This window comes from Flavobacterium sp. LC2016-23 (assembly GCF_009674775.1).
In the GTDB taxonomy this organism is placed as follows: domain Bacteria; phylum Bacteroidota; class Bacteroidia; order Flavobacteriales; family Flavobacteriaceae; genus Flavobacterium.
This window is the reverse complement of the sequence record NZ_WKKE01000014.1, coordinates 57,672-115,342: the sequence shown is the minus strand read 5'-3', so window position 1 is coordinate 115,342 and position 57,671 is coordinate 57,672. Positions and strand designations below refer to the sequence as shown.

The following is a 57,671-nucleotide window of genomic DNA, read 5'->3' as shown; positions in this document are numbered from 1 at the left end:
CCGTAATATAACTGCCGGCAGCCGAAACTTAATTTCTGATGAAATTGATCAGTTGAGTCTTCAGAACGCTAATTTAAGTTCTAATAATTTTGAAACAAACAATTTAGGTTATGTAGCCCGTATCAATTATGATTACGATGATAAATACCTTTTTGCTGTTTCAGGACGTAGAGACGGTTCTTCGAGATTTGGAGCTAATAAACGTTTTGGTAATTTCTACTCTCTTGCTTTAGGATGGAATATTGCAAAAGAAAAATTCATGGAAAAATCTATTTTCAGCACATTGAAAATTAGAGGTACGATAGGAACAACAGGTAATGATAAAATAGACGATTACAGATACAGTTCTAGTTTAGCAACAAATTATACCTACCCGTTTAACGGAGAAGCAGGAATAGGTACTACTTCAGGAAGTGCCCCAAATCCGGACTTGCAGTGGGAGTCTAAAAAAGATAGAAACATAGGTTTGGATTTTGGTTTGTTTGACGAAAAATTTACCGGATCTATCGAGTATTTTAATAATAAAAGTAGTGATATTCTTTTCGCGGTACCACTTCCTGCTTCTACTGGTTCTCCGGGAGGAACTCAAATACAAAATGTTGCTGATGTAAAAGTAAGCGGATATGAAATAACATTAGGTTACAATGACAGAAAAGGTGATTTTACCTGGTCTGCGACAGCCAATTTAGGGACCAGCAAAAACGAAGTAACGGCTTTGGCACCGGGTGTAACCAGCGTATTAGGCGGTCCGTCAGGAAGAGCTGGTTTAGAGAGTTTCTCCAGACTCGAAGTAGGGCAGCCATTATTCTATTTCTGGGGGTATGAAACCAACGGAATCTACCAAAACCAGGCAGAAGTAGATGCTGTTTTAGGAGCAGGTCAGACTGTAGTTCAGCCAGGTGATATCAGATTTGTTGACCATGATGGCAATAAAATAATCAACTCCAATGATAAAAGAAATATTGGAAATCCATATCCGGATTTTACATATGGTTTAAACCTTACGGCTGCCTATAAAAATTTCGATTTTAACTGTTTTATATCAGGCGTTCAGGGAAATGATATTTTTAATGCGAATAAGTTTGATCTCGAGGCAATGCAGCGTTTGTTTAACTCCGGTACAGATGTTTTAGACAGATCCATTGTTGTAAATGGTCAGGTTACCAATCCATCAGCAACGTTACCAAGAGCACGTGGTGCAGAGCAAAACTGGTCTTTAGCTAGTCAGCGATATGTTGAAGACGGTTCTTTCACAAGATTAAAAAATGTTACTTTAGGATATACACTATCAGGAGAAACATTCAACAGCCATTTTTCAAGTATAAGATTCTATGTAAGTGGGCAAAATCTTGTTACCGTTACAAAATATTCTGGTCTCGATCCTGAAATTGCACGTGTAGATACTAATGCAAATTCTGCCGGAATTGATATAGGAAGGTATCCACAACCAAAATCAGTAATTTTTGGTCTTGAAGTTACATTTTAATATATAAAAGATGATGAAAAAAATAAAATATATAGTAGTAGTATTGTCCGCGATTTTTGCAATAAATTCATGTGACACTAAGGATTTAGAATTAACCAATCCAAATGCGTTATCACCGGAAACTTTCTTTAAAACGAAAAATCAGGTAGAGTCTGCGGTAAATGCAGCTTATGCAAACCTGCAAACAAGAGGACTATACGCGAGACATCTTTTCTTTGCATTAGACAATATGTCTCAGGAAAATAAGGGAAATCCACAATTAGAAGGGAACAAAACACCCTTCCTGAATTTTTCCTTTGATGCAAGTAGTGATATCATTCAATACTATTGGGAAACCTGTTTCTTAGGAATATCCAAAGCCAATTTTGTATTGGATAATGAAGCAAAGATTCAGGCCTTACCAAGTTCAGTTTTGACACAAGCCGAAAAAAATAAATATTTGGGAGAAGCCCACTTTTTAAGAGCCTATTATTATTTTCTGTTACTGCCTCGTTTTGGTGATCTGCCAATTTACACCAGCCAGACTATAACCGGTGCTGCAAGAAGTCCTAAAGAAGAAGTCTATAAATTGATTACAGATGATTTTGATTTTGCTTCAAAAAATCTGTTTAGTAAAACTACAAACGCAACGCTGCAACAGAATATTGGAAGAGCAACCAAAGAAGCAGCATTTGCTTATTTAGGGAAAGTATTGTTATATCAAAAAAAATACGATGAAGCTCTGGCTGCTTTTAATAACGTTACGGGATTTACTTTAGAATCTAATTTTTACAACAACTTTATGGATGAAACGGAGCATGGTCCCGAATCAATTTTTGAGATTGAATACGATGAAAATTTAGGAGTGGGTGATAAATGGGGTAGTGATACGGCCGGAGATGGTGTTGCTGAATCAACTCTTAGAGGTCAGGAATATGGAAACTTAGGGTGGTACAATGTGTATCCCTCAGATGATTTGCTGGATGAGTATGAGCCGGGTGACAAACGTTTTGCAGATACTTTTTACGTGCCGGGATCAAAATACAATAACGGAGCCAATACAATGACAGCCGCTAATTTTTCATCATCTGAAGGTCTTAGAAGAGCAGGATGGAAAAAATATCAAAATTACTATAAACGTACTGATGAAAATCTGGATTCAAGTATCAACTTCAAAGTAATGCGTTATTCAGATGTATTGCTAATGAAAGCAGAATGTGAAAACCAAAGAGCCGGAGGTTCACAAACAGCTGCTATTGCCTATATCAAAGAAGTTAGAGACCGTGCAGGTTTAGTAACGGCAATTGCTCCGACAAAAGAAGCTGTATTTACAGCAATTGTTCATGAGCGTAAAGTGGAATTAGCCGGCGAACAAGTTCGTTTTGATGATATTATAAGATGGGGTATCGCTGCTACTGAACTGCAGGGGACTGGTTTTAAAGTTGGTAAAAGTGAATTATGGCCAATACCAAACAGAGAAACATCTTCTAATCCTAATATAAAACCAAGTAACAATAATCCTGGTTATTAAATAATAATTAAGTTTAGTCTAAGTTTGAGTTAGTTAAGTTAGTAATTTGGAAAACAGCGCATTAACCTGCGCTGTTTATCCTTATCGTATATTTTCTAAAGTGTTTAGTCTGTATAACAATTACCAGCCGGAATATATTTTAAATAATAAGCCCTGCTTATCTCCGATTTTTGTTTCCGTTTTGTATTGATTTTTGTTTATCGTAATACTAAATTCAGGAACAAAACTTCAAATGATGAGACCTTTTATTTTAATTCCAGGTGACATATACAATAATCTTTGCAAATCCTGTAAAACAGGATACCATTTGATATAATACGTATGCTTTAAACAGCTGAGGTTTTACCACTGGTTAGTCAACGGTACCATCGATGCTCAATTTCAACTGTGTTTTCAATATGAAAAGAATTGCATCACTTTTTTTAATCATAACATTGTTTCTCAATGTTTTAGGTTTTTATATGATGTTTGCTGAACAACAAGAGCAAGTATGGGTAAATGCTATGGAGAAAACTGATAATTCAAATTTTGAAATAATTGAAGTTAAAATTACCCCTTATGCTTATGTGGTAGATTCTGGTATTGAAGATGTTAATGAAAATTTCGTTATCAAAAACAAAACCTATCATGTTTTTAAGAAAAGAATTGTAAACAATGTTTTGAAATTATATTGCCTTAAAAATTCTCATAAAGAGGTTTTGAGTAAAGACTTAATAAAAATTGTCGAAAATCAATTATTTGATACAAATTCGGATAAAGAAAATCCAAATAAAAAATTAGTAAAATCCTTTCTTCCGGATTATATTATTAGTGATGTAATTAATTTAGGAACAACTTCCGGATTAGTTTTTCATCACACCCTATCTTCATACGATCCAAAAAGAGACCTTCTTTCCGGATATTTTACAACCAATTATCCTCCTCCTGATTGCGTATAGTATTTCCTTTAATGTTACATATAAACAGACTTGATTACTAAATCATGCCCTGGCTCTAAATCTTACTTTTTAAATTAAGATGAAGCTGCCTGTTTAGAATGTAACACCAAAGATTCAATTACTGCTAATTGAAAAGAAAGCTATTAAAAACCATATAAAATTATCAGGATGAAAATGTATAAACTTTTGTTTAAAGTGCTTTTTTTTAGTGCTTTAAATATAAATATGCTGGCGCAGGTTAAAGAGACCAAAAATCAAATTAAGGAACCCACAGGAAAAAATAACATTGCTTATAAGTGGGGAGAAATGGCAGTTCTTGCCACTGCAAATAATACAGATAAATTTCGGCCAAGGCCCACTATAACTTCCCGCTTTCTGGGGTTGACTTTTATAGCGGTTTTTGATGCATGGAGTCGTTATGACGCAAAAGCAATTCCGGTATATCTAAAGGATGTGAAAAGACAGCCAAAGAAAGACCAAAATGTAAAAAACAAAGAAATCGCCATAAGTTATGCCGCTTACGGAGCACTTTGTGAATATTATTACACTGATAAAGAATTATTTGATTCATTCATGAAGGAACTAGGTTACGATCCCGCAAACAAATCCGTAGATCCCAATACTCCTGAAGGGATAGGCAATTTAGCCGCCAAAGCAGTGATTGCGGCACGAAAAGGAGACGGTTCCAATCAGTATGCGGAAGAAGAGGGTTCAAATGGAGTCGCATTTTTTGATTACAGCAAATATGTACCGGTAAACCCTGTGGATAAAATGAACGATATTAATCACTGGCAGCCGAAATATTTTTCTGATGGGAAAGGCGGAAAATTTGCCCCCGCTTGCTTAACTCCTTTTTGGAATAAAGTAAAACCTGTCGGATTGAAGTCAGCAGATCAATTCCGTTCTGCGCCTCCACCCTTATTTGGTTCAGACCAACTCAAAAAAGAAGTTGATGAAGTAATCGCGTTACAAGCCGGGCTGACAGATGAAGATAAAGCACTTGTTGAATTTATGAGGGACGGACCAAAATCGGTCCAGCAGGCCGGTCACTGGCTAAAATTTGCCCAGGACGTCTCCAGAAGAGATAATCATACGTTAGATCAGGATGTAAAAATGTACTTTTTAAATCAGCTCACAGCGATGGATTGTTTTATTGCGTGCTGGGATACCAAAATGTTTTATGATTCAGCAAGACCCAATGCTTTAGTGCATTACTATTATGGTGATAAACCCATCAACGGTTGGGGAGGTCCCGGAAAAGGAATCATTGCCATGCAGGGGCAGGAATGGAGACCTTTTTCTCCGGACACCTTTTTATGTCCGCCTTTTCCGAGTTATGTTTCCGGTCACAGTACCATAAGCGCAGGCTGTGCGGAAGCTTTAAAACTTTGGACAGGCAGCGATAAGTTTGGTCAGTCTGTAGAACTGGTAGCAGGAGCATTGACAGAACCGGATCATTTAGGAAAAAAAGTAGTCCTGAAATTTCCAACTTTTACCGAAACAGCAAATATGGCAGGAATTTCCAGAGTGATGGGAGGGTATCACATTCAATCAGATAATATTGAAGGTTTGAAACTGGGCAGAGCTGTAGCACATGAAGAATGGAAGTTTTACAATATTCATATAGGGAATAAAGCTATAAAATAATGATGATTTTTTGGAATTTGTTTGTAGAGCATTGGTCTGATCTAAAAAGAATACGTCACTTATGAAAATTAAAAACTTAATAGTACTGCTTTCAGTATTTATGCTGACACAATCTTGTGATTATTTTTCTAATCCCAATGACAAGATGGTTAAAATTCTGGAGGCCAGGAAGAAAATGTATAATCTGAAAGACAATCCCTTTGCGACAAAGGCAGAAGTTGCCTATTACGATTCCATAATTAAAAGCTCTGATGAAGGTTTTTTCAAACTAACCAATGAATTAAATAAAGGAAACGCATTACTGAAACTTGGAAAAGAAGCTGAGGCTGTCGAAATTCTGGAAAGTGCCATCAGCAGAATGAGGAAGATAGATGGAAGAGAGAATCCTCAATCCCTGAAATTTCTGGCAATTGCTTATATGAGACTGGGAGAAAAGCAAAATTGTGTTAATTATCACAATCCCGAATCGTGTATCATGCCCATACAAAAAAATGGAATTCATACGATACGACAAGGTTCTCAAAAAGCAATTGAAATTTATAGCAGATTATTAGAAATGAATCCTGATGATTATGAATCGCGATGGCTGCTTAATATAGCTTACATGACTATAGGTGCTTACCCTTCAGAGATTCCCCGTCAATGGCTGATACCCAACCTGAATAAAGATAATTCGGAATACACTATAAAACCTTTTGTGGATGTTGCTTCAAACGCAGGCATAAAAAGCAGGAATATGTCGGGAGGAGTTATTGTTGATGATTTTAATAATGATAATTATTTAGATATTATAACATCCGACTGGAGTCTGGACGGCGCTATGCACTATTATCAAAATGATAAAAAAGGGAAGTACGCAGATTATTCCAAAATATCGGAAATCGGTCGTTTCAAAGGAGGACTCAATATGATACAGGCAGACTATGACAACGATGGTGATACTGATATTTTTGTTCTGAGAGGAGCGTGGATGCGTAAATATGGCAGACAACCCAACTCGCTCCTGCGTAACAATGGTGATGGCACTTTTACAGATGTAACCATCAAAAGTGGTTTGTATTCTGAATTTCCGACACAAGCAGGTACCTGGAATGATTTTAATAATGACGGTTATTTAGATTTATTTATAGGTAATGAGTCGTCAGAAAACGAATCGTATCCGTGTGAATTGTATATGAATAATCAGGACGGAACATTTACAAATGTTGCCAAAGCCGCAAAATGTGATGTGATTAGTTATATAAAAGGGGTAACATCAGGTGATTATGATAACGATGGCGATATTGATTTGTTTCTTTCGGGAATGAATAAAAGGAAAATATTACTGAAAAATACAGGAATCAAAAAAGGTATTCCGCAATTTGCAGATGCTACAGATCAGGCAGGTCTGGCAGGAATCAATGTGATGACATTTCCAACATGGTTTTGGGATTATGATAATGATGGCTGGCAGGATATTTTTGTCTGCGGTTATCAGTTTAATGGTTCTATAGCGGGAGAAATAGCAATGGAAGTATTGAAGATACCCAATGAGAGCAGTAAAATGTATTTGTACCATAACAACCACGACGGTACTTTCTCAGATGTCTCTAAAGAATCCGGGCTAAATAAGACCGTATTTGCGATGGGTTCTAATTTTGGGGATATTGATAATGACGGGTTTCTGGATATGTACCTCGGAACAGGAAATCCGGATTATAAATCACTAACGCCAAATAAGTTGTTCAGAAATATGGGCAATGGAAAGTTTGCTGATGTTACGGTTTCCGGTCGTGTAGGAAATTTGCAAAAAGGCCATGGCGTGGCTTTTAATGATTTGGATAATGATGGCGACAGCGATATTTTTATAGAAGTTGGAGGCGCTTATTTAGGTGATTCTTTCAATAATTCTTTATACCTGAACCCGGGTCAGAACAACAATCGTTGGATAAAACTGCAATTAGAAGGTACAAACAGCAATCGTTCTGCAATTGGAACCAGGGTAAAAGTCAGCTTCAGAGAAAAGGGTGTTTCCAGATCTGTATACAGAATAGTAAATTCAGGAGGTAGTTTCGGGGCGTCGGCTTTACGAATGGAAATTGGAGTCGGACAAGCTGCAATCATTGATCAAATCGAAATTACCTGGCCCAAAAACCAGCAAAGGAAAGTGTTTAAAAACGTACAGCCCAATCAATATCTCAAAATTACAGAGGGCCAAAATAACTTTTCAAAAGTAAATATCAAAAGAACAGTTTTTTCGACCGCCGGGGTGACAGCGCCCGTGTGTATGTAAAAAGACAGCGTTAAATCTTAGACAGTAAGAAAAATTAATAAGAGACAAAATGATAAATTTTAGTAGAAATATAAAAATGAAAAACAGAAAAACGAAAGCAGTTTTTTTTAGCCTTACAGGTTTATTATTGCTTGTTAATTGTTCTAAAGAATCAGATGAGAAGATATTTACCACTTTGGACCGTTCTGATACAGGGATTAATTTTAGCAATAATCTGAAAGAAAATGATTCCCTGAATTACTTTACGTACAATTATATTTATCTGGGAGGAGGAGTGGCCACCGGTGATATTAATAACGATGGCCTGGAAGATATCTTTTTTACAGGAAATCAGGTATCGAATAAATTGTATTTGAATAAAGGAAATTTAAAATTCGAGGATATCACTCAAAAAGCAGGTGTCGGAGGTGATCGTCGCTGGTATAGCGGTGTTACAATGGCAGATGTAAACGGTGATGGTTTTTTAGATATTTATTGTTGTGTGGGAGGAAAATTTGGACCCAAAAACAATCAATTGTATATCAATAATCGTAATGGAACATTTACGGAGAGAGCCAAAGAATACGGGATCGATGATATTGGAAACAGTATTCAGGGAACCTTTTTTGACTATGATAAAGATGGTGATTTAGATTTATTTGTCGCCAATTATCCGCCTACCAGATTCAATTCGGCAACGGGCGACTACGTACAAATGATGCTTCACGTCAAAGATAACGAATCAGGGCATTTGTATCGAAATGACGGCGGTCATTTTGCCAATGTCTCTAAAGAAGCCGGTGTCATGAACTATGGCTTATCATTAAGTGCAACAATTGGAGATTTAAACAATGACAGCTGGCCTGATATCTACGTTTCAAATGATTTTAATTCCCCGGACTTCATGTACATCAACAATCAGGATGGTACTTTCAGGGAAGTGGTAAAAGAAGCCACGGCCCACAATTCTTTTTACGGAATGGGGGTAGATATTTCCGATTTTAACAACGATGGAAATTTAGATATTTTTCAGGTAGATATGGATGCCAAGGACAATCGCCGTAAAAAAGCAAACATGTCCAGTATGAATCCGAAACTGTTCTGGGATGTAGTGGGTGCCGGTTTTAATTACCAGTACATGCACAATTGTATGCAGCTGAGTACTGGAATTAATGAAAATGGGATTCCACATTTTGGTAATGTATCCCGTATTACAGGAACCTCATCTACAGATTGGAGCTGGGGACCTTTATTTGCAGATTTTGACAATGATGGAAATAAAGACTTGTTTGTGACGAATGGAACCCGCAGAGAAATTAATAACAATGATTTCTTTCATAGTTTAGAAGCTCTAAATCTGCAGCCGAAAGATTTGCTTAAGAAATCTCAGGAAATGCCTTCAGAAAAAATTGACAATTTTATGTTTCAGAATAAAGGAAATTTAAATTTTGAGCAGGCAAATAAAAAATGGGGAATAGAATATAAAGGTTTTTCAAATGGGGTAGCTTATACCGATCTGGATAACGATGGCGACTTAGATTTGGTAATTAATAATATCGACGATTACGCCTCTGTTTTTGAAAATTCAAGTTCGAAAATTAATAATTACATCAACATAAAATTCAAAGGAAATACAAAAAATACTTTTGGTTTAGGAAATCGTGTGTACATCAAAACCAAAAAAGGAACCCAAATGCAGGAGCTTACGATGACAAGAGGATTTCAGTCCTCAGTGGCTCCGGAATTGCATTTTGGTGTGGGTAAGGAAAATACAATCGATGAGGTAAAAGTAGTCTGGACGAATGGTAAGGTGCAAAAGTTATACCATGTTAAAGCCAACCAAAAGCTCACTTTTAAGGAGCAGGATGCCAAAGAAGAAGTACTGCCGAAAACCACTCCCAAAAACCTTTTGTTCGCAACGGTAAACGGAGTATTTCCTGCTTTTAAACACGAAGAAAATCAATACGATGATTTTAAAGATCAGGTTTTGCTGCCTCACAAGATGTCTACGTTTGGCCCTCCCATTGCTGTAGGTGACCTCAATAACGACGGTCTTGATGATTATTTTATTGGAGGTGCAGCTACTTTTTCCGGAAAAATGTTTTTACAGACTAAAACTGGTTTTGTAGAAAAGAATGTTTCCGTACTGGAGGAAGATAAAGCCAGCGAAGATACAGGAGCATTAATTTTTGATGCCGACAATGACGGCGATAATGATTTGTACGTAGTGAGCGGCGGTTACGAATTTTTGGTTAACGACCCCAAATTACAAGACAGATTATACCTCAATAACGGAAAAGGCGATTTTAGCAAAGCGTCTAAAGGAGTACTGCCAGCAATGCTGACAAGCGGCTCAAAAGTGTATGCGATTGACTACGATAAAGATGGAAAACAAGATCTTTTGGTACTGGGAAGACAAGTTCCCGGACAATATCCGTCACCTGCAACCACCTACTTATTACATAATAGTAGTACAGCGGCACAGCCTAAATTTGAAGTTTCTAAAAAAGCACCTAAAGAATTTGTCAATTTAGGAATGGCAACAAGTGCTGTAATTACCGATTTTAATAATGATAAATTACAGGATATTATTGTCGTGGGCGAATGGATGCCTATCCGCATATTTCAAAACACAAAATCGGGTTTTAAAGAAGTGACAAAAAACACGGGACTTACGGACGATACGACAGGCTGGTGGTGGAGCATTCAGCAAGGCGATTTTGATAAGGATGGCGATATGGATTATATTGTAGGGAATAACGGACTGAATTACAAATACAAAGCCACTCCCGATGAAACCTTTGATATTTTTGTAAAAGATTTTGACAACGATAAACATAAAGATATTGTACTGAGCTACTACAACGACGGCAAGCAGTATCCGGTGCGTGGTCGCGGCTGTTCGTCTCAGCAGATTCCAAATATCAAGAAGAAATTCAAAGATTACGAAAGTTTTTCAGAAGCTACTCTGGTCGATGTTTATACCGAGAAATCACTTAAAGAAGCCTTACATTACAAAGTAAAATCGTTTGCCAGTATTTATTTGGAAAACAGAAAGGGCAAATTTGTAATTCACGAACTGCCAGTCGAAGCACAGCTTAGCTGCATCAATCAAATCCTGGCCGATGACTATGATCATGATGGTAAACTGGATGTTTTAATAACAGGTAACATGTACAATTCTGAAGTAGAAACCCCTCGAAACGATGCAGGTCACGGATTGCTGCTGAAGGGAAATGGCAAAGGAAAATTCAGATCGGTTTCCGCAATTGACAGCGGATTTTTTACTCCGGGTGATGTTAAGAACATGGAGAAAATTAAGGTAAACGGGAAGACCTATCTTCTCGTGACTAAAAACAATTCGTTTTTACAAAGCGTCAAAATCAATTAAAATCTTTTCTTTTTGAATTTGTCATAATCCATCTTTAAAAAGTAAAACCAATTAAATCCAGCCGCTTAAACCAGAACAGACTGATGTTCTGGTTTAGGCTATGCTTTAAAATCCTGTAAATGAAACAAAACTATATATTCCGTTTTTTGGCATTGCTGACAAATGGTAACCGGCATACAATATTATTTTGTCTTTTGATTTCACTGTCTGCTTTTGGACAAAAGAATACGATAGAAGGACAAATTATTGATAATAGTAGTACGGCAGTAGCAGCTTCAACTGTTGAGATTACAGAAACCAATGAAGCTGCAATTACAGATGAAAACGGATATTTTTCTATAATTACAACCGCCAAATTTCCTCTTACCCTAAAGATTTCAATGCTGGGATATGTGACTCAGAATTTCGTGGTAAAATCAGATAAAAGTATCAAAGTGGTATTGCAGGACAGTTCGAATCAACTAGATGAAATCCTAATTTCGAGCGGCTATTTGTCTCAAAAAAAATCCGAGTTTTCGGGTGCTGTTTCCACGATTTCAGCCAGGCAGCTGCAGAACCGTCCTTCCACCAGTTTTGATCAGTTATTGGGCGGTCAGGGAACCGGAATTGATGTGATTCAATCTACAAGTGTATTAAATAATACGCCCGTGGTTCGGGTTCGGGGATTGAATACGATTACATCCGGGCTTTTTCCCTTAATTGTGGTTGATGGCGTAGCTGTATTTACAGGTTCATTGGGCGGCTTTGTGGGCAACAATCCGCTTTCGGGAATTAACCCCAACGATATTGAGTCTGTAGATGTACTAAAGGATGCTTCGGCTGCCGCCATATACGGCTCCAGAGCAGCTAATGGCGTTATGGTAATTACCACCAAAAAAGGGAAAAAAGGAAAAACCAGATTCAATTACAATAGTTGGTTCAGCCGCAGCACACCCTATAACCTGCCTAAATTATTAAATGCGGAAGATTATACAATGATCAAAAATGAAGCCCTGGTCAATGCGGGCAAAGCACCTGGTTTTTTTCTCTCTAAAAACCCCGATGGAAGTATAGTAGATACAAATTGGTATGATGTGGCTTACGAACCGGGTTATTCGAGCAATCACAGTCTTAACATTTCAGGAGCCAATGAAACAACGCAGTATTATTTTTCCGTAGACTATACCAATCAAAACAGTTTTATAAAAAACAACACGCTTCAAAATTACATCACCCGCTTAAACCTCAGTCATCAGGTAAACAATTTTATCAGGGTTGGGGCCAATTTTTCTTACAGCAGAGCGAAAAACGTAGGCCCAAATACCGGTGCTGTAGCAGGAAATACGCTGTCTTCTTCAACCTATAATACGGAGTATATTACTAATGAACCCCTGGGAAGAATGACTTATGTGCTGCCCCCAAATGTACCTGTTTACAATCCGGATGGATCCTACAGCATTCAAAACGGAATAAGTGTAGGTTATGGAGCCAATATTCCGGCGATCATAGGTACTATTAATGCCTACAATTTAGCGATGGTTCAGGAACTGGATTTGACTACTTCAATTAGCAAATCATTTTTAGGGAATCTTTATGCAGAATTTGATATCACCAAAAAAATAATTTTCAGAAGCAGTTACGGGTTGAATACTATTGATCTTGAAAACAAGTTGTTTTTAAATCCAATTCATGGAGGAGGAGCATCGTACAACGGTGTAGCAACCAATATAGCCAGCGACTTATCAAGAACTGACTGGGCAAATACACTTACGTACAAAGATACTTTTAAAGAAAATCACAATGTCATGATTCTCGCCGGTTATGAACGAATAAAAACTACCACAGACAGCTGGGGAGCTTCTCAAAGTAATGTTACAGACTCGTATTATAAAAATTACCAGGGAAGTTATGCTACTATTTCGCCTATAGGAAATGATCTTTCAGAAAATGCATTACTCTCTTATTTTGCTAACCTTAACTACAATTTTAAAAACAAATATTTCCTGACTTTAAATTACAGAATCGATGGTTTGTCGGCTTTATCGGAGGGAAACAAATACGGTAATTTTGGGGGAGGATCTGTAAGCTGGAACGTTCTGGAAGAATCCTTTTTTAAAGATTCGAAAATAAAAGGTTTTATGGATAACTTAAAAGTAAGAGCCAGTTACGGTATTGTTGGAAATAGCGAAATAGGAAATTATCCTGCTATCGGAACCTATAATTCATCTACTTACGGCGGTGCGCCAACGCTGGGATATTCTCAGACTGCCAATCCCAATCTAAAATGGGAAACAAGTTCAAAACTCGATTTGGGACTAAATTTTGCCATGCTCAACAATCGTGTTTCAGTAGAATTTGATTATTTCAATAACAAAATCAGAGATTTGATCCTGAAAACACCACAAGCACTTTCAGCCGGAATTCCGAATAATTATATCAACGAAAATGTAGGCGGCATGTACAATACAGGTTACGAAATCGGAATCAATACACTTGCTGTTACTGCAGGAAACTTTAACTGGAATGTGAATCTCAATCTTTCCACTCTTAAAAATAAAGTAACTTCATTAGCAAGTGATGTATTTGTACCAAGTGTATTTGGGGTACAAAACATGACCAGGGTAGGCTATTCTGTCGGGTCTGTTTTTGCCGTTCCTAATAAGGGCGTAAATCCGGAAAACGGTCAGATGATTTTTATAAACAGCCAGGGCAGAGAAGTACAGTACAATCATGTAGGCTCTCCAAAATGGACTTATCTTGACGGCACTGCCGCTCCCGCAATAGATAATTATAAAGATGGTGTTATGCAGGGACCTTCTTTGCCAAAACTCTTCGGAGGATTAAATAATACTTTTAGTTATAAGAATTTTGTTTTAGGGGTAAACCTGACTTTTGCACAAGGAAATAAACTCTATAACGGAACACGGGCAACGAACTCAGACCAGCGTTATTTCAATAATGGAGAATTTATAAAAAACAGATGGACCACTCCGGGTCAGATCACCGATATTCAAAAGTTATATTACGGTGATAATGTTTCGGCAGGTTTTTCATTTTCAAGCACCTCAAAAGTAGAGGATGGTTCCTACCTAAAATTTAAAAATGTATCGCTGGGATATAATGTACCCACGGAGCTCTCTTTTCTAAAAAACACCTTCAGCTCTGTTTATGTGTATGTACAGGGGAATAATCTTTACACTTTTACCAGGTACAGAGGTTCTGATCCCGAAGTTTCCATCAACGGAAACTCTATTAACTCAGGAAAAGATCAAAATGTTCCGCCCAATGCTCAGGTCTATACTTTGGGTTTAAACATTGCATTTTAATTCTAAAAAGACACAAAATGAAAAAATATATTTTAATCAGCTGTCTGATACTATTGTTTACTTCAGCCTGCAATGATGATTTATTAGACACCCAGCCTGAAACCAGTATTCCCGAATCGATTGCATTTAGTACTCCCGGTAAAATTTTGGCGCAGACTAATAACTTATACAAGCAGCTGCAGAATCAGAATTTTTACGGAGGCAGATTTATTATTTTTAATGAACAAAGAGCAGATCAGTTTGGTCAAAATGACGGAAATGCGGCAACCGGTTCCGCTGTATGGAATCAAAATGTGGCATCAACAAATGATTTTGTCAACAATGTCTGGTCGGTAGCATACACTGCCATTAATGCAGCTAATATTCTAATTAGTAAAATGAATGAAACTACGGTAATTTCAAAAGAGCTGGCTAAAAATTACATTGCCGAAGCCAAATTTATTCGGGCCTTTTGTTTCTTTAGCCTGGTTCAGACCTATGCCAAACCTTATAATCAGGACAAAACGGCTTTGGGGCTGCCTTTGCGATTAACGCCGATTACGACTTCAGGAAATAGTGACTTGGCCCGAAGTACTGTAGAAGAAGTGTACGCACAGATTCTGAAAGATTTAGACGAAGCCGAAACAGACTTGCCGGTGAGTTACACCACACCATTGCTGAATATTTCGAGAGCTAAAAAGTGTACAGCAATTGCATTAAAAACAAGAGTTTTACTGCTACAGAACAATTTTGATCAGGTAATTTCAGAATCTAAGAAAATAGTTTCTGCTACACTGCCTTTTCAATACACAGAGGGAAATTTAACCCATAAATTAGAAGCCAATTACACCGCTATTTTTGGAGGAAGTTATACCGGAACTGAAGCTGTTTTTTCTATTCCTTTTGCAAATTCTACCACCGAAACACCTTCGGCACAATATGCTTTGGCTTATAATTATGCCGCACAGCCCATTATTTTTTTAGCTGAAACAGGAATTGTTACTGATCCTGCATTCAATTCAGGCACCGATGCGCGCTCCACCCTCATTGGTATCAATTCGGCCAATCAAAAAATACTAAAGAAATTCAGTATCACCACTGCACCTTTTCGAGATTATGTGCCTGTAATTCGTTATGCCGAAATAGTATTAAATTATGCCGAAGCAGCCGCTAATACGAATGATTTGATTACGGCAGCCACATTGTTGAAAGCAGTACGAAACCGTTCAGACCCTAATTATGTATTTCAAGCAAATGACCTTGCCACAAAAGAAGCTTTGGTTGCAACCATACAAAAAGAGAGAGAGATTGAGTTTTTAGGCGAAGGGTTCCGATTGATGGATTTACAAAGAAAAGTACAGACCCTGCCTGCCAAAAAAGGTGCTATCGGGACGGCTCCTCTGGTTCTCCCAACGAGCAGCAATTATATCTGGCCGATACCAAGCGGAGAAATATCAACAAATCACCTGATGGTACCAAATCCTTAAAAAGAACAGGGATAGTGATCAAATAACAGCGCATTCGAAATGAGGCAGAAATAATGCGTCCTTTTATAAATCTGCTTCATTTCTTGAATAAAATGCTTGTTTTTTGGGAGGTGGTCATTTACTAAAAACTAATTTTCAAATTAATGAAGTGTTCCTTAAGATTTTAATTTCCCGGATTGTATCAAAAAAATATTCCCGAAGTTTAGGGTAAATACAGAGATTCAGTAAAACGGATTAAACAATTTTATACCAATGAAAAAATATACTTTCTTACTATTTATTATAGCATCATTAGCTTTCGTAAGCCAGACTGTGGCTCAGGCTACAGCTATAGGAACGCTGATTCCGTCAGAAATAGAAAACCCCGAATTGCTCGGCATAAACAAAGAGCCTTATCATGCTACACTAATGCCTTATGCCAGCCTGCAGGAAGCTTTGGCAGCCAAACGGCATGCTTCTTCTTTTTGCCAGAGTCTTAACGGCGCGTGGAAATTTAACTGGGTTCCGACACCGGAAATGCGTCCGGTTGATTTTTACAGTGCTGATTATGATGTTTCAGGATGGAAAGAAATTCCTGTTCCTTCCAACTGGGAAGTACAAGGGTACGGAACACCCTTTTACAGAAACCTGGGATATACGATCAAAAAAGATTTTCCGCATGTTATGAGTGAACCCGATAAATCGTACACCTCATATAAGGAACGAAATCCCGTTGGAAGTTACCGCAGGGAATTTTCTATTCCTGAAGAATGGACAGGCCGTCGCAATTTTATCACATTTGATGGGGTAGACAGTGCTTTTTTCTTATGGGTAAATGGCAAAAAAGTTGGTTTTAGCGTAAATAGCCGGAATGCAGCCGAGTTTGACCTTACCAAATATCTGAAGCCCGGTACAAATACAATTGCCGTAGAAGTCTATCAGTACAGCTCGGGTACATGGCTGGAAGACCAGGATATGTGGCGTCTGCACGGAATTTTTCGTAATGTAACGCTGTGGAGTGCTCCACAAGTGCATATTCGGAACTTTTTTGTGAAAACAGATTTAGATAAAGATTATAAAGATGCAACACTGGACGTATCGGCCAAAATTAAGAATTACAGCGATAAGACCGCTAAGGCACAAACATTCACCGTTACACTTTACGATCAGGAGAACAAACAAATAGCCAAAAGCAGTACAGTCGGCGGCATACTTAAAACCAATAAAGAAGAGTTGTTGAATGTAAAAATTAAGGTAGATAATCCGCTGAAATGGACTGCTGAAACGCCGAATCTGTATACAGTTGTACTGACAAATTCCGAGGGCGAAATAATAGCGTCAAAAATAGGTTTCCGGAAGGTAGAAATCGACGGACGTATTTTTAAGGCAAATGGTGTACCCATCAAATTGAAAGGTGTGAACCGTCACGAACACTGGTCTGATGTCGGTCATGCCATTACCGAAGAGCAAATGATCCGTGATCTGGAAGTCATTAAACAGGGAAATTGCAATCACGTCCGTACCAGCCATTATTCAAACGATCCGCGCTGGTATGAACTGTGCGATGAATGGGGAATCTGGTTAGTTGCTGAAGCTAATATGGAATACCATGGCTATGATAGCCGATTTGATGAAGAACCAACAATAAAACAGGCAATTATTGACCGCAATGTCGCTAATGTTGAAAATTTTAAAAACCATCCATCAGTAATTATCTGGTCTCTTGGCAATGAAGGGGGCGGGGTCAGTACAAATCTGAAAGCTGCCATGGCTGCAGTTAAGTCCATCGATCCAACCCGTTTTGTTCATTATGAACGATTTGGAAGTGGTAAAAAAAATCCTGCCGACCTCGATGGACGCATGTATGGCAGTGCAGCCGATTATGTTGATATGGTAAAAAACTGGGGACTGACTAAACCGCTTTACATTTGTGAGTTCGTTCATGCGATGTTTAATTCCATGGGATCTCTTGACGAATATTCTAAAGCATTTGATGACAATCCTGCTATTTTAGGCGGGGCTATCTGGGAATTTCAGGATCAGGCATTGTGGAATAAGCGCGATCCCGGTCATCCGGTTTTAGCGTATGGAGGTGGCTTCGGAGAAAATCCAAATGACCATTATTTTATTCATAAGGGAGTCATTTCTTATGACCGTGCAACAGCAGGTAACCATGTCAAACCGCATTATCCTGAAATGAAAAAAGCATTTCAATGGATTGATACTGAACTTACCGATCCTGCTAACGGCGGTATTCAGATTAAAAACAAATACCAGTTTATTTCCCTGGATGGTTTTGATACCGAGTGGAGCCTGACCGAAAACGGCGTAGAAATTGATAAGGGAAAAATTGGAATTCGTCCCACATGGTCAAAAGGAATTTTTGCGGCAAATATTCCTTATAAAATAGAACATCCCAAAGCAGGTGCGAAATACTATTTACGCATTTCATACAAGTTAAAACAAAAAACACTTTGGGCTGCTGAAGGTTTTGAAGTTGCAACGGAGCAGTTTCTGCTTCCTGTTAACACACCAACGGTAGAAGAATCAAAAGTCACAGCACCTGTAAAACTGGTCCAAAACCCGCAATCGGTCATTATTTCAGGAAAAGATTTTTCTGTAAATTTTGATAAGAAAACAGGTTTTATGAGTCAGTTACTAAAAAACGGAATTAACCTTTTAACGGCCGATGGTTCGCCTAAATTGCATTTGTGGCGCGCCTCTCACCGTAATGATGACGATTGGGCTTATCAACAATGGGAAAAGTACGGGGTGACTACTCTTCAGTATACTTTGGTCGGCTTTAAAGTAGAAACTATGGATAAAACCTCAGTGAAAATAACGTCTGTAACAAAAGCAGATGGAAAAGAAGGTTTTGCGGTTTATCATACAGCAACATATCTGATTAAGGGTAACGGAACCATAAAAGTAGATAATCAGGTTCAGTTTATTGGTTTCCGTATCAATTTAGCCCGAATCGGTGTACGGATGTTAGTGGACAGGAAACTTGATCGTATGACATTTTTAGGCCGTGGTCCATTCGAAAATTATTCCGATCGAAAGAGTTCAGCCGAAGTGGGCGTGTATGAATTAGGCGTAAATGAACAATATGAATATGAAAAACCAATGGAACGCGGCAACCATGAAGAAGTGAGCTGGGCAAAACTAAGTGGTAAAGATATGCCTTCGCTGATGGTGACGGCCGATGAAAAATTGATGCAGGTAGCAGCCCTTCCTCATACCGATGAACAAATGTATCCGGTAGAATATAAAATTGACTTACCTGCCAGTACCTCCACTGTATTTTGTATTTCAACCAAAACGCTAGGGGTTGGATCTGCCAGCTGCGGACCCAGACCACTTGAAAAGTATCAGGTATTTGCTGTTCCTGAGGTATTTACCTACACGATTAGTTTGTTTTGATTTCCCCTCGTTTCAACTGAACAATGACAAGTTATCACGGCTCAAAAAGCGATAAGGATTACGGATTATAAAGGTATGTTTCTTGTCTAATGCTGGCGGCAAATTCTGCAAATTCATTCCTAATTAAATTTTAAGAGTAAGTTTGAAAGATTTGCCGCCTGTTTTCATATAGTACATCAGATGCCGGGAAGATAAGCTAAAAACAAAGGAAATAATCTCAATAATAATTTACAATTGAAAAGAGCCGGCCTTACCGGTTTCATCAGGCTAACCTGATTTATGATGCTTGAGACCATACTGTTTTTGGATTTCTTTTTTCCTTTAAATCTTTTTCAATCTGAATTTCCATTTTTCGATCTATTACGTAAAAGAACAACAGAACTGCACTTATAATGAATATAAAGCCCGGATAAATACTAACAGAAAGTTTAATTCCTTCGACGGCTGCGGGTACCTGATTGACTTCTTCCGCTACATAACCATATTTGGATAAAAAAGCCGCACCCAGCGCACCCCCGATACTAATCCCTATTTTTAGTCCGAAAATCATTGCCGAAAAAACCGTAGCAGTCGCTCTTCGATTGTTTTTCCATTCGCTGTAATCCGCCACATCCGCAATCATAGCCCACAATAAAGGAATTGTTATTCCGTAAATGAAGCCATGTACTAACTGGGTCAGAAAAACCATCGCAATAGCTGTTCTGCTGTAAAAGTTAAAAAGCAATAAGCTAATGGCAGATAAAAAGATAAAAGCGATGTAAATATTTCTTTTACCAAAGGTATCGGCAAGCGATTTTGAAAACAAAATTCCAAAAATCATAAAAATAATTCCTCCCGCATTAAAAAGACTAAATGCCGAAGTGGGAACATCTTTTGGCCACTGAAAATCTACCAGCCCCATTGACGTAAGTGAATTATTCAGTCCGTCAATGAATGTCGTAAAACCAATATTGTTTAAGAAATCAGTCTGTGCAACCGGATCTAAATAATATTTAAAATAGAAAACATACATTCCGCCTTTTAAAGACAAGGTAATAAAAACCAGAATGGTAACCAGCAGCAAAACCAGCCAGGGTCCGTTTTTAGATAAATCAATAAAATCCTGTTTAACGGAAGATTCCTGATGCTCTGCAGGAATGATTCTTTCTCTGGTTGTAAAAAAAGTAATCAGCAAACAAATTACCCCTACAATAGCAAACAGTATCATCGTATTTTTAAAACCAACTGCCTTATCGCCATGTCCTAAAATCAAAACCAAAGGCAATAAAAGCGACTGAATGATAAACTGAGCGATCATTACAGCAACAAAACGGTAGGAAGAAAGACTATTTCTTTCTTTCATATCACCTGTCAGAACACCACTTAAAGCTACATAAGGCAAATTATTCGCAGAATAGATTAACATCAGAAAAAAGTAAGTCAGCAACGTATAAATAATCTTGCCTGTTGCTCCAAAATCAGGAGTTAAAAAAGAGAGAATAGCTGCAATGCCAAACGGCAAAGCAGTCCATAATATCCATGGCCTGAACTTTCCCCATCTTGTTTTGGTACGATCAGCAATAACTCCCATAATGATATTAAAAAAAGCACCTATAAAACCGCCGGTAAAAATAATAACACTTGCCGTTCCGGCAGGAATTTTATAAACATCCGTGTAAAAGAAAGCCAGGAAAGTCAGCAGCGTCTGAAAAATCAAATTTGCGGCAAAATCACCTAGACCGTAACCTGTTTTTTCCAGCACGGAAAGCTTTTGTGATGTAGTACTCATAAATATAAAAGTTTGGTTTTGGCCATCGTTTTGCTTAAAAAATATTTTAAGAGCATTTTTTTATCAAAAAAAAAATTAACACTTGCTTTTTATTCTATTTTAATAAAAAGTGAAATGTAAAAATAGTTTGAAAGTTCAAATAAGATTGTCACTTTTGAAGCTTTTAATAGTACAAATGAAGCATTAATTAGTTTCCGTAAATCTATTAAATATAAATTGCTATTTTAGCTTCTTATTTAAAAAAAAACTGAGGATTCAAATCGTTATTTCACCTTTTTATTTTATTAATATGCGTATTAGATACCTTCTGTTAATTATTTCGTGTTTTTTGATAAGCTGTAACAACAAACAGAGTGATGGCGAATACCATAAATATACCAATGATTTAATCAACGAAACCAGTCCCTATCTTTTGCAGCACGCCCACAATCCTGTAAATTGGAAAGCCTGGAATCAGGAAACACTGGATCAGGCAAAGGCAGAAAATAAACTAATTATTATTTCCGTAGGTTACTCCGCCTGTCATTGGTGCCATGTTATGGAAGAAGAAAGTTTTGAAAACGAGGCTGTTGCCAAATTAATGAACGACAATTTCATCAGCATAAAAGTAGACAGGGAAGAGCGCCCCGATATTGATCAGATTTACATGAATGCAGTCCAGTTAATGACAGGCAAAGGCGGATGGCCGTTAAACTGTATAGCGCTTCCTGACGGGCGTCCTATTTTTGGCGGTACCTATTTTACCCGGGAAGAATGGATAAAAGCCTTAACCGGACTCTCTGATTTGTATAAGAAAGACCCCAAAAAAGCCAGTGAATATGCAGATAAATTAGTAGCAGGAATTCAGAAATCACAACTCATTACAGTCAATACTGATGAAGCTGATTTTAAAAAATCAGATATCGCTGCTGCCCTGAAATTATGGCAGGAGCATTTTGATTATAAAGAAGGAGGCTTACTAGGCGATACCAAATTCCCAATGCCGGCTTCCCTGCATTTTTTACTCCGTTACAGTATTCAGAATAAGGATAAATCGACTCAGAAATATGTGCAGACCACCCTGACAAAAATGGCTGGTGGCGGAATTTATGACGCCATTGGAGGCGGTTTTTCAAGGTATTCCGTAGATGCAGAGTGGCATATTCCCCATTTTGAAAAAATGCTCTATGATAATGCGCAATTAGTAAGCCTGTATTCCGATGCTTATCTGGCTACCAAAGATGAATTGTACAAGAAAACAGTCTTTGAAACGCTGAATTTTGTAGAAAGGGAACTCATGGCTGCCAATGGCGCCTTTTATTCTTCATTAGATGCCGACAGTAAAAACAAAGCACAAAAAACCGAAGAGGGCGCTTACTATGTATGGAAAAAGGAAGAACTTAAAGCGCTGCTACAATCAGATTATCCGCTCTTTCAGGAATATTTCAATAGTAACGAAAAGGGTTTATGGGAAAATCAAAACTACGTTTTATTTAAAAATCAATCCGATAAAGACTTTGCGCTCAAAAACAAGCTGACCGTAGCAAAACTGGATTCCAAAATTAAAAACTGGAAGCAAATACTTTTAACGGCACGAAACAAAAGACCGCGCCCTCATTTAGATGATAAAACCGTAACATCATGGAATGCTTTAATGCTAAAGGGGTACGTTAGTGCTTATCGTGCATTTAAAAATCCACACTATAAAGTAATCGCTCTAAAAAATGCCAATTTTATTTTGGATAACCAACTTCAGAAAGACGGAAGTCTCAATCACAGTTACAAAGATGGTAAAAGCAGCATTGCAGGTTTTTCAGAGGATTATGCCACACTTGCAGCTGCGTTTATTGCCGTGTATGAAATTACGCTTGACGAAAAATGGCTCACTAAAGCAAAGCAATTAACGGATTATGCCATGACTCATTTTTGCGATAAAAAAACAAAAATGTTTTATTTTACAGCTGATACTTCAACAAATTTAATTGCCAGAAAAATGGAAATTGCAGACAATGTGATTCCCGGTTCCAATTCGCTTATGGCTCATAATTTATTCCTGCTAGGACATTATTATTCAAACGATACCTATATCAGAACGGCCCGTCAAATGTTGAATAATGTCAAAGAAGCCGCTTTACAATCACCAACAGAATACTATAACTGGCTGAATGTAATGCTGAATTATACCGACGATTATTTTGAAGTTGCTATTTCAGGAAAAGAGGCCATGGATAAAATAAGTCAGCTGCAAAGTTACTATTTACCAAACATCCTTATTGCAGGAGCCACAAAAGAAAGCAAGCTGCCTATCTTAGAAAATCGTTTTGTAGAAAATGAAACTTACATTTATGTTTGCGTTAATAAATCCTGTAAAATGCCAGAAACAGATGTTACCAGAGCAGTTACCAAAATAAAAAACAGCTTGTAACAACCTGTAGTATTTTACAAAAAATTGCAGGAAGATATTCTTTGATCTTATATAAAGCCTTTTTCTATGAAAATAAGAAAAAGGTTTTTGCTTTTACAAATCACCTGTTGATTCGACCGACTAAAACCATTTATTTGCTGAAAACTGCAACAAGTAATCAATTGTATTTAAGTGATTTGGCTCTTTACAAACTCATTTATCGTTTTGAATGATACGCACTGCTGTCATTTATAAAAAATTTCCTGTTTTTTTACTTTTGCGAATTTTTTTGAAAATTTGAATTTACGTATCGAAATTTGCAAATCTTCACCAAAAATGAATCAGCTAAATACAGAATCTTCTTTTTTTTAGCGATAATAATATTTAAAATTAATTTTTAATGTTATTATTTTTTGTAATTCTCAAAATAAAAGGAAACAACCGATTGTGTGTTGCTTGTTTTTTTTATATTTGTAATAAATACACTTATAATTAAACGAAATTAAATTTACGGTTTAGATGAATTTGTATTGTCCACTTTTTATCATTAAAAGTAGCATACAATTTTCAGGCTACCGAATGAAGTTCTGATAAAGGTATAAAGTCTAAAATAAAAACTGCCAGTTTTTAATTGCTGATTGCCAAAAGGATAAGGCTTTTGCTTCAGCGTTTATGAAGTACATAAAATCAACTATTGAAATAAAATTACTTCACAGAGGAGGTTTTGCAGTTTCACTAATTCCAACGGAAAAATAGCTTACCCTATGCAAAAGAGTATTTACATTTTATTTTTAAGTTTTTTATTCAGCTCAGGTAATGCACAGCAGTATAAAAGTCATACTTTAAATAAAGATAAATTGTCTGTCGATTTGTCTGAAGGAGTGTTAAACATAATTCCTCTTACTGAAAAAACAATACGGGTACAATATCAGGCAGGAAACAGAAAAGAGGAGCAGGACTTTGTCCTGATCAATAAGCCCGATGTACCGGATTTTGAATTAAAAGAAACCGCAAACCGTTTAAAACTGTCCACAAAAAGAATTGTAGTCACATTTCATAAAAAAACCGGAGTTATTGAATATAGCCATAAATCAGGTGAAATATTTCTTCGTGAAAAAGCAAATACGAGACAATTGAAAACCTCTGCTATTATGGGCGAACCCTGTTTTATAGCGCAACAGGGTTTTGAGTCTCCTCAGGATGAATATTTATTTGGATTAGGACAATTTCAGGATGGCTTTTATAATCTAAAAAATGCAACCCGGAAATTAGTGCAGGTTAATACACAGATCGCAATTCCATTTTTAGTATCCAGTAAGGGCTATGGATTGTTATGGAACCAGTATGGTCTGACTTATTTTAATCCTGCTGTTCAAAATGTTGCTTTAGTTCAAAATGATCTTCACGAAGGGACCAAAACTGAAGCTGAAGTGACCACTACTTCGGGGACACAAAAAGTCTCACAACAGCAATCCCTATATTCCGGGAACTTTTCAGTGGCAAGCGATGGGCTATATTCGCTCTTTCTTGATCTTGGAGACATGGATAGCCTTCATTTAGTTGTAATTGACGGTGTTGATGTAATCAATCAGTCTAATTTATGGCTCCCGCCGGCAGTGAGTAAATTAGTTCAGTTAAAAAAGGGAGAGCATACGGTAAAAGTAATTTGCAAATCCGGTAATACACCGTCTCTTAGTTTAAAACTTTCCAATAATGAAACGGTTTTTAATTCGCCCAATGCCAAATCACTCGATTATGTGGTTTTTGCGGGAAATAATACAGATGAAATTATAGCAGGTTACCGAAACCTGACGGGTAATGTACCGATGCTGCCTAAATGGGCATTTGGATTCTGGCAATGTCGGGAAAGATATACTTCCGGAGAACATTTGGTTGCAACGCTCAAAGAATTTAGAAAACGCAGTTTACCAGTAGACGTAATCGTCCAGGACTGGCAGTATTGGGGCAAATATGGATGGGGAGTGCCAAAATTTGATGAAACAAATTATCCGGATCCTGAAAAATTCATAAAAGAAATCCATGATTTGAATGCTCATTTTTCTGTTTCTGTTTGGGAAAATTTAAATAAAGAATCTGAAATTGCCCAGGAATATGTATCAAAAAAATTATTCATTCCCGATAGCCCCTGGATAGATATTTATAATCCGGAAGCTCAAAAAGTACATTGGAGCGCACTCAATACAAATTTATTTGCGCTGGGTGTCGATTCCTGGTGGATGGATGCTACTGAACCTGAAAATGATGCGTTAAAAGGTAAACATACGTATTTTGGATTGGGAAATTTTTACCGGCTCACCTATCCATTATTTGTCAGCAAGGCCGTTTACGAAGGCCAACGAAATACCAATCCGGAAAAAAGAGTAGCCATTCTTACCCGTTCAGGGTTTTTAGGGCAGCAACGTTATGCTACGATAAATTGGTCGGGTGATATCGGTTGGGACTGGGATGCTTATAAACGTCAGATTGTTGCGGGGTTAAATTATAATCTTACCGGAATGCCTTACTGGACTACCGATATAGGCGGCTTTTTTCGTCCGGGTAAAACACAATATACAGATGAAAAGTATCATGAAATACTCACGCGCTGGTTTCAATGGGGTGCTTTCAATTCCATATTTAGAATACACGGATATCAGACAGAAACGGAACCCTGGAAATATGGAGAAAAAGTAGAGAACAATATGCGTTCTATGCTGAATCTCAGATATCGATTGTTGCCCTATATCTATTCCGAAGCCTGGCAGATAACTAAGAATAATTCAACTTTGATGAGACCATTAATTATGGATTTCAGCCAGGACTCAGCCGCTGTAAGCAGTGCTTATCAATACATGTTCGGCAAAGCATTTCTCATAGCACCGGTTACAGCTCCCGATGTTACCGACTGGAACGTGTACTTGCCAAAACAAAGTGCCTGGTTTGATTTCTGGACAGGCAAACGATTTGAAGGAGGACAGACAATTTTGACTCCGGCTCCCTTAGATAAAATTCCGGTTTTTGTAAAAGAAGGTTCGATTGTACCTATGGGCAATCTGATTCAGGATACCCATTCGAAACAAGACGTCCTCGAACTTCGTATTTACACCGGAAAAGATGCAGCGTTTACAATTTACAATGATGAAGGCGATAATTATAATTATGAAAAAGGAGAACACAGCGAAATTCCTGTACTCTGGAATGAAAAAAAGCAAAGCCTCACGCTGGGAAAACAAATAGGGCATTATAAAAATGAGACCACAGTGTATACGATGAATATTGTCTGGATATCCGGAAACCAAAGTGATAGAATTTCTAAAACAGTACAATATAAAGGAGCAAAAGTACGGTTGAAAAAGAGTTGATAAACATCGAATCGGAGTAAAAAGAATTAAAAATTAGTAAAGTACTATTCAACAGTGATTGGTACGGATTCAGTTAAATAGTAAAATTTAAAAAAGAGAAACATGGTTATAAGTAAAAATTTCAGAAGTAAATACGGGGTTGAAATCCGGATTTTGGTCCTCTTTTTTGTGTGGATTATTCCGGTTGTGGGCATTAGTCAAAATAAGAAGAAAACAGAAAAATCAGAATTCAAAGCCCCTCAGTACCGCAATCTTTTTAAAGAAGCAGGGTATAGCCAGACTGAAATAGACAAAAAATTAACCAAAGCATATTATGATGTTTTTGAGGGACCGGAGCGTGTGTATTTTAAAGAAGGTGATTCTTTAGGCTATGTTTCTGATGTCAAAAATAAAGATGCGCGTACCGAAGGAATGTCTTACGGAATGATGGTCGCGGTACAACTCAATAAAAAAGACGTTTTTGATCGGCTTTGGCGATGGTCCGTAAAGTACATGCAACATCAAAATGGACCCAGAGAAGGGTATTTCGCCTGGAGTGTAAATCCTCAGACCAAAAAACAAAATTCGCCCGGTTCTGCTTCCGACGGAGAATTGTACTATGTAACCAGTCTGCTATTTGCGTCTAATAAATGGGGCAATGAGACCGGAATACATTATTACAAGGAAGCGAGAAGAATATTAGATGCCATGTGGAAAAAAGATGGCACCGGTAATATCCATAACATCATAAATACTGAACAGAAGCAAATATCCTTTGTGCCGGAAGGAGGTGGATATTACTGGACAGATCCTTCCTATCATGTTCCCGCCTTTTACGAAATATGGGCTTTATATGCCAAAGATGGCCACGAGGAGTTTTATAAAGAATGTGCCAGTGTTTCCCGTAATTTTTTGCACAAAGCCTGTCATCCTGTAACGGGTCTTAATGCAGATTATACGGAGTTTAATGGAGAACCACACTCGACATCATGGATGCCGGCTGCATTTCGATATGACTCCTGGCGTGTTCCAATGAACATAGCAATGGATTATACCTGGTACGGTAAAGATAAAAAATGGCAGGAGGAGTACGCTAAGAAATTTCAGAATTTCCTTAGATCTAAAGGATTAGATACTTATGAAGATCAGTTTAATCTGGATGGTTCCACTCCTGATTTTATTCTTCAGGCCGGTCCGGTCAAAAAACTCAGACACTCAATCGGATTGGTGGCTACAGCAGCTACTGCATCCTTAGTCAGTCAGGAGAAAGGAAGTATGGATTTTGTTCATGCTGTTTGGAACGCCAGGCTAGAACCTTATGAAGACGGCTATTTTGATCCGTATTACGATGGTTTAATGTACCTCTTCAGTGTAATGCACCTTAGCGGGAACTATCAAATTATAACACCATCAGTTAATTGAAATTTAAAATTTAAAATTTAGAAATTATGAAACAATATTCATTTTTTGTGGTACTGGTATTTATTTTGTCAGCCTGGATGGGTTTTGGACAGACTAGTCAGACGCCCATTGCCGACGATTTTAAATCTTCTACAGCTAATCAGCCCGGACAGGAATATCCGCAAGTCAATTCTCAGGGTTATGCGCGGTTTCAAATCCTTGCTCCGGAAGCCAGGTCTGTTGTAGTTAGTCTTGGATTGGGCGGGGCAAAAGGAGGTACCGTTTTGGCAAAAGGAGAAGACGGTTACTGGAGAGGTACCACCGCAGGTGCAATGGACGAAGGCTTTCATTATTATCATGTCACGGTAGACGGCGGTATTTTTAACGATCCCGGTGCACTCAGCTTTTATGGTTCCACCCGTTGGGAAAGTGGTATTGAAATACCGGCACATGATCAGGAATTTTATGCCCTGAAAGAGGTTCCGCATGGAAATGTACAGCAAATTCTTTTCCCTTCCAAGAGCACCGGTACCCCACGCAGGGCTTTTGTTTACACACCACCGGGCTATCATAAAGATAAAACCGTACAGTATCCGGTTTTGTATTTGCAGCATGGCTGGGGAGAAGACGAAACAGCCTGGAGTAATCAGGGACGTGTCCATTTAATCATGGATAATTTGATTGCAGAAGGTAAAATAAAACCATTCCTCATTGTAATGACTTACGGAATGACAAATGAAGTAAAATATGGTGGTCTGGCCAGTTTCAGGATAGAACCTTTTCAGACCGTTCTTGTAGACGAATTGATTCCCTATGTAGATTCAAATTTTCGTACACTCGCCAGCCAGAATGGCCGTGCAATGGCTGGTTTGTCGATGGGAGGGATGGAAACGCACAGTATCACAATCAATAAGCCCTATGTTTTTTCCCACTATGCACTCCTCAGCGGGGGTATTTATAAACCGGAAGAAATCAAGGACAAATCAAAGGTAAAATTCATTTTTATAAGCTGTGGCAGCCGCGAAAAACCGGAATCTGTAAAAAATGCAGTGAAAAGCCTGAAAGATGCCGGTTACAACGCTGTTTCTTATATCTCTGAAAATACAGCGCATGAATTTCTCACCTGGCGCCGAAGTTTCAAAGAATTAGCTCCCCTTTTATTTAAAGAGTAATGCTTTTTTCAATTTGACTAATTCATCTATCGGAATAGAAACCGGAGCATCCGGCAAAATTCAGCAGTCAAAAACGAACATTTTGGCGTAATAAATTAAAACCTAAATTATGAATAAACTTATTATCATCTTAACCGTTTTTTTTACCTGGCCGAGGACTTTATCAAAAGGAATACTACTATTTTTTTGTTTGTTCGGTCTGCCAAGTATTGCATTTTCCCAAAATTTAGTATTAAATGAAAAGGAATATTTTGAAGCTCAGGGCCTGAATGTTTTAGTGTTCAGTAATGAATACAACGGAATGTTTTTTGACGAAAAAACGGCCGGTATTGAGTTTATTCATCATGGTGTCAGAACTGTGACCGGCGGAGCAGTCAGACTTCATAATACGCCCGAGCAGTGGGATTTAATTCCTAAAATGATGAATCGAAAAGTAGATAAGGCTAACAATACAATAGAAGTTACACTTAGATATGAAGAATTTAATTTTGATTCCAGAATTGTAGTGACACCAAAAGGGAAAGGTTTTACAGTCACCGTTTTACTGGATAAACCGATCCCAAAACAGCTGGAAGGAAAAGCAGGATTTAATATGGAATTTTTGCCCACCTCTTATTTCGAAAGTAATTATGTAGTCGACGGCAAAGCGGGAACATTTCCCAGATATCCTGCCAGCGATACGGAAATTAGGTCTTCCTCTCAAAAAATACCGCAGTTTGGCGGACATAATACATTTGATGATCGTGGAAAAAATGAATATATAGTGACATTGCCGCTGGCGTCCGGGAAGAGCCTGCTCTTTGCTCCGGAAAACCCGGAGCGTACGGTAAAAATTCAGTCCGAAGATCAGGAAGTAATGCTTTTTGACGGAAGAAATCTGGGACAGAACGGATGGTTTATAGCCCGAAGTATTTTTCCGGCAAACAAAAAAGGCAAAGTCCTGACCTGGTACGTAGAACCCAATACCATACCCAACTGGACAAGACAACCGGTAATAGGATTTTCTCAGGTGGGCTATATGCCGGACCAAAAGAAAGTAGCTGTTATTGAACTGGACAAAAACGATAAACTAGTAAGTACTGCATCAGTTTTTAAGCTTAATGACGAGGGAAAATTTGTAGAAAAAGTAAAGACAGATGTTAAGGTATGGGGAGATTATCTGAGGTATAAGTATGCTCAATTTGATTTTAGTGCCGTTAAAGAAAAGGGACTTTATTACATTCAGTACGGAGAGCAAAGAACAAACACTTTTCAGATTGAAGATGATATTTATTCAAAAACATGGTACCCTACTATGGACGTATGGTTTCCTGTACAAATGGATCATATGGAGGTAAACGAGGCGTATCGGGTTTGGCATGGTAAACCTTTTTTAGATGATTGTCTTCAGGCACCACTGAATCACGAACACTTCGATGGATATAAGCAGGGACCTGCTACAGATACTAAATATAAACCTCTCGAGCGTATTCCCGGAATGGCAGTGGGAGGCTGGTTTGACGCCGGCGATTTTGATATCCAGACTTTTTCACACGTGAGTGTAATCAATAGTTTTGTAGAATCATGGGAAGCATTCAAAGTAACCAGGGACGAAACCTACATTGATCAAAAGACACAGTATGTAGACATTCACCGTCCGGACGGCAAGCCGGATTTATTACAACAAATTGAGCATGGAGTACTGAACCTCGTAGCACAAGTTGAAAATATTGGGCATCCCGTAAGAGGTATAGTGGTGCCTAACCTGCATCAGTACCACCATTTGGGAGATGCTTCAACTGAAACAGATAATCTTCCGTATAACCCGTCTCTTAAACCCTATGAGACTAATGGAGTTTCCAGCGGCACACTTGACGACAGATGGGCATTTACAAACCGAAGTTCATTTCTGGATTACAGAACTGCCGGAGCATTAGCCGCAGCCAGCAGGGCATTAAAAGGCTATAATGACGAACTCTCTGTTAAATGTCTCTCTCTTGCTGCAAAGTTGATGACCGAAGCAACTGAATTGGAAAAAAAGGCAAAACCTGATAATAGTCCAATGTCCAGATGGGGAAAAGGAAGTGATATGATCGCAACGCTGCAATTGTACCTAAGCACTAAGGAGGAACAGTATAAGATTGCTTTTTTAGACAAAATCTGGAAATTACTGGATGAGAACTTAGAAGTTAATATTAATCCTGCCCTGTTGGCTGTATCCGCCATGGATGATAGCTATAAAGCAAAATTAAGAGACTATGTTGTCAGGTATAAAGAAAAAATGGACAAAGATAATGCTGACAACCCTTACGCTGTTCCTATAGTAAAAAGAGGCTGGGGAGGCAGCTCTCAGGTGATTAACTGGGCAATTACGAATTATTATATTTATAAAATTTATCCTGACGTTATGGATAAAGAGTATGTTTATCGCGGGCTGAACTATATTTTTGGCTGCCACCCCTATTCTAATTTATCTTTTGTGAACGCCGTTGGAAATAAATCTAAAAAAGTAGCTTACGGAGGTAATCGGGCTGACTTTACAACAATTGCAGGAGGAGTAGTTCCCGGACTTATTTTTCTTAAACCGGATTATTTAGAAAACAAAGATGACTGGCCTTTTTTTTGGGGAGAAAATGAATGTATTATAGATGGTGGTGCATGGTATGTTTTTCTTGCGAATGCTGCAAATGAATTAGCACAGAAAAAACAATAAAACTTTAAAAACTAGATATGAAAGGATTTCTTAGAATAGTTATTATAATGTCCGGTTTATATTCCCAGTCAGTTTGGTGTCAGGAAACACCACAAATAGTGGAAGATTTTAAGCCTTCATCAGTCAATCAGCCGGAAAAACAATTTCCTCAGGTAAATTCACAAAGGCGTGTGCGTGCCAGTATTGCTGCACCAAATGCCAGTAAAGTTCAACTTGATATTGGCGGTATCAAATATGACATGAGAAAAGAGGATAATGGAGTGTGGACAGGAGAATCCAATCCACAAGATGAAGGATTCCATTACTATCAGTTAAACATTGACGGAGCTTCGGTTCCGGATCCGGGAACCTTATATTTTTGCGGGGCAGGCCGTTTAGGCAGCGGAATAGAAATTCCGGCTGCAGACCAGGAATTTTTTGCCCTGAAACAAGTACCTCACGGGCTTGTTAGTGAAAATATTTATTTCTCAAAAGTAACGAATTCTTTTAGACGCTGTTTTATATATACCCCTCCCGGTTATAATGAGAGTACAAAAGCACGGTATCCGGTACTTTATTTGCAGCATGGAAGTTTTGAAGATGAAACAGGCTGGTCTGCACAAGGTAAGGCGAATTTAATTTTAGATAATTTGATTGCTTCAAAGCAGGCAGCACCCATGATTATTGTGATGGATAATGGTTATGCCTATACAGCTCAAAGTAAGGAAGGAAAAGATAAAAACGTACGGACGGAATCTGTTTTTGAGCAGGTACTTATTACAGAAGTTATTCCTATGATTGATACTAAGTTTCGTACGATTGCCGATCGAGGGCACAGAGCTATTGCCGGTCTTTCGATGGGGGCGAATCAAACGATGCGAATTATGATGAATCATCTGGACACTTTTTCCTACTATGGCGGATTCAGCGGTACATCAAATTATCCAAATACCGATGTTCCGGATGCCGCTGTTTTTTTAGATGGAAAATATAAAGACGGCAATGCGCTGAACAAAAAAATGAAGCTTTTTTGGTTAGGCCTGGGAACTAAAGAACCTGCTCCTTTTCCTAAATCAGTTGGAGCATTTCGAACCATGCTAGAGCAGCAGGGAATTAAGTATGTCTATTACGAATCGCCTGAAACCGCCCATGAATGGCTTACATGGCGCAGATGTCTATACCAGTTTGCTTCAAAATTATTTCAATAATCTAATAAACCAATGAGGTGTTCAACGGTATGGTTTGAACACTTTTTAGAGGAATTAAGATGCCGGAATTAAATGAATTGTATTACAGATTAACATTCAAAAGTGTTTGTATTTGCTGCATCACCGGAAAGAAGTATTTAATGTCTAAGAAAAATAATTTATACAACTATAAACGATTTAAAATAAGTTCTAAATGAAAACTATTTACGCATCAATTATTGTCTTGTTCTTCTGCATAACCGGCAATGCACAGAACTTCAGCAAAACCAGTCACGGAATTAAAACGGCTGCAAATGGTACTACTATCGAGATACAGTTTTATAATCCTGCCATTGTCAGGGTTATTAAATTCCCAATAAGCAAAAACTATTCTAAAGAGAGCCTTTCAGTAGTTTTAAAGCCATCTAAAACAGCTTTTGCTGTTAGGGAGACGGGTACTGCCATCATTTTAAAATCTGAAAAATTAAACGTTATAATAAATAAAGTCTCCGGTGATGTCACATTCGCTGCATCATCAGATAAGGTTTTATTAAAAGAGAAACCTGACGGGACAAAATTTGAGCCTTTTAATGATACAGGAGTAAATACTTATACTGTATCGCAGGCATTTATTCTCGATAAAGATGAACCGATCTATGGTCTGGGGCAGCATCAAAATGGAAATTTAAACCAGCGAAACCTAAAATATCATTTAGAACAGGGGAATACAGAAGATGCAGTAACTTTTTTTCAATCAATTAAAGGCTATGGACTTTATTGGGATAATTATTCTCCAACAGAATTTACCGATAATGCCGGCGAAACTTCTTTTAAGTCGATTGTGGGAGACGCCTCCGATTATTATTTTATGTATGGTGGCAATGCTGATGGAGTGATTAAACAAATGAGAGCGTTAACAGGTAATGCACCTATGTTTCCTCTATGGACGTACGGTTTCTGGCAGAGCAGAGAGCGCTATAAAAGCCAGAACGAATTGGTAAATGTCGTTAAACAATACCGCGACCTTAATGTACCTTTAGACGGGATTATACAAGACTGGCAATACTGGGGCAACAACTATTTATGGAATGCAATGGATTTTTTGAATCCTGAATTTTCAGATCCTGAAAAAATGGTTGATGAGATTCATAATCTCAATGCCCATTTGATTATTTCGATCTGGTCCTCTTTTGGGCCGCAGACAAAACCTTATAAGGAAATGGATCAGAAAGGAATGTTATTTAATATTACAACCTGGCCGGAATCCGGATCGGAAACCTGGCCGCCTATTACTGATTATCCGTCAGGCGTAAGAGTATATGACGCTTACAATCCTGAGGCACGCGATATTTACTGGAAATATACCAGCAAAGGATTATTCGACAGAGGAATCGACGGCTGGTGGATGGATTCAACAGAACCGGACCACCTTCAGATAAAACCGGAAGATTATGATACAAAAACATACCTCGGCTCTTTTAGAAAAGTAAGAAATGCATATCCGCTGATGACAGTAGGCGGGGTCTACGATCATCAGCGTAAAGCCACATCAGAGAAGCGTGTGTTTATTTTGACACGATCTGCTTTTGCAGGCCAGCAGCGTTATGGCGCTAACACCTGGTCTGGTGATACAGGTTCCAGCTGGGAAACCCTGCGAAATCAAATACCGGCAGGTCTGAATTTTACGCTTACAGGAATACCGCACTGGAATTCAGATATAGGAGGCTTCTTTGCGGGAGCTTACAAGAAATCTGCGAATGATGGTAACGGTGCTAAAAACCCGCTGTATCAGGAATTATATGTCCGCTGGATTCAATTTGGTACTTTTAACGCGATGATGCGTTCCCACGGTACTGATGTTCCGAGAGAAATCTATTATTTTGGTAAAAAAGGAGAACCTGTTTTTGATGCCATAGACAAGTTTATCAACCTGCGTTACGCACTTTTGCCTTATATTTATGCTACCTCCTGGGAGGTTACCAACAAACAATCCAGCTTTATGCGGGCATTGTTCATGGATTTTTCCGCCGATAAAAAAGTCTGGGATATGAATAACGAATATATGTTTGGGAACTCAATTCTGGTCGCACCTGTTACAGAAGCCCAATATACCCCTGAAAAAATAGTAAAAGTAAACGAAGAAACCGGCTGGAATAAACAAGAAGCTGCTAAAAATGCAGAAAAAACGGCTGTAGATTTTACTGCTGAAAAATCAAAAGAAATATATCTTCCTGCCGGTACAGACTGGTATGACTTCTGGACAAATGAGAAAATTAAAGGCGGTCAGCAGATCACCAGAAAAACAACTATTGATATGATTCCGCTTTATGTGAAGGAAGGTGCCATTATTCCCCTTGGTCCCAAGGTGCAGTTTGCAGAAGAAAAAAAGTGGGATAATCTGGAGATTAGGGTTTATCCCGGTAAAAATGGCTCTTTTATACTTTATGAAGACGAATTTGATAACTACAATTATGAGAAGGGCTCTTATACTGAAATTGAATTTTTATGGAACGATACAGCCGGGAAATTAACTATTTCCGATAGAAAAGGACAATACAAAGGCATGCTGTCTAACAGAAAATTTACTATTGTAATGCCGGACGGTTTAAAAAAGAGTATAGATTATAACGGTAAAAAAGTACAGGAGAAATTTAATTTATCTAAAAAATGATGCAAAAAATAAGTTTCCATTTTTTTCTTTGATTTCCACGCTTTCTTCCGGTTGTGTAAATTTAAATTTTCAGGCAAAAGGGGCTGATAAAAAAAGACTTTTTCCTGAAACGCTTTTCTACACTGGTATTGCGATGTCATATTTGATTATTTCAATTCTGTTTTTCAGCTCTATATCAATATTTATCTTAAATTTATAAGAGGAAAGTACTCCGCAAAATTAACATCCTTCTAAATGATTAGTTGATATTTAGATGTATAAAGATGAAAGTAACCTATTAGTTTTTTAATTTTGAGACTTAATACAGACAGTTATGATTTTTAGCGGAGATAGCAAAGAACTTCTGATTCTACAGGAGCTGGATAACCAAAACAAGGATATACTTTATAAAAGCGGTGATACCGACATGACCTTAATCTGGAACAAAGGCGATGAAATGAAAATTATGATTGATAAAGTGGAATATAATTTAAGTAGGAACGATGTTATATTTTTGACTGAATTTCATAAAATTGACAGCTTAAATCTGGATTCCGTTCGATTTCTTCGCTGGAATCAATCCTTTTTTTGTCCTATCAACCACGATAATGAAGTAGGGAGTAAAGGCCTCTTGTTTTTTGGTGCAACGGGAGTACCGATTGTAAAAATAATTGAAAATGAAATAAAACATCTGGAAAATTACTGGGAGAACTTTTCAAATGAGATGTCGTCCAGCGACAGTCTGCAGAAAGATATGCTACAGTCTATTTTAAAGCAGATCTTAATTTTTTGTGCCCGAAATCTCAAAAAATCAGCCCATTATGACCAACTGGAAAAGAGTCAGGTAGATATTATAAGAGAATTTAACTTTTTAGTGGAAGGGCATTTCTCAAAGCATCATGACGTTGCATTTTATGCCTCTAAACTGAATAAGTCTCCTAAAACCCTTTCCAATCTTTTTGCAATGGTTTCCAGTCGTCCGCCCATCACAATTATACATGACAGGATTATGCTGCATGCCAGAAGGCAGATCAACTACACCAATTTATCAATAAAGGAAATTGCTTATGATTTGGGCTATGAAGATATTCAGACGTTTAGCAGATTTTTTAAAAACAGGGAAGGTGTTTCTCCAATGCAATACCGGGAAAAATTAAAGCTAAATTAAAGCTGAACAATTCTATTATAAAAAGTGTCCTGTCCGGACACTTTTTTTGTGCCCTGAATTTTAATATACGCCATAAGTGGTTTGTTTTGCCGGATATCGTACCTCTACGGGCATTTTGGCCTCTCCTTTTTTGTTTATTTCAGGTGTTTGGGAAAAAAGGTTAACTCATCGGGAAAATCTGACTAACCGTTGTCCTTATAAGTATTGCAACTTTGTACTGTCAATAAAGACAATCAAAACAGATATCAATTTAATATTCAAGATTATGGCACGATTAACCGCTTTAAACCCGGATCAGACTGAAGGAAAATCAAAAGAATTATTTACTGCAATAAAAGGCAAGATGGGAATGGTACCCAATATGATGAGAACGATGGGAAATTCACCTGCCGTACTCAACGGCTATCTGGGATTGAGTACTGCACTTAACAGCTCGAGCCTGACACCAAAAACGAGAGAACTGATTTCGCTAATGGTAGCAAATGCAAATGGATGTGATTACTGTAATGCGGCACACAGTTTTATAGGAGGGAAAATTGGAATTGATGCAGCACTCCTGGATCAGGCAAGAGCCGGTTATTCTTCAGATGAAAAAACAAATGCAGTTTTAGAATTTGCCAAAGCCGTACTGGATACAAAAGGAAATGTATCTGATGAGGTTATCGAAAAATTTAAAAGTGCAGGTTATGAAGAAGAGCAGATTGCAGAAGTAATTGCATCAGTTTCATTGAGCATTTTCACGAATTATTTCAATAATGCCGCCAAAACAGATATTGATTTTCCAAAACTGGCATCAATTAAGCAAGACTAATTTACAGATCATAAAACAACCCAGCATGAATGTTGCTGAAGGTTATAGAAAAGAAACGGGCAGCCGCATTACTGATTTTTCACAGAAAAGTAAATAATAAATACAATTTTACGCCGGGGCATTCAGCGGAGTACTGCGGCGTTAAACTAACACATAAATTCAAAAATCATGGAAAAAAAATATCCTTTGCCGCCTTTTACACTTGAAACGGCACTAGAAAAAATACAGCTTGCCGAGAATGCATGGAACAGCATGAATCCCGAAATAGTTTCAAAAGCTTACACCGTAGACAGCGAATGGCGCAACAGAAACGAATTTGTTAACGGGAGGGAAGAGATTGTAGCGCTTCTGACCCGAAAATGGCAGAAAGAAAGAAATTATAAATTAAAGAAAGAATACTGGGCACATACAGAAAACAGAATTGCGGTGCGTTTTGAATATGAATACCAGACTGCTGACGGAAAATGGTTCCGCGCGTACGGGAATGAGAACTGGGAGTTTGATGAAAACGGGCTGATGAGAAAAAGATATGCCAGTATTAATGATTTAGAAATCGATGAAAAAGACCGCAGGCTTTAAAAACAAATAAAGGAATTTTATTTTCTAATAAGCTGTAAATCAGTATTTTTATAACATCCTTGAAATGACAATACGGAGGTAAGGCCACATGCAGGATAAATCAGGAAGTATTTTAAAAAAAATAATCACAATAATGGCAGCAATCACACTCTGTTTCTTTAAGGTTTAATAATTAAAAAATAAAAAAGATGAAAAAAATTGCAATTAATGGTTTTGGAAGAATAGGGAGATCTTCCCTGAAAGTAATATTGGAGTCTCCGGATTTAGAACTGGCAGGTATTAACGATTTAATGAGTATTGAGAATGCCGTTTATCTGCTGAAATATGACAGTATTTATGGTAAATATGAAAAGAAGGTTAGTTTTGAAGGTGAATTTATTATCATCGACGACCGCAGGATAAAATATACTTCCCAAAAAGATCCTTTAGAGCTGCCGTGGAAAGCGCTTGAGATAGATGTTGTGATCGAAAGTACCGGTCTGTTTACGAATATGGCGGATGCCCAAAAACACCTGACAGCAGGATCTAAATTCGTAGTAATTTCAGGACCTACCAAAGATACGCCTACAATTGTACACGGCGTTAATACCGAAGAGGGGAAAGTGTCCGTATTTTCATGTGCAAGCTGTACCACCAATAATATCAGTCCGCTTATAGAGATTTTAGGACGCAGAATCGGAATTAAAAAAGCAATCTTAAATACAACGCATGCCTATACTGCTTCTCAGACCCTGGTAGATGCACCTTCAAAAAGAGAACCAAGAATGGGGCGTACAGCGGGTATTAACCTGGCTCCCGCGGCTACCGGTGCAGCGATTGCCACCACCAAGGCACTTCCGCAATACGCCGGAAAGTTTGATGGCGTAGCAGTACGGGTTCCTGTACCGGTAGGTTCTATTTCGGATATCACTTTTGTTACCGAAAGAAATACATCTGCCGAAGAGATCAATGCGATTCTGACTGAAGAAGCCGGTACTCCCCGTTATGAAAAAGTGGTAAGTGTTACTGATGAGCCTTTGGTTTCAACAGATATTATAAAAAGCCCTTTTGCAGCAACAGTTGATCTTGAAATGACAAGGGTCGTGGATGGAGATCTTGTAAAAGTAATGGCGTGGTATGATAATGAATGGGGTTTTACCAATCAGATGATCAGACAGATTCAGGAATTATAATGTTATTCTGCTACATGCTGAAAAATGGTTTTTAAAAAGATCATTTTTCAGGATTTAAGGATATGGCCGGATAATACCGGTAACACAGCGATGCATTATAAATTTCAAAACAATTTAAATTTTCGATATGAATTATGCAAAATTGGCCTTTACAGCTGCTATTAAGGAGCTGCAGGAAAAACAAGGCAGCAGAAACGGTTATGACCGAATGGAAAAAATGTCGGTTGTTGACGGACTGACTGAGAATGAAATTTATTTTATAGAAGACCGCGACAGTTTCTATATGGCAAGTTATGGGTCGAACGAATATCCCTATGTGCAGCATCGGGGCGGACCAAAAGGTTTTATAAAAGTCATTGACAGCAAAACGATAGGTATTGTAGATTTTGTCGGAAACAAACAATATATCTCTACAGGAAATATCGCCACGAATAATAATGTGGCTTTAATAATGATTTCCTATCCCCATCGGGCCAGGCTGAAAATTTACGCTAAGGCAAAGATTGTGGAATTAGAAGAAGATCAGAAATTATATGATTTGCTAAAGCCTGAGGAGTATAAATTTCGTCCTGAGAGAATGATGGTTTTTGAAATACAGGCCTACGACTGGAACTGCCCTCAGCATATCACACCACGTTTTACAACAGAAGAGATTGATCAGGCACTGCTCCCGCAGAAAGAGTATATTGTAAGTCTGGAAAATAAAATAAAAGAACTGGAAGAAAAACTCTCAGGAAAATAAATCTAATGAAATACGCATGGGTATCGACATATTGGCGTTTGGCGCGCATCCTGATGATGTGGAATGTGCAGCATCAGGGATTATTCTAAAGACAACAGCCGACAGGGGCAAAGTGGTTATTGTGGATCTGACTAAAGGAGAACTCGGGAGTTTCGGAGATGAAAATACCAGAAGCAGGGAAGCAAAGGCCGCCTCCAAAATACTAAACATTACAGGCAGGGAGCAATTGGATCTGATGGATGGCAATATTGAAAACACGCATGTGAACCGGCTAAAAATAATTGCTTTGATCCGAAAATATCAGCCTGAGATCATTCTGGCCAACGCACTGACAGACCGCCATCCCGATCATCAAAAGGCAGGAAAACTGGTTAGTGAAGCTGCTTTTTTATCCGGGCTGAGAAAAATTGAAACATTCGATCAGGGAGAATTACAATTGAAATGGCGTGCCCGTGCTCTTTATCATTATGTGCAGGATTACTTTGTAAAGCCTGATGTAGTGATGGACATTACCGATTTTTTTGATTTAAAAGTTGAAGCCATCAAAGCGTACGACAGTCAATTTGTTTCTGCCGAAGACCCGGCTGCAGCCGGTATTATGAATTTACTGAAACAGATCGAAAGTACCAATCAGATTTTTGGACGCGCTATAGGCGTTAAATATGCGGAAGGATTTACAAGTGAGCGCTATATTGGAACGAACAGCCTGCTTGATTTACTTTAATAATGGTTTTTACACTATAATTAAACAGCTATTTTTTTAGATTTACAATTTAATGGGCCAAAGGTGAAGGATCAAAGACGACAATCGGTCAGTACAGAAATAGTTTTTTGGTAACACCTAAAAAAAGAATAAACAGATGGTTGATATTTTACAATTTAAGAAAGAAGATCAGAGCCAGATTCGTGACTTCGTACTTAGTATACAAAATGATGAATTTAAGTTAGGATTTACGAATTCCGAACAGCCGGACCTTCTGGATATTGAAAAATTTTATCGCAATGGCAACTTCTGGACAGCAAGGATAAATAGTGAAATTATTGGAACTATTGGTTTGCAGAACCTCGACAATAGCAATGGAGTACTCCGGAAAATGTTTGTCAGAAGTGATTTCAGGGGAACAGAACTGAAGATCGCCCAGATGCTTTTCGATACCCTGCTTGATTTTGCGGCAAGCATCAATTTAAAAATGATCTGGCTGGACACACCTGCGATAGCGGTAGCATCCCACAGATTTTATGAGAAAAACGGTTTCATTCAAACCGATAAACTCAACCTCCCGGACAGTTATGTTTTTCCTGATAAAAATTCAAAAATTTACAAATTGGCATTGAAGTAATTGTAAAAGCCTTACCCATAAAGTCTTATAAATCTTCACCCACAACCGGCTCCTTCAATTTAAACAGATGTAAGGTGTACGGCTTGATATAAATCAATATTTTTCCTATCAAATGTCAATGCGTGTAACGATGCTTTATCGGAAATTTGCACTGTAAAAAAGTCACAAAAGTGTGTCTTTGTAAACTAAAAATTTAATTCCTTAAATCATGAACAATAACATCCAGAAAAAAGGCGGTATTGCCTCTTTTTCGCTATACAATTTAGCTTTTACCGTCACAGATCTTGATAAGTCTATCGCCTGGTACAAAGATATTTTCGGTTTTGAGCTTGTAAGCCGTGTCACTTTTAAAATTCCTTCGGGATCAGCTGAGACAGCAATAATTAAAGCAGGAGGAATGCGTCTTGAACTTTTACAGGTATCGAATGCAAAACGAATCGAAGAACTTTTTGCAGAAGCTCCGCTGCACCTGATACCAATCGGAAATAAATCTATTGTATTGCAGGTCGATGATCTTGCCACAGCTTCAGAAGAACTGGAACAAAAAGGAGTAACATTTGTGTGGCGTGAACTCTATATTGCCGGCGATAAAATGCTTTGTACTATGATACAGGACGTTGATGGAAACAAAATTAATATTTTCCAGACGAATACCATTATCGGAGGTTAAATTTTGTCCTCAGTATTCCTATAACAGCAAAACTGCAGTACCTGCAGTTTTGCTGTTAAACTTATTTAATAGTAAATTCGCAATCCGACGAAAAATAGCAGTGGGTGCTAAAATTGTATTATATTTAAAAACTGTATTTTTTATCAGTAATGAATACCAATACCAACAGCATGAACAAAGTTTATTCGGATACGGGAAATGTACTCTTAGGACTGGAAGAGGCTCAAAATAACAGGTTAGCCCAGCCATCTCAATTTGCGGAATATACGGTTTTACTTATCGAAGAAGGCCGGGGTATTTTTCATGCGGACTTTGCTTCCTTCGCTTTTACCGCTCCCGTACTACTTTTTTCTACTCCCCAGCAATCCATATACATAAAAGAAGCCCAATCTTTGAAATATACAATGTTGCAGTTCCACAGTGATTTTTACTGTATTGAATACCATAGAAACGAAGTGGCCTGCAATGGGCTGCTTTTTAACAACATTTATATTGAACCGTCTTTAAAACTCTCTGCGCAGCAGCTGGAATCCTATATACAGATTATAAATCAGATTACTTCTGAATTCCGGCAGCCGGATCCTTCCGATATTGTTCTCAGGGCCTATCTGCAGCTTTTCCTTGCCAAATCAAGCAGTATTAAATTAAATACAGGTGAAAAGCAAAAAGTAATCAAAGATGAAAAAATGGAGCTTTTCAAACAACTCCTTGAGAAGCACTTTCTCACATTGCACAAGCCCGGCGACTATGCCTCTCTTTTGTCAATGTCCCCCAATAATTTTAGCAGGCAGTGCAACAGATGTTTTAATAAAACACCTTCACAAATGATTCAGGAAAGATTAATTCTTGAAGCAAAAAAACAGCTGCACCTGACTAGATTAAGCATTAAGGAAATTGCCTTTGCCCTGAAATTTGAGGATGAATATTACTTCAGCAGGTTTTTTAAGAAAATGACAAAAATTTCTCCGCAAGCCTTCAGGAGCACCACCGGAATATCAATCGTGGCAGATTTGTCTAGCTAAAAGCATCATTTATCCATTTTATGAGGGCATTCTGCTCTGTAGCTTTGTAGTGTTAATTATCAATATATAATTTAAAAAACAAAGCAATGAAAACTACCTTTTTAAATACAATAGCCAACCTGGATAAGGCGGGGAAAACAGTACTTCGGGCCGGAATCGTAATCGTTTTTCTCTGGATCGGCGGCCTTAAATTTTTTCCTTATGAAGCAGACGGAATTGTTCCCTTTGTTGCCAACAGCCCGTTTATGTCCGGTTTCTACAACAATCCGCAAGAGTATAAAGAACACGTTAACAAAGAAGGAGAACTGATTCCCGAAAATCGGCAATGGAATATAGAGAACGGAACGTATGTCTTTGCAAATGGATTAGGCATTTTATTAATTGCGCTTGGTGTTCTGGTAGGGATGCATCACTGGGCACCACTGAGCAGCATGATTGGAAGTATGCTGGTTTTTGTACTGACTCTCGGAACCCTTTCTTTTCTTATTACAACTCCCGAGAGCTGGGTGCCTCATTTGACCGATCAGCAGTATGGATTTCCATTTTTATCTGGGAGAGGACGTTTAGTTCTGAAAGACGTAGTAATAATGGGAGCTTCTATTATTACAATGAGCGAATCAGCCGCACTTTATCTTAAAAATAAAAAGAACAGACCAATTACTGTTCGCTGAGAAATTGTCAGAGTTTCTCTTTAACGAATTCAGAAAAAAATACATTTTTAAGGATTTACGGAAAATATTCCGTCGATCCTTTCTTCGTTATATGTTTTTGTAAGGGAAAAAAAGTTAAGGCTTCGGGAAAATTAGTCTACCCGCACTCCGAAGAACTGTCGCAACTTTGTGATGTCCTTGAGAAGGTATCTTTTAAACCTACACAGTAAAGAAAAACAAACGTTTAATTTAAAATAATTAAAATGGCCACTAAAGTTAATATCAAAAATTTGCCTGCAGGTTATCAGTCCATTATAACCAACGGCAGATACAAATTCAGAGCATAGATTTAAAAAATAGATTTAATGAAAACTTTATACCTTACTACGCTACAACTCGTCTCACAATACCGTACGAAGTCTTATATAACAGCTTACGGATTAATTCTGCTAATGGCAGCAGGCGCAGTTTTTATGGGCGAAAAGGAAATAATTCTGCCTGAGCTTGCTGCCTTGTCCATTGGCTGTTTTATCTATGAAAAAAAGCAATGGGCGAATAAGCCGCTGCATTTGTTTCTTTTGCCATCGGCCACAGCTTTCATGGGATTTTTTATCAATATGCTCGAAATTAATATGGCAGCGAAAATTGTACTGGTCCTGATGGCCATGTTTTTAATGCTGTATGTAATTAGAAGCAGCCTGGCCCCAGCACTGGCAACAGGACTTTTACCGATAGTAACCAATTGCAGTTCTTACCTGTTTATCGCTTCAATATTATTTTTTACGGCAGTACTGGCACTGCTGGTAAGGCTTCTTTTGAAGCAGGATAGTAAAGAAGAAACGGTGGAAGCTGAGTCTAAACCCGTATTAGCAATTTTAGTTTATCTTGCTGTGTTAATTTTATGGATAACGGTCTGTTGGTCCGCTGATGTGATACAGATGGCGGCAATCCCTCCCGTAATTGTTATAGGGTACGAACTTATAGATAAAAAACAGTATAGTCTTATAATGCTTTGTAAACAGGCAACAGCGTTGGTTGTGGCAGCGTCTGTAGGAGCTTTTAGTATTTATTATTTAAATAACTTTATACTGGCAGCTGCGGTCAATTTTATTGCTGTGGTGTTGGTTTTACAATCTTTAAAAATAAAAATGCCTCCCGTATATGCTATGACAATGCTTCCAATGGTACTTCCTGGATCCTCTCCGGTACATTTTGTAATTAATAGTACCGTGATGACTTTAGCTGTTTTGGGCATTATTTATATCTTAATAAATAAAACAGGTATAAACGGGCATAAGGATTGGTAAAATCAGGCATTTCGAAAACCTAATCTGCCGGTATTCGTTCAGCTAAAAACCACAAAGCATAAAACTCAGGTAAACCATCGTGATAAATTAGCAAAGCTTCAATAGTAAACTTTACGCTTTGTTCTTTGCGCTCCTTGCGGTTAAAAACAGTAAACAATCACTTAAAAAACTGCAATTTTACCGGTTTGAATTTCGCCCTGGCTTGTCAGTATTTTATAGAGATAAATTCCTGAGGCCATATTTTTTAGCGTGATGGTATTGGTTTTGGAAAGCAGCGGTGACTTAATGGTATTTTGTCCGCTGATAGTATACAAATAGAAAACAGCGTTTTCTTCTTTTTTAGCTTCAATATTTATTTCTTCATTTTTACCTACTAGCGTAGGGTAGACAAAAAACAAATCAGTACCTAAATAAGTAGTATCCAGAATTAGCGAACTTATTACAGTATTGCTTTCTAAAATCAGGTTTATCTTATATTGATTACTGCCTTTTATGGGGGCGAAATCTACAAAAGAGAATGTTTTTGAATTGATATCATTTAGGGTGCTAATAATGCTTTCGGTACTATTAATTATTTTTACTAACTCAATTCTTTTGATATTGTACAAGCTGAAAAGACTGGCATTAATGTTTACTTTGTTCTCCTCATAAACTTCTGCCAAAGCCAGCTCAAAATAACAGTTTGAGTTTTGCGCATGCTGTAAGGTGGACTCACTTTTTATTCCTTCGCTATTGTCAAATACGGGAACAACAGTATAAATTTTTCCATCCGTATAGGTATAAGTGGTGTTTGTGGTCTGTTCTTTAAATTCTAAAGAATCTCCTGTGAGCTGATAAATATGAAAAGAAGCAACACCGGCAGGGGTGTCCCAGTTAATTTCTGTTGTGCCATCACAAACTAAGCTGGTACTGATATTTAAATCATAAGAAATCGTAAAGCTATCTGAGATATAATCGGTAGTACCAATGGTCATTTTTAATTTTGCTTTTGAAAACTTTTGTTCAGTTGGAGTATAAGTAAATTGTTCGTTATTCAGGTTTACATCATTTGCGATAATTTCCCAGGTCTGCCCATTATTGTAACTGATAGACAATTGCCCGGAGATCGCGGAAAATGAAGAATCCCATTTGAAAGGGGAGATAGTCTTACCATCATAAGGGAAATTATCATTTTGAACAGGGTAATTCCATTCAAATCGATTTTCCAGTTCATATTCGTAAGCGATGTTGTATTCCTGAGCGGTATTCGAAACGTATGCCCCCATAACATTAATGGTATAAGATCCGGATGCAGGGTTTTCAATAGTAACCTGCTCTATCGTATTTATTTTATCTTTTCCTCTTACAGCCGGCTGCTGGGGAGCATCAGGAGTAAGGACCCAGGGTAAAAAAGGGGTGTTGTCAGCCGAAATAACTTCCAGGTCTAAATCGTTTACCAAACTTATATTACTGTTGATTGCAGCGGGCAAATCATTCCAGACTAATGTAATTTTTAAATTTTTAGCATTTGCAGGAAGCGTAATGCTATGTGAATTGGTCTTACCGGATGTCAAATTGCCGGATAAGAATCTATTTTCGCTGATTGTTTTTAAACTTTTATCAGCGTTGATATTACCGTAACCATAGGTAAAGTCCGGACCGGTATTGCCTAAATCTTTAGCACTATTAATTAAAATTGCTTTTGTCAGGGCATTAGTCAAAGCGGTATTGTTGATAGTTTTATAGTGTTGTTTCATCAGCGTAATAATTCCTGTCGCAACGGCTGTAGAATTTGAGGTTCCCTGCGTACTGAAGGCGACTAACTCCGGTTTTATATGCCCGTCATAGGCCGGACCTTTTGAAGAAAACGGCATAATTACTTCGTTCTGGTCAATACAACCCACTACTATACTATTTTTGGATTGCTTGAAATTACCTGTAATAGATTTATACCCCTCAAGACCACTATTACCGGAGGAAAAACAATGAGTCAAATCCGTATTTGAAAATAATTGAGAGTCATAAGCATTAGCGAGCGAACCATAAAAATTCTCAATCACGGTACCATAGGAATGATTTTGAGTGGCAGCACCCTGTAACGTTTCGACTTCATCAGGATAAATATTCAAAAAATCTGACGAGAGTATTTTAGCCTTTGGAGCAACTCCTTTTCCCAATGCCGAACTATTCCCTAATCCGGAAACGATAGTCGCCATAGCTGTTGCATGGCTCGATATAAGAGTAGATTGTATTAGGGAAGGAATCTGCTTATTTAACAAATCAATATCATTTACATCAAAAAAATCATCTTTGATCGCTGCAATTTGATTTTCACCTGTTAACAAAGGAAAGTTAGTAGTGGCTTTAGTGATAGCATTAATGCTAAAATTTTGATCTGTTATTTTAGACTCGCCTATGGGGTGCAGTGATTCCTGCGAAATAGAAGTTACACTGCTCAAACCTGTAATGGCATCCATAATTTTTTTGGAATCACTTTTTATGATTACAAGGTGGTCGTTGAGTATTTTAATGTCAGAAATGTGCATTGATTTCAGGTCAGTCAGCAACGCTTTGATCGTATCGGTGGCTATTGTATACTGCTTTTCTTCTTTGTGATTTGTAAAATTTGAAGGTAGTTTCCATAAGTTGTTAACCGGTAGCAGTTTTTTTAAAGTCGGATTCGATTTTAGACTTTCATTTTCAACAATGCAAAAAGTGTGATCCAGTTTTTTCACAACCTTGTATTTGTTGTCGTATGCATTTTCTAAGGAAGTAAAATAGTATTTCTCAAATTTTCTTTCGTTTTCTTTTTTTAGGTATTGCTTCCATTTTTCAGTGCTTTGCGACAGGCTGATTGTCGTTATCATAAAGAGGAGAAAAGTAATTTGTTTCTTCATTTACTGTAGATGTTAGGGCAATTATATAGATTTCTGTCAATGGTACAGAAATTGACTCTTGCGGCTTTCTGTCACTTAATTTAGATGAAACGTATGCTTAATTATTTCTATTTTAAATGTTTATCCATTGCAGATAAGCCAAAGTTATTAAATTATTTGTAATAATTTTATGATTTTTTATTTCACTCCTAATCTTCAAAATCTGTAGATCACAGTATTTTTTAAAAGCTGTTTCTGCTTTACAGGTAATCTAAAATGTAAAATCCTTTTTTAACATCTTGGAATAAAAAAAAATTATTGAAACAAGTTTATTGTGACTGATAAGCTGATTTGCATTCAGTTATTGATTTTGCTGGGCTTGCCTTAATAATCAGATAATTATTATTAAAAAAGAAGAATAAAAAAATATAACAAAAAATGTTAATTTTGTTAAATTGTATTTTTATAAGTATTTTAAGATTAAAAATTATATAAATTTGATAACAAATATTACAATATTTTGTAAAGAAACCCCTTTTAGAAGCTTAATTTAACAACCCACAAAAACCTATGTATGAAAAAAATTAAATCAATTTTAGCCTTGTCTATTATAGCGCTAACACTATTTTCCTGTAACAAAGAAGAGGAAACAACTCAATCTAATCAGGAATCTCTTAAAGTAACACCAGATGTGTTAAATAAAATTAGTTCATTGTCACTAAATAACTCAGATGTTCAGGTGATTAAAAACACTAAATTAGATGGTAGCATTGAAGATGCTTTCCTGGTTGAGGGAGACATTATCATCACACAAGATCAATTAAACAAAATGGATCTTCACGGAGGTATTACTACAGAACAATACCGTACTACTAATTTAGTATCTGCACCAAGAACAATTAAAGTTGTTGGATTATCAGGAACTGGTACTACAGCCCTGACAACAAATATGCGTGCCGGATTGCAGGCAGCGATAAACAGATACAATAATTTAGGATTGTCTATCAACTTTACTTTGACCTTTAGTTCAAGTACTTCAGGTGCAAATATTGTGGTAAGAAGACAGACCGGATCTGCCGGTGGAGTAGCTGGTTTCCCTTCAGGTGGGGCACCTTATAATTCAGTTACCTTATATTCCGGATTAGATACTTATTCAACAGGTGTAAATGCACACGTATCTGCGCACGAAATAGGCCACTGTATTGGTTTACGTCATACAGACTGGTTCAGCCGTCAAAGTTGTGGACAGAATTCAAACGAAGGAACAGCTGGTGTTGGAGCAATTCAGATCCCTGGAACACCTTCAGGATATGATGCGACTTCTTATATGAGAGCATGTTTCAGTTCAAGTGAAACCGGAGCTTTCAATGCTAATGATATTACAGCCCTGAATTATTTATATTAAAAGTTGAATTAGAGTTCTCTTTACAAAATAGTAGAAGCTGCTTCATAAATTGTGAAGCAGCTTCTTTTTTTGTTTTTGAAAATCAATAATTTTTTATTACAAATCCTTAACCGGGAGTTTAACTGCAAACACGCAATTTTTATCGCTGCCATTATACGTAAAGTTCACAAAGCTTAAATATTAAACGTTGCGAACTTTACGTTTTTTTTCTGCAGGCTTTGCGGTTGTAAGATCCAGTAATTGTTAAAAATCCGAAGGTCTTTTTAAATCTTTCCTGGCTACTTTTACATCTTTTTTGTTTTGTCTGAAAGCAAAAATCATCTCTGGTGCAGCTGTAAAACATTTTATAATCCAGCTTGCTTCATGATACTTAAATTTTATATTATTTGTTAAAGCAATAAGCTATATCCATTTTTAGTCAATTGATATATTCGGAACATTTTATTTAATTTAGTTTTTATCAGGAATTTGGAATCAGGATAAAAATAAGTGAGAATGATAAAACGTTTTAAGGCATATATAAAGGATGTAGAACATGGATAATGACTTTGGAAGTATATACAAGCTGATAAACCAATATATTGAAGTCAGCCCGATAGAATGGGAACAATGCTGCTTAATGTTTACCCAGGATCGTATCAAGAAAAAGGATATCTTGCTTACTAAAGGTGATGTCTGCTGTAATATCTATTTCGTTGTGAAGGGACTTTTAAGGATTTATTTTGTGGACGAGAACGATGAAGAAAAAACTTTTCACTTTTCTCTGGAGAGTACTTTTGCCACCGACTACGAAAGTTTTTTAAAAAGGATTCCCTCGGATTTTTATATTCAGGCTCTGGAAAATACAACAGTTATTGTGATTTCTTTTGAAATGCTCAAAATGCTTTATGAAAATCTCAGGCATGGAGAAAAATTAGGAAGACTTATCACTGAAGATTATTTTTTTGTGATGAATGATAAAATTAAGGCACTATATACGCAGACGCCGCTACAACGATACAATAACATGAATGCTGCTTTCCCAAAAATACTTCGACGTGTGCCCCAGCATTACATTGCATCGTATCTAAATATTACTCCGGTTCATTTAAGCCGTTTGAAGTACGGCAGAGTGGGAGAATGATTCAAAATGTTAACATATGTTATTGCTGTTTTTTTTTATGAAGCTTTACTTTGTCCTGAAATTAATTCATTCATACTCCCATTCCGGCTTGTAAGAATAAAAGTTATGAGAGATCAACAGATTTAAAAGATATGCTTTTAGTACTAATGAAAAGAATGGAGGGAAACATTTAAAAATAGCATAAGCATGTCAATAGGCACTAAAATTAAAAGTATACGAGAACTCAAGAACTATACTCAGGAATATGTGGCCGACCGGCTTGAGATGACACAAGCCGGCTACAGTAAAATTGAAAAAGGCAGTACAAGCCTGAGTTTTGAAAAACTCGAACAGTTAGCGATTATTTTAGAACTTCCAATAGCAGATATTATAAATTTCGATATTGAAAGATATTTTCGTAACCGCAGGAGCACTGAAAAAGAACAAACTTACCATACAGATAAAAATACCATAATTAAAAGACTTTATGAAGATAAGATTGTGCTTTTAGAACGACTTCTGGGCAAAACAGATTCTGAGTTGCGTTTTTATAAAGATAAGTTTGGAGTTTTATGATTTTTGTTTTTCAGGAGTTTATGGACATAAAGATTGAAGACTGCTGTAAAACAAAAAACCTGCGAATCCCCGGATTTGCAGGTTTTTGAAAAGATTGAAAAAAGTTGCCTTTTACTTCTTTTATTTTTTTGTGGGTAAAGGAGGATTCGAATCATAAGCTCGAAACCGCATATATTCTGCGTTCTTTAATTTTTCAACCTGTTGTGTCACGATGTTGACGCGGAAAAGAAAGGATTATGTAAGTTTTTCTCCGCCACTGGATTGATGTGTTCCTAAAAAAGCAGGCTTATTTTAAGTCTTATTTGAATTTACCTGATTTCAGCATGGGTAATTTCACCTCCTGTTGTCCCTGTTTGCTGCGCAAAATACAGCACTACAAAGCAATACGCTAGTATAGCTAAAGCAATATAATTAGCATACGATTTCTTTTTCCAATTGCTCCATAAAGCAACTACAGAACTTATGCCCAACACATAAGATAATAAAGCAAATACTTCTGCTTTTTCTTCATGTTCATGGATTAAGTCTTTAGAGATTCCATTTATATGTTTTACCACGTCCTCTGCGCCATCGCCTGTTGCTATAGCTCCAAATGCTGCCAGGGCCCCCAGTATAAAAATACAATAAGCCGTTCTTTTTACAATTTCAGATTTTACTATAAATCCGCTAATAAGAACCAGTAAACCTACAATAGGTATAATAATAGGTAAGTGGTTTAATACTAAGTGATAATGTGCTCCGTTCATAGTGTTTTGTTTTAAATGATTAATTTTTTTATTCTTCTTTATTTTTCATTTTCATCAACAGGGTGTAAGCTCCATTGGTAACAATTTTTAAATTTTTAAATTTTTCAGGGTTTAAAATCTCCAAATAACCGTTTTCTTTGGCTCCCACAGTAACTTCTTTCATTTCATATTGTTGTTTTCCCGTTTCTGTAAAAACATAGTCTTTACCCTCAAAGGTCACAATACTTAATTCAGGCAATGCATTGGCTAAGCCGGATGTTGTTTCTATTTCGGCATTCATGTACATACCTGGTAAAAGGTATTTGTCATATTTTACAAAATGGCAATGTACCTCTGTATTACCGTTAGAGTTGATGTCTTTGTTGATTAAGATAATTTTACATTCGTACTTTTTATTGGGGGCTGCATTACTGTACGCAATTACCTTTTGTCCTATAGCAAGCTGTGCAATATTGGTATCATAAACACTAAGGTTTAGGTGAATGTCGCTGGGGTCTATAAGTTCAAACATTACTTCCCCCGGAGCGATATATTTGCCTATATTAATGTTGACTTTGCTTACAAACCCTGTTATTGTACTTAAAATGCGGATGCTTTTAGAAATTTTATTCGCTGACAGATTATTCGGATTGATATTAATCAGTTTGAGTTTTTCTGATAAAGCATTTACTGCTATACGAAGACTGCTTGCTTCAGATTCTGCTAATTGCGTTATTTTATCGCTGCTTGCTTTAGTTTGATTAAGATCTTTTTGGCGTTCGAATTCCAACTCTGCAAAATGCAGTTTGGATTTTGCCATCAGATAATCCTGCTGTAACTGAACATATTCCTGGTCTTGCAAGATAGCGATTACTTCCCCTTTTTTTACAAGCATTCCCGGTAAGAGTTTACTGTTTATCAAATATCCTCCAAGAGGAGCATTTACAGACACTAAATTTTGTGGCGGAACATCTATTTTTCCATTCAGTTTTATAACGGTAGCAATATTTTTCTCCGTTAATTCGGCAGTTGCAATATTTGCATTTTTGAATTGCGCATCAGTAAGTACTACACTATTTTCGTTTGCAGGTTTTTTTGTTGCTTCCTGTTCCGGGGTCGTGTTTTTGCATGCATTTAGTATAAAAAGCATACTTATAAACAAGGATATATTTTTCATTTAATTGTTAATTTGAAGTGATAAAGTTAAGTTCGATACTGCTTTCGTTTAGAGCCCTTACAGCTTCTAAATAATTGCTTTGTATGCTAATGGCCTGATTGATTACCATTACAAAATCTAAGAAATTAATTTCACCGTTACTGAATTGTTTATTCGCTGTTTCTTTAATCAGCGTGGCATTTTTTAAGCCTGAATCTTCAAAATATCGCGTTATTTCGGTATTGCTTTTATAAGCAGCCATCAATTGTTTATAGCGGTTCTGTAAAAAGGTTAACTGCATTTCGTATTCGTTTTCGGCAATGCTTTCTCCCACCTTAGATGCCTGTATTTTAGCACTCTGGCTTCCTGCAAAAATGGGTATTCCCACTCCGGCCTGTACCGAGCTAAAGCGATTACTTCCGTTATAATAATTATTATCAGGTCCCATGCCTTTAAAACTATTGTTAAAGTAGCCTATGGTAAGATCCGGCAGGTATTTTGACTTTTCTAATTGCGTTTGTGCTACGGCATTATTTTTTTGCTGCTGCGACAGTTTTAAAAGGATATTATTCTCAATTGCATCTTTCATTGGTCTCATAGGGCATTTAAGGCTTTTATCAAATGGAATAACGGTGTTTTCTGAGTTCAAAAGTACCTGAAGTTCCAATAATGTGGTCTGCATCTCTTGTTGCAGCTGCATCAATTGTAGAGTAATGGCAGCCCGCTGGTTTTCGGCGGTGATTTTTTCCAGAATGTTACTTTCTCCTTTTTGCAATCGAAGATTTGCTTTCGCATAAAAATCATTGAAAAGAGTATCTGCTTGCTGTAATAGCTTTTGTTTCTCCTGATAATATAAGAACGTATAAAAAACGTGTGTTACGGCCTTTTTAATTTCCTGCTCTTTTAATGAAGTGTTTAATGCCGAAGTCTTCCATTGTTCGGATAACAGCTGCTTTTGTTTTTTATAGATGGCAGGAAATGCAATAGTCTGCGAAATACCAAATCGGGTATCATCATACGCGCTGTTTATTTGTCCGGCTTCAGCAAAAACGTTTGTTTTAGGAATATCAGCTCCTGATTTAATGAGCGCTTGTGCATAAGCTGTTCTAAGCTTTTCGTTTTTTATGCTATTGTTTTTCTCTGTTGCCATTTTTAATGCCGTTTCAATGCTTATTTTTTCCTGTGCACTTACAGCTGAAAAAACAGAAAAGAAAACCAATATAAATGCTGCTTTTTGCGTTAAACTTTTTACTTTAAAACCTTTTTCAAATAAGATATAGAGCAGGGGTAATACAAATAAAGTTAGAAAGGTAGCGACTAACAAACCACCTATTACGACCGTTGCCAGAGGGCGTTGTACCTCCGCACCTGCACCGTTGCTTAAAGCCATTGGCAAAAAGCCCAGCGAAGCTACAAAAGCAGTCATTAATACAGGACGAAGTCTTGATTTTGTTCCTATTAGAACAATTTGGACGAGATTTTTCATTCCGTTATTTTTAAGTCGGTTAAATTCAGCTATTAATACAATTCCGTTTAAAACGGCTACTCCAAACAAAGCAATAAAACCGACACCGGCACTAATGCTAAAAGGCATGCCACGCAAGGCCAGGAAGAATATACCTCCAATTGCCGATAACGGAATTGCAGTATAAATAAGCAGCCCGTGTCTGACCGAATTGAACGCAAAAAAGAGTAAAATAAAAATCAGTACGAGCGAAACAGGAACGGCAATCATAAGGCGGTCTTTGGCCTGATTTAAATTCTCGAATGCGCCGCCATAAGTAACATAATAGCCTGCAGGCAGTTTTAGTTCTTTGTCTACTTTGGCCTGTAATTCATTTACGATACTTTGTACATCTCTGCCTTTTACGTTAAAGCCTACAACAATTCTGCGTTTAGTGTCCTCACGCTGTATTTGGTTGGGACCGTTCTTAATTTCTACAACAGCAAGTTGCGATAAAGGAATCTGACTTCCGTCTGATGAGGGGATGAGCAGATTTTGAATATCTTCAATATCTTTTCTTTCATTGGCGTTCAGGCGCACTACCAGATCAAACCTTTTTTCCTGTTCAAAGACTAAGCCCGTGCTTTGTCCTGCAAAAGCAGTATTTATGACTTTATTAATATCGGCTATTGATAAATGATGTTGGGCAATTGCAGGTCGGTTATACGATATAATTACTTGCGGCATACCGGCAACGGGTTCTATGAATAAATTGGCAGTTCCGTCTACCTTGTTAATAATTTTGCCCAGTTTGTTTGCCGTCACCGCTAATGTATCCAGGTTTTCTCCAAATATTTTAAGCACAACATCTTGTCGGGCTCCTGTCATCAATTCGTTAAAACGCATTTGTACCGGGAATTGAAATCCTGTCGTAATTCCTGGAACATCTTCTAAGGCTTTGCTCATCTTAGCCGATAATTCATTAAAAGTTTTAGCCGATGTCCACTCTTTTTTATCTTTTAAAATCACCATCATATCACTGGCTTCCATTGGCATTGGATCTGTAGGAACTTCGCCGCTGCCTATTTTAGTCACTACTTTTAATACTTCCGGAAACTGGCTTTTGAGTATATGTGCCGCTTTCTGGGTACTTTCTATAGTTGTATTTAAGTTACTGCCTGTCAGCACTCGCGTGTCTACTGCAAAATCGCCTTCTTCAAGAGCGGGTATAAATTCGCCTCCCAAAGAGGTAAGTGTTATAACAGCCAATACAAAAAGCAGTAAGACGGAACCTAATACGGCTTTAGGAAAACGAAGGATCCTTTTTAGCGTATTTTGATAGCTGTTTTCAAGGCGTTTCATTACCCGGTCTGATAGATTTTCTTTGTGTTTTGTTTTTTTACTTAGAAAAAAAGCACTCATCATCGGAATATAGGTCAGAGATAAAATGAAAGCACCCAGCAGAGCAAAAGCAACTGTTTGTGCCATAGGTTTAAACATTTTGCCTTCGATACCCTGTAAAGTAAAAATGGGTAAGTAAACAATCAATATTATAATTTGTCCAAATACGGCACTGTTCATCATTTTGCTGGCCGAGCTGGTAACGGTTTTATCCATTTGATCAGGAGTAAGCGAGGCGTTTTCCTTAAATTTGGCAGTACCGGAGAGCTGATGCATAATGGCTTCTACAATTATGACTGCGCCGTCTACAATTAGTCCAAAATCCAGCGCTCCAAGACTCATTAAATTCCCGCTTACGCCAAAGAGATTCATCATGCAAATAGCAAACAGCATGGCTAACGGAATTACCGATGCCACCAATAAACCGGCCCTTAAATTACCCAGAAACATTACCAAAACAAACACTACGATTAAAGCTCCTTCGAGTAAGTTTTTTTCGACTGTACCAATGGCATTATTGACCATTTTTGTCCGATCGAGAAAAGGTTCAATTTCGACGCCTTCAGGAAGTGTTTTTTGTATTAGGGCAATTTTTTCTTTTACATTTTTAATGACCTCGCTACTGTTAGCTCCTTTAAGCATCATAACTATCGCTCCTGAAACTTCACCTTCATCATTATAGCACATAGCACCGTAACGTGTGGCAAAACCGGTTTTTACGTGAGCAACATCTCTTATAAACAATGGAGTGTTACTGTTTTTATTCGGAATGGCGATATTTTCTATATCCGTGGTAGTTCCAATAAGACCTTCACTGCGGATATAAAGTACAGTAGGTCCTTTTTCTATATAAGAACCACCTGTATTTTGATTGTTGTTCTGAACCGCTGCAAAGACATCATTAATAGTTATCCCGTAAGCATTTAGTTTATCAGGACTAATGCTGATTTCATATTGCTTGAGTTTACCACCAAAACTGCTCACTTCAGCCACCCCTTTAACACCTAGTAGTTGTCGCCTTACAATCCAGTCCTGAATCGTTCTCAATTCGGTTACATTAAATTTTTGTTCATACCCTTTTTTGGGTTTAACCACATATTGATAAATTTCACCAAGTCCTGTAGATATAGGTCCTAATGTAGGAGTACCTATGCCTTGTGGAATCTCATTTTGTACTTGTTGTAAGCGTTCAGCAACTTGCTGTCTGGCCCAGTAAACATCAACATCATCATCAAAAACGATGGTTACCAGAGACAATCCAAATCTGGAAAAGCTGCGAATCTCTTTCATTCCGGAGATATTGCTATTGGCCTGTTCTATCGGAAAAGTGACCAGTCGTTCAATATCAGTGGCACCAAATGAAGGCGCTATGGTTATAATCTGTACCTGATTGTTGGTAATATCGGGAACAGCATCAATGGGCAGGCGGGTGGCCTCATAGGAGCCATAACTAATCAGGGCAATTATAAAAAGCCCTACGATGAGTTTATTCCTCACGGAAAACTCAATTATTTTATTAAGCATAATTTTGTGTTGTTAATCGTCGTTATAAAAAATAAGGAATAGCAAAAACACGC

The 57,671-nt window shown here is 37.5% G+C and carries 35 protein-coding genes (1 of these 35 only partly in view); 30 read left to right on the top strand and 5 right to left on the bottom strand.

The genetic code is table 11. From position 1 onward, the window contains the following. From GJU43_RS13390 to GJU43_RS13350, 9 genes are all read left to right on the top strand, one after another. Window positions 1-1,486, top strand: the end of a protein-coding gene (locus GJU43_RS13390; protein WP_154341259.1) for a TonB-dependent receptor. The gene continues 1,523 nt to the left of window position 1, outside the view; only the last 1,486 of its 3,009 coding nucleotides appear in the window; the start codon falls outside the window, past its left edge; the stop codon is at window positions 1,484-1,486. A 10-nt stretch (window positions 1,487-1,496) separates the two neighbouring features. Further along, on the top strand, window positions 1,497-2,996 hold the full coding sequence (locus GJU43_RS13385) for a RagB/SusD family nutrient uptake outer membrane protein (protein WP_154341258.1): 1,500 nt from the start codon (window positions 1,497-1,499) through the stop codon (window positions 2,994-2,996). A 398-nt stretch (window positions 2,997-3,394) separates the two neighbouring features. Further along, complete coding sequence (locus tag GJU43_RS13380) at window positions 3,395-3,934, top strand: hypothetical protein (protein ID WP_154341257.1); 540 nt, start codon at window positions 3,395-3,397, stop codon at window positions 3,932-3,934. A 168-nt stretch (window positions 3,935-4,102) separates the two neighbouring features. Next, window positions 4,103-5,581 (top strand): vanadium-dependent haloperoxidase, encoded by a 1,479-nt coding sequence (locus GJU43_RS13375; protein ID WP_229655057.1) that lies wholly within the window; start codon window positions 4,103-4,105, stop codon window positions 5,579-5,581. 61 nt (window positions 5,582-5,642) lie between these two features. Next, the gene (locus GJU43_RS13370; RefSeq protein WP_154341256.1) at window positions 5,643-7,853 is read left to right on the top strand and encodes an FG-GAP-like repeat-containing protein; all 2,211 of its coding nucleotides are present in this window, start codon (window positions 5,643-5,645) and stop codon (window positions 7,851-7,853) included. A gap of 76 nt (window positions 7,854-7,929) precedes the next feature. Then, window positions 7,930-11,223 carry a VCBS repeat-containing protein gene (locus tag GJU43_RS13365; RefSeq protein WP_154341255.1) on the top strand — a complete coding sequence of 1,098 codons (3,294 nt, stop codon included), beginning with the start codon at window positions 7,930-7,932 and terminating at the stop codon, window positions 11,221-11,223. A gap of 119 nt (window positions 11,224-11,342) precedes the next feature. Then, the gene (locus GJU43_RS13360; protein WP_154341254.1) at window positions 11,343-14,528 is read left to right on the top strand and encodes a SusC/RagA family TonB-linked outer membrane protein; all 3,186 of its coding nucleotides are present in this window, start codon (window positions 11,343-11,345) and stop codon (window positions 14,526-14,528) included. A gap of 17 nt (window positions 14,529-14,545) precedes the next feature. Beyond that, window positions 14,546-15,994: a RagB/SusD family nutrient uptake outer membrane protein gene (locus GJU43_RS13355; protein WP_154341253.1), complete on the top strand. Its 1,449-nt coding sequence runs from the start codon at window positions 14,546-14,548 to the stop codon at window positions 15,992-15,994. Between the two features lie 252 nt (window positions 15,995-16,246). After that, complete coding sequence (locus tag GJU43_RS13350) at window positions 16,247-19,396, top strand: glycoside hydrolase family 2 TIM barrel-domain containing protein (RefSeq protein ID WP_154341252.1); 3,150 nt, start codon at window positions 16,247-16,249, stop codon at window positions 19,394-19,396. Between the two features lie 277 nt (window positions 19,397-19,673). Here the strand turns inward: GJU43_RS13350 and GJU43_RS13345 are convergent, their stop codons facing one another. Beyond that, window positions 19,674-21,164, bottom strand: a complete 1,491-nt coding sequence (locus GJU43_RS13345) for an MFS transporter (protein ID WP_154341251.1) — start codon at window positions 21,162-21,164, stop codon at window positions 19,674-19,676. A 328-nt stretch (window positions 21,165-21,492) separates the two neighbouring features. Here GJU43_RS13345 and GJU43_RS13340 point away from each other — a divergent pair, with 328 nt between their 5' ends. The 18 genes from GJU43_RS13340 to GJU43_RS13255 all read left to right on the top strand — a co-directional run bounded on the left by GJU43_RS13340 (window position 21,493) and on the right by GJU43_RS13255 (window position 45,430). Next, window positions 21,493-23,568, top strand: a complete 2,076-nt coding sequence (locus tag GJU43_RS13340; RefSeq protein ID WP_370455621.1) for a thioredoxin domain-containing protein — start codon at window positions 21,493-21,495, stop codon at window positions 23,566-23,568. A 743-nt stretch (window positions 23,569-24,311) separates the two neighbouring features. Further along, window positions 24,312-26,909, top strand: coding sequence for a TIM-barrel domain-containing protein (locus GJU43_RS13335; protein WP_154341249.1), 2,598 nt, complete (start codon window positions 24,312-24,314; stop codon window positions 26,907-26,909). A gap of 102 nt (window positions 26,910-27,011) precedes the next feature. After that, entirely contained in the window at window positions 27,012-28,310 is a 1,299-nt protein-coding gene (locus GJU43_RS13330; protein WP_154341248.1) for a glycosyl hydrolase family 8, read from the top strand. A gap of 26 nt (window positions 28,311-28,336) precedes the next feature. After that, the gene (locus GJU43_RS13325) at window positions 28,337-29,461 is read left to right on the top strand and encodes an alpha/beta hydrolase-fold protein (protein WP_154341247.1); all 1,125 of its coding nucleotides are present in this window, start codon (window positions 28,337-28,339) and stop codon (window positions 29,459-29,461) included. A gap of 109 nt (window positions 29,462-29,570) precedes the next feature. Continuing rightward, the gene (locus GJU43_RS13320; RefSeq protein WP_154341246.1) at window positions 29,571-32,153 is read left to right on the top strand and encodes a glycoside hydrolase family 9 protein; all 2,583 of its coding nucleotides are present in this window, start codon (window positions 29,571-29,573) and stop codon (window positions 32,151-32,153) included. 17 nt (window positions 32,154-32,170) lie between these two features. Continuing rightward, window positions 32,171-33,340 (top strand): alpha/beta hydrolase-fold protein, encoded by a 1,170-nt coding sequence (locus GJU43_RS13315; protein WP_154341245.1) that lies wholly within the window; start codon window positions 32,171-32,173, stop codon window positions 33,338-33,340. A 193-nt stretch (window positions 33,341-33,533) separates the two neighbouring features. After that, window positions 33,534-35,990, top strand: a complete 2,457-nt coding sequence (locus GJU43_RS13310; RefSeq protein ID WP_154341244.1) for a TIM-barrel domain-containing protein — start codon at window positions 33,534-33,536, stop codon at window positions 35,988-35,990. Window positions 35,991-36,303: 313 nt separating this feature from the next. Next, window positions 36,304-37,137, top strand: a complete 834-nt coding sequence (locus GJU43_RS13305; protein WP_154341243.1) for a helix-turn-helix transcriptional regulator — start codon at window positions 36,304-36,306, stop codon at window positions 37,135-37,137. A gap of 265 nt (window positions 37,138-37,402) precedes the next feature. Beyond that, window positions 37,403-37,948, top strand: coding sequence for a carboxymuconolactone decarboxylase family protein (locus GJU43_RS13300; protein ID WP_154341242.1), 546 nt, complete (start codon window positions 37,403-37,405; stop codon window positions 37,946-37,948). Between the two features lie 168 nt (window positions 37,949-38,116). Further along, a complete protein-coding gene (locus GJU43_RS13295) occupies window positions 38,117-38,527 on the top strand; it encodes a nuclear transport factor 2 family protein (RefSeq protein WP_154341241.1) in 411 nt (136 codons plus the stop codon). Window positions 38,528-38,715: 188 nt separating this feature from the next. Further along, entirely contained in the window at window positions 38,716-39,699 is a 984-nt protein-coding gene (locus GJU43_RS13290; RefSeq protein WP_154341240.1) for a type I glyceraldehyde-3-phosphate dehydrogenase, read from the top strand. Between the two features lie 127 nt (window positions 39,700-39,826). Then, on the top strand, window positions 39,827-40,441 hold the full coding sequence (locus GJU43_RS13285; RefSeq protein WP_154341239.1) for a pyridoxamine 5'-phosphate oxidase family protein: 615 nt from the start codon (window positions 39,827-39,829) through the stop codon (window positions 40,439-40,441). A gap of 16 nt (window positions 40,442-40,457) precedes the next feature. After that, window positions 40,458-41,165 (top strand): bacillithiol biosynthesis deacetylase BshB1, encoded by a 708-nt coding sequence (bshB1, locus tag GJU43_RS13280; protein ID WP_154341238.1) that lies wholly within the window; start codon window positions 40,458-40,460, stop codon window positions 41,163-41,165. Between the two features lie 136 nt (window positions 41,166-41,301). Beyond that, window positions 41,302-41,781, top strand: a complete 480-nt coding sequence (locus GJU43_RS13275) for a GNAT family N-acetyltransferase (protein ID WP_154341237.1) — start codon at window positions 41,302-41,304, stop codon at window positions 41,779-41,781. Between the two features lie 208 nt (window positions 41,782-41,989). Beyond that, entirely contained in the window at window positions 41,990-42,451 is a 462-nt protein-coding gene (locus tag GJU43_RS13270; RefSeq protein ID WP_154341236.1) for a VOC family protein, read from the top strand. A gap of 170 nt (window positions 42,452-42,621) precedes the next feature. After that, window positions 42,622-43,473, top strand: coding sequence for an AraC family transcriptional regulator (locus GJU43_RS13265; protein ID WP_154341235.1), 852 nt, complete (start codon window positions 42,622-42,624; stop codon window positions 43,471-43,473). Window positions 43,474-43,559: 86 nt separating this feature from the next. Beyond that, window positions 43,560-44,144 carry a DUF417 family protein gene (locus tag GJU43_RS13260; protein WP_154341234.1) on the top strand — a complete coding sequence of 195 codons (585 nt, stop codon included), beginning with the start codon at window positions 43,560-43,562 and terminating at the stop codon, window positions 44,142-44,144. Window positions 44,145-44,488: 344 nt separating this feature from the next. Then, the gene (locus GJU43_RS13255) at window positions 44,489-45,430 is read left to right on the top strand and encodes a hypothetical protein (RefSeq protein ID WP_154341233.1); all 942 of its coding nucleotides are present in this window, start codon (window positions 44,489-44,491) and stop codon (window positions 45,428-45,430) included. A gap of 161 nt (window positions 45,431-45,591) precedes the next feature. Here GJU43_RS13255 and GJU43_RS13250 read toward each other — a convergent pair whose 3' ends face one another. Continuing rightward, window positions 45,592-48,306 (bottom strand): S8 family serine peptidase, encoded by a 2,715-nt coding sequence (locus GJU43_RS13250; RefSeq protein WP_154341232.1) that lies wholly within the window; start codon window positions 48,304-48,306, stop codon window positions 45,592-45,594. A gap of 553 nt (window positions 48,307-48,859) precedes the next feature. Here GJU43_RS13250 and GJU43_RS13245 point away from each other — a divergent pair. The 3 genes from GJU43_RS13245 (at window position 48,860) to GJU43_RS13235 (ending at window position 51,368) form a co-directional block, all read left to right on the top strand. Further along, window positions 48,860-49,690, top strand: coding sequence for a M57 family metalloprotease (locus tag GJU43_RS13245; RefSeq protein ID WP_154341231.1), 831 nt, complete (start codon window positions 48,860-48,862; stop codon window positions 49,688-49,690). A gap of 535 nt (window positions 49,691-50,225) precedes the next feature. Beyond that, complete coding sequence (locus GJU43_RS13240; protein ID WP_154341230.1) at window positions 50,226-50,813, top strand: Crp/Fnr family transcriptional regulator; 588 nt, start codon at window positions 50,226-50,228, stop codon at window positions 50,811-50,813. A 186-nt stretch (window positions 50,814-50,999) separates the two neighbouring features. Beyond that, window positions 51,000-51,368: a helix-turn-helix domain-containing protein gene (locus tag GJU43_RS13235; RefSeq protein ID WP_154341229.1), complete on the top strand. Its 369-nt coding sequence runs from the start codon at window positions 51,000-51,002 to the stop codon at window positions 51,366-51,368. A gap of 308 nt (window positions 51,369-51,676) precedes the next feature. Here GJU43_RS13235 and GJU43_RS13230 read toward each other — a convergent pair whose 3' ends face one another. The 3 genes from GJU43_RS13230 to GJU43_RS13220 are packed head-to-tail and all read right to left on the bottom strand — an operon-like array spanning window position 51,677 to window position 57,618. Then, on the bottom strand, window positions 51,677-52,114 hold the full coding sequence (locus GJU43_RS13230; RefSeq protein ID WP_154341228.1) for a hypothetical protein: 438 nt from the start codon (window positions 52,112-52,114) through the stop codon (window positions 51,677-51,679). Window positions 52,115-52,142: 28 nt separating this feature from the next. Further along, complete coding sequence (locus tag GJU43_RS13225; protein ID WP_154341227.1) at window positions 52,143-53,270, bottom strand: efflux RND transporter periplasmic adaptor subunit; 1,128 nt, start codon at window positions 53,268-53,270, stop codon at window positions 52,143-52,145. Between the two features lie 7 nt (window positions 53,271-53,277). Further along, window positions 53,278-57,618: a CusA/CzcA family heavy metal efflux RND transporter gene (locus GJU43_RS13220; RefSeq protein ID WP_154341226.1), complete on the bottom strand. Its 4,341-nt coding sequence runs from the start codon at window positions 57,616-57,618 to the stop codon at window positions 53,278-53,280. Window positions 57,619-57,671: the final 53 nt, after the last annotated feature.

Coding starts and splice junctions, on each gene's coding strand:
- GJU43_RS13265 (WP_154341235.1), top strand. CDS start 42,622: ATGAACAAAGTTTATTCGGATACGGGAAATGTACTCTTAGGACTGGAA.
- GJU43_RS13380 (WP_154341257.1), top strand. CDS start 3,395: ATGAAAAGAATTGCATCACTTTTTTTAATCATAACATTGTTTCTCAAT.
- GJU43_RS13355 (WP_154341253.1), top strand. CDS start 14,546: ATGAAAAAATATATTTTAATCAGCTGTCTGATACTATTGTTTACTTCA.
- GJU43_RS13285 (WP_154341239.1), top strand. CDS start 39,827: ATGAATTATGCAAAATTGGCCTTTACAGCTGCTATTAAGGAGCTGCAG.
- bshB1 (WP_154341238.1), top strand. CDS start 40,458: ATGGGTATCGACATATTGGCGTTTGGCGCGCATCCTGATGATGTGGAA.
- GJU43_RS13260 (WP_154341234.1), top strand. CDS start 43,560: ATGAAAACTACCTTTTTAAATACAATAGCCAACCTGGATAAGGCGGGG.
- GJU43_RS13365 (WP_154341255.1), top strand. CDS start 7,930: ATGAAAAACAGAAAAACGAAAGCAGTTTTTTTTAGCCTTACAGGTTTA.
- GJU43_RS13315 (WP_154341245.1), top strand. CDS start 32,171: ATGAAAGGATTTCTTAGAATAGTTATTATAATGTCCGGTTTATATTCC.
- GJU43_RS13240 (WP_154341230.1), top strand. CDS start 50,226: ATGGATAATGACTTTGGAAGTATATACAAGCTGATAAACCAATATATT.
- GJU43_RS13255 (WP_154341233.1), top strand. CDS start 44,489: ATGAAAACTTTATACCTTACTACGCTACAACTCGTCTCACAATACCGT.
- GJU43_RS13235 (WP_154341229.1), top strand. CDS start 51,000: ATGTCAATAGGCACTAAAATTAAAAGTATACGAGAACTCAAGAACTAT.
- GJU43_RS13335 (WP_154341249.1), top strand. CDS start 24,312: ATGCAAAAGAGTATTTACATTTTATTTTTAAGTTTTTTATTCAGCTCA.
- GJU43_RS13370 (WP_154341256.1), top strand. CDS start 5,643: ATGAAAATTAAAAACTTAATAGTACTGCTTTCAGTATTTATGCTGACA.
- GJU43_RS13375 (WP_229655057.1), top strand. CDS start 4,103: ATGAAAATGTATAAACTTTTGTTTAAAGTGCTTTTTTTTAGTGCTTTA.
- GJU43_RS13225 (WP_154341227.1), bottom strand. CDS start 53,270: ATGAAAAATATATCCTTGTTTATAAGTATGCTTTTTATACTAAATGCA.
- GJU43_RS13305 (WP_154341243.1), top strand. CDS start 36,304: ATGATTTTTAGCGGAGATAGCAAAGAACTTCTGATTCTACAGGAGCTG.
- GJU43_RS13295 (WP_154341241.1), top strand. CDS start 38,117: ATGGAAAAAAAATATCCTTTGCCGCCTTTTACACTTGAAACGGCACTA.
- GJU43_RS13300 (WP_154341242.1), top strand. CDS start 37,403: ATGGCACGATTAACCGCTTTAAACCCGGATCAGACTGAAGGAAAATCA.
- GJU43_RS13320 (WP_154341246.1), top strand. CDS start 29,571: ATGAATAAACTTATTATCATCTTAACCGTTTTTTTTACCTGGCCGAGG.
- GJU43_RS13245 (WP_154341231.1), top strand. CDS start 48,860: ATGAAAAAAATTAAATCAATTTTAGCCTTGTCTATTATAGCGCTAACA.
- GJU43_RS13325 (WP_154341247.1), top strand. CDS start 28,337: ATGAAACAATATTCATTTTTTGTGGTACTGGTATTTATTTTGTCAGCC.
- GJU43_RS13330 (WP_154341248.1), top strand. CDS start 27,012: ATGGTTATAAGTAAAAATTTCAGAAGTAAATACGGGGTTGAAATCCGG.
- GJU43_RS13275 (WP_154341237.1), top strand. CDS start 41,302: ATGGTTGATATTTTACAATTTAAGAAAGAAGATCAGAGCCAGATTCGT.
- GJU43_RS13220 (WP_154341226.1), bottom strand. CDS start 57,618: ATGCTTAATAAAATAATTGAGTTTTCCGTGAGGAATAAACTCATCGTA.
- GJU43_RS13360 (WP_154341254.1), top strand. CDS start 11,343: ATGAAACAAAACTATATATTCCGTTTTTTGGCATTGCTGACAAATGGT.
- GJU43_RS13270 (WP_154341236.1), top strand. CDS start 41,990: ATGAACAATAACATCCAGAAAAAAGGCGGTATTGCCTCTTTTTCGCTA.
- GJU43_RS13290 (WP_154341240.1), top strand. CDS start 38,716: ATGAAAAAAATTGCAATTAATGGTTTTGGAAGAATAGGGAGATCTTCC.
- GJU43_RS13385 (WP_154341258.1), top strand. CDS start 1,497: ATGATGAAAAAAATAAAATATATAGTAGTAGTATTGTCCGCGATTTTT.
- GJU43_RS13350 (WP_154341252.1), top strand. CDS start 16,247: ATGAAAAAATATACTTTCTTACTATTTATTATAGCATCATTAGCTTTC.
- GJU43_RS13310 (WP_154341244.1), top strand. CDS start 33,534: ATGAAAACTATTTACGCATCAATTATTGTCTTGTTCTTCTGCATAACC.
- GJU43_RS13345 (WP_154341251.1), bottom strand. CDS start 21,164: ATGAGTACTACATCACAAAAGCTTTCCGTGCTGGAAAAAACAGGTTAC.
- GJU43_RS13250 (WP_154341232.1), bottom strand. CDS start 48,306: ATGAAGAAACAAATTACTTTTCTCCTCTTTATGATAACGACAATCAGC.
- GJU43_RS13230 (WP_154341228.1), bottom strand. CDS start 52,114: ATGAACGGAGCACATTATCACTTAGTATTAAACCACTTACCTATTATT.